Origin of the sequence: Paeniglutamicibacter sp. NPDC012692 (genome assembly GCF_042901625.1) — a bacterium.
Taxonomy (GTDB): Bacteria; Actinomycetota; Actinomycetes; order Actinomycetales; family Micrococcaceae; genus Paeniglutamicibacter.
In genome coordinates this window covers 256,594-312,110 of sequence record NZ_JBIBDE010000005.1, presented here as the reverse complement: position 1 = coordinate 312,110, position 55,517 = coordinate 256,594, and the positions used below count along the sequence as shown (strand labels likewise).

The following is a 55,517-nucleotide window of genomic DNA, read 5'->3' as shown; positions in this document are numbered from 1 at the left end:
CGTCGGGCACTGGGCGAATCGCCTGGCTCAGCCCGCCCAGCGGCGCCTGACCCGGATCCGATGCCGCCTGAATTTGCCCAGTACTGCCCTGAACTCCGTCCACGGACTCCACCTTTCCTCGCACCCTACGACAGGGCGACACCTGAACTTTACATATGAAAGGTGAACAGTTTCAAGACTTTTCAAATAGTGAGATAGGAAGCAAATTCTCTTGACACACGCATCCGAGCTGTCGCAAGGTTGTTCGTATCAGCGCGGCGGCACTCCCACCCGTTCGCCGCAACCAGCGCCATGGCCACCGTTCCAGGCCATGGACGGAAGGAAACACCAGCAATGTCATTCCCCTCGGCCCCCACCGAATGGGACCTGCGGGCCCGCACCCAGGTTCAACAGCTCCGCTCCTCGGCCATCCGAGAAGTGGCCAATGCCGCCATCGGAACCGAAGGCGTACTGCCGTTCTGGTTCGGAGAACCGGACGAGCCGACTCCCCAGGACATCCGCGACGTCGCCACAAGCGAAATCAACGCCGGAAACGTGTTCTACGTGCAAACCCTGGGCACCAACGCCCTGCGCGAGTCCCTGGCCAACTACACCCAGCGCCTGCACGGCCGCGGTTCGGTCGACCAGATCGCCGTCACCAGCTCCGGGACGTCCGCCCTCATGACGGCGGTCCAGGCGATCGTCGGCGCCGGCGACCACGTGGTTGCCGTGACGCCGCTGTGGCCCAACCTGGTGGAAATTCCCAAGGTGCTCGGCGCCCGGGTCGACACCGTTTCACTCGACTTCAAGGCCGAGGGCTGGAGCCTCGACGTGCAAAAGCTGCTTGATTCCCTCACCAAGGACACGCGGGCGCTGTTGCTGAACTCTCCGAACAACCCGACGGGCTGGGTCATCGATGTCGAGGACCAGCGCACCATCCTGGAACACTGCCGCCGGCACGGGATCTGGATCATTTCCGACGACGTGTACGAGCGCTACTACTTCGAGGGCTCCAGCGCCCCCACCTTCCTGGACATCGCCGACGAGAACGACCGCGTCATCAGCTGCAACTCGTTCTCCAAGACCTGGCTCATGACCGGTTGGCGCATCGGCTGGATCGTGGCGCCCAAGGCGACGCTACCGGAAATCGGCAAGCTCCTGGAATTCTCCACGACCTGCACCCCGGGATTCGTCCAGGCCGCCGCCAACCATGCCGTCAACCACGGCGAACCGCTGATCGAGCGCACCGTGGCCCGCCTCAAGGTGGCGCGCGACCACCTCTCCACCCAGCTTTCCACCGTGCCCGGCATCGAGTTGGCGGCCCCGGCGCCCGGCGCCATGTACAGCTTCTTCAAGGTCACCGGCGTCACCGACTCGCTGGCCTTCTGCCGCGACCTGATCCACGAAACCGGGCTCGGCCTGGCACCCGGCGTTGCCTTCGGCCCCGAGGGCGAGGGCTACCTGCGCTGGTGCTTCGCCAGCGAACTCTCCCGCATCGACGACGGGGTGGCGCGCATGCGCACCTACATGGAGCGGACCGCACGATGAGCCCGGAATATCCGTATCCGCGCAGCGTGCCCTGGCTGGGCACGCTGATCTCCTTCGACACCACCAGCCGCGGGTCGAACATGGCGCTGATCGACCACGTCGGGGGCCACCTTCGCGGCCTGGGGCTGGACCCGTTGGTCGTCCCTTCCAGCCAGGCGGGCAAGGCCAACCTCTTTGTCACGCTGCCGGCGTCCGACGGCTCCACCAACGGAGGGATCATGCTCTCGGGGCACACCGACGTGGTGCCGGTCGACGGCCAGGACTGGCACTCCGACCCCTTCGCCGCGCGGGTGGAGAACGGCAGGCTCTACGGCCGCGGCGCCAGCGACATGAAGGCCTTCAGCGCCGCGGTGCTGGAAATGCTCCCGGACTTCCTGGCCCGGCCGCTGGGCGTGCCCGTGCACCTGGCACTGACCTGCGACGAGGAGGTCGGCTGCCTGGGCGCCGTCGAACTGCTGGCCGAGCTCACCAAGCGCGGCATCCGTCCCGACAAGTGCATCGTGGGCGAACCGACCATGATGCGCGTGATCTCCGCCCACAAGAGCAGCAACCTCTACCGGCTGCACTTCAAGGGCGTCGCAACCCATTCCTCGCTGACCCCCTCGGGGGTCAACGCCATCGAATACGCGGCCCGGGCGATCGCCTTCATCCGCTCCATCGCCGACGGGCACCGCACCGACGGGCCCTTCGACCATGACTTCGACGTCCCCTTCACCACCGCGAGCGTCGGAAAGATCTCCGGCGGCGTGGCGGTGAACACGGTTCCCGAGCACTGCGTCGTCGATTTCGAGTTCCGCACCATCCCCGCGGACGACCCGGCCCTGGTCATCGCCCGCATCCGCGACTACCTGGACCGGGAACTGGTTCCCGCCATGCGGGCGGAGAACCCCGCGGCCGGCGTCGAGCTCGAGGAGGTCGCCGTGGTCCCCGGGCTCAGCCACCTCGGGGCCAAGGACACCGAGGAGCTGACCCGCCGGCTGCTCGGATCGACCACCAGCGACAAGGTCGCCTACGCGACCGAGGCCGGCATCTTCCAGCAGGCCGGCATCGACACGGTGATCTGCGGGCCGGGCGACCTGGCCCAGGCCCACACCGCCAACGAATTCATCGAGCTGTCCCAGATCGCGGCGCTCGAGGCCTTCCTGCTCGACCTCGCCGCCGAACTCCAGCGCGACGCCTGATCCAGGGCGCCACGCACCGCCCCACGGCTTCACCCACTCCCATTCACCGCACATCCCGTTTCTGGAGAGACCATCATGATTGATCAATCACGCTCCACCCTCCTTCGATCCCCCGAGCTCGAACGCAAGCGCAAGGACGCCCGCAAGGCGGTCGTCGCGGCCTCCATCGGCAACGGCCTGGAATGGTTCGACCTGGTTGTCTACGGCACGTTCGCCGTCACCATTTCCAAGCTGTTCTTCCCCACCACCGACGAAAACTCCTCGCTGCTCCTGGCCTTCGCCTCCTTCGGCGTCTCCTTCCTGATGCGCCCGCTCGGCGCCATCATCATCGGACGCTACGCGGACAAGGCGGGCCGCAAGGCCGGGCTCATGCTCTCGATCGTGCTGATGTTCATCGGCACCCTGCTCATCGCCACGGCCCCCACCGCGGCGACGATCGGCGTTGCCGCATCGATCATCATCCTGACGGCACGCCTCCTGCAGGGCTTCTCGGCCGGCGGCGAATTCGCCTCCGCCACCGCGTTCCTCATCGAGTACGCCCCCGACCGCAAGGCCTTCTACGGCAGCTGGCAGGTTGCCACCCAGGGTGCCGCGATCCTGCTGGCGGGCCTCTTCGGTTTCGTGCTGAACAACTACCTCTCCACCCAGTCCCTCGAATCGTGGGGCTGGCGCATCCCGTTCATCTTTGCCCTGGCCATCGGCCCGGTCGGCTGGTACATCCGCACCAAGATGGAGGAAACCCCCGAGTTCCTCGCCACCGAAACCTCCAAGGCCCCGCTGACCGAGGCCTTCGTGGCAAACCGCGGCCGCCTCTGGGCAGTCGTCGGCGTCGTGGCGCTGTGCTCGGTGGCCAACTACCTGGCGCTGTACATGCCGACCTACGCCATCGTGAACCTCGAAATGACGAAGTCCGCCGCATTTGTTTCGACGCTGATCTTCGGCAGCGTCATGGCGGTCTGCGCCCCCTTCATCGGGGCGCTCGCTGACAAGGTCGGCGCCGCACGCATCATGACCTTTGCGGCCATCGGCACCCTGGTTGTCGCACTTCCGCTGTTCATCCTGCTGGTCAACGTCCCGACCATCGCGACCATGATCGGCATCGAGCTGGTCTTCGGCTTCCTGGCCACCGCGTACTTCGCGCCCCTGCCGGCATTGCTTGCGGCAATCTTCCCGCCACAGATCCGGACCACCGGCATGTCGCTGGGCTACAACATCGCCGTGACCGTTTTCGGCGGATTCGCGCCGTTCATCCTCACCTGGCTGATCGCCGGCACCGGCTCGCTGTTGGCCCCCAGCTTCTACCTGCTGGCCATCGCCGCGGTCTCCCTCTCCAGCCTCGTGGTCGTCCGCAAGGTCTACAACCAGGGCTGAGCCGGTCCCCCGCCGTCCGGATTCATCCGATCCTGATTCCCCCGGCGGCATCGAGCCCGGTGCGGCGTTGCCCGTGGACACCCCCTTGGTCCACGGGCAACGCCGCACCTTTGCCTCCGCCGCCTTTTCGCCCGGCCGCCTTCCGACGTGTTGTCCATCGAATTGTCCGCCGAAGGCCGGGCCCAGCGGCCCGAGGCAACAAAACAATTGCGGCTTCGATAGGCTCGTAGCCAAGACCATCGACTTTCCGGGCTGCCTCGCCGCGCCACGGAACCACAACGTAGGGAGCACCCACCACCATGAGCGAGAACGCAACGACCGAAGCCATCCGCCTGGCGGCCGGCGACGCCGCACCGGATTTCACCCTGCCCGACGCCAACGGCGAAGACCTTGCACTGGCCTCGCTGCGCGGCAAGAAGACCATCGTGTACTTCTACCCGGCAGCATCCACGCCCGGGTGCACCAAGCAGGCCTGCGACTTCCGCGATTCGCTTGAATCGCTCCTGGCCGCCGGCTACCAGGTCGTCGGCATCTCCCCCGACGCACCGGCCAAGCTCGCCAAGTTCGCGGCCAAGGAGGAACTCGGCTTCCCGCTGCTTTCCGACGAGGACCACGCCGTCGCTGCGGCGTACGGCGCCTGGGGCGAAAAGAAGAACTACGGCCGCGTCTACGAGGGCCTGATCCGCTCCACCTTCGCCCTCGACGAGCACGGAATCGTCGAGGTTGCGCAATACAACGTGCGTGCCACGGGACACGTTGCCAAACTCCGTCGTGATCTGGGACTCGATCCGAAGTAAGTTTCGCCCACAGCCCAAAAGTGGAAAAATCGGCCGCCGGAATCCGCTACACTGATTCATGCTGAACCACGAGAGTGGTTGCGGCCTTGCGAGCGTGGCGAAATTGGCAGACGCGCTGGATTTAGGTTCCAGTGTCTTCGGACGTGGGGGTTCAAGTCCCCCCGCTCGCACAAATCGCCGAAGGGCATTTCATCCCCTCAGGCACCCAGGCAAGGCCCCCGGATATTTCCGGGGGCCTTGCTCGTTAGTACTGTGCAGGGGCCCGACGACGTCGGCGCCCAAACCACTTGAAGGAGTCCCAGGTGCCCACGCCGCCGCCATTCCCAGTTTCGGCAGCCGCCTCGCGCCGCGCATTCCTTGCCGGAGGACTCGGGGTCGCCGCACTGGCACTGGCCGGTTGCGTACCCGACAAGGCCCCCGGGCCGACGACTTCCCCCACCGGCACCCCGGCCCCGGCCGTGAAGAAATTCCGCCTCGGCACGGCGGCCAACCCCGCGACGCTGGACCCCGCGGTCTCCGGCGACAACGAAACCTTCCGCATCACCAGGCAAATCTTCGAGGGCCTCATCGGGGTCGACCGCGAAACCGGCGCACCAATCCCGCTGCTTGCCACCGACTGGATCTCCAGCCCGGACCGCCTGCAGTACACCTTCATCCTGCGCCGGGACGTGAAATTCCACGACGGCACCGACTTCAACGCCGAGGCAGTGGTCGCCAACTTCCAGCGCTGGGCCGCGCTGCCGAAGGACGCCAAGGCCGACTCCGACCAGGGCTTCAACCAGGTCTTCAGGTACAGCGAATCGCTGCCCAAGTTGCCCGACTCCATCCCCGCTCCGAAACCCGTCAAGGGAACCGACGGCCAGGAAACCGTGGATCCGCAGCTGGAGGCCGCGCACCTGGCCGAGGTGCAGCGCCTTGAAAACCTGCGCGAGCAGCTGAAGTCGAACCCGTTCATCGGAGCCAGCACCGGGGCAAGCGCCAGCTACTTCGGGTCGATCAAGACCGCCGGGACCCACACCGTCGTGCTGACGCTGCGCCGACCCATCACCGGGCTGATCGAGGCCCTGACCCTGCCGGGGCTGGCGATCGCCTCCCCCAAGGCCCTAGCCGCGGCGGCAACGGACTCCGGGCATGTCTCGTCGTTGTCCACCCACCCGGTGGGCACCGGCCCCTATGCCTTTGCCTCGTGGGACGACAACACCGTCGAGGTGGCCCGCTTTGACGAATACTGGGACGCTGCGGCCTTTGCCGGCAACCCCGAGGCACCGACTCTGGTCTCCTTCCGCGAAACCAGCACCCCGGCCAAGCGCCTGGGCGAGCTGCGCCGCGGCGACATCGACGGCTTTGACATGGTCACCGTCACGGGCCTGCGCGAACTTGTCCGCGAGGGCAAACTGATCGTGCAGCGGGACCCGTTCTCCGTCGCGTACATGGGCATGAACCAGCAGAACAAGTGGCTCGCAAAGCCCGAATTCCGCCAGGCGGTCGCGCACAGCATCGACAGGCAGAAGATCATCGACGCCTACTACATTTCCGGGACCAAGGAAGCGCGCGGCTTCCTGCCGGCCTCCCTGGGCGTCAAGCCATCGGACACCTACTTCGGCCCCGACCTGCAACGGGCGAAGGCGCTGTTGGTGGAGGCCGGCTACGACGGTTCGCCCATCCCGTTCCTGTACCCGCTGAACATCTCCCGCGCGTACCTGCCGCTGCCCGAACTCATCTACGCGGAGCTCTCCCGCCAGCTCGCGACCGCGGGCATCGTCATCGAACCAATCCCGATGGACTGGACGGACGGTTACGTCAGCCGGGTGCGTTCGGGCACCACCGCCGGGTTGCACCTGTTGGGCTTCAATGGCGGCTACCGGGATCCCGATGACTTCCTCGGCGGGATCTTCTCCGACACGAACAAGCAGTTCGGGTACAACTCGCCGATCCTGCAGGCGCAGATCCTCCTGGCCCGCTCGATCCCCGGCGGGGAGGAACGGGTCAACGCGTACCAGGACATTTCGCGCACCCTGGCCGAGGATCTGCCCGCGCTGCCGCTGGTGTTCCCCATTTCCGGGCTGGCGTTCAACGACACCGTCCGGAATTATCCATCGTCGCCGGTGCTTGATGAAGTTTTCTCCGACGTGAAACTGAACAACAAGTGACGAAGTAGTCAAGACCCCAATTTCTTGGAGTCGGAGCCACCGCGCTATTCTTGGCTGGAGTCTAGAAGAACTTTCAACGGAGATAGCCTGTGCCTTCTGAAGCCACCAGTCAATCATTTGACGTCGTTCTAATCGGCGCCGGTGTCATGAGCGCAACGCTCGGAACCCTGATCAAGCAGTTGGAGCCGGGGTGGAGCATTGGACTTTTCGAAAACCTGGATCAGGCAGGCCTTGAGTCTTCGTCCCCCTGGAACAACGCCGGCACCGGCCACTCGGCCCTGTGCGAGCTGAACTACACCGCCGCATCCGCCGACGGGTCGGTTGACCCGACCAAGGCCATCGGCATCAACGAGCAGTTCCAGGTCACGCGCCAGTTCTACTCCCACTTGGTGCAGAACAAGCAGGTCGGCGACGCCTCGACCTTCATCAACCCGCTGCCGCACATGAGCTTTGTCATCGGCGACGAGCACGCGGACTACCTCAAGACCCGCTACGAGGCGCTGAAGCCACACGAGCTGTTCAACGAGATCGAGCACACCGAGGACCTGGACACCATCGAGTCCTGGACCCCGCTGGTTGCCCGCGGCCGCGACGGCTCGCAGCGCGTTGCAGCGTCACGCGTCGCCTCCGGCACGGACGTCGACTTCGGCTCGCTGACCCGCCAGATGACCGAGAACCTCGCCGTCACCGGCGTCGACGTCAACTACGGCCACAAGGTCAAGGGCATCAAGCGCGACGGCGCCGGCTGGACCCTGACGGTCAAGAACAACGCCACCAAGGCCAAGCGCACCGTCAACGCCAAGTTCGTCTTCGTCGGCGCCGGCGGCGGCGCCCTGGGCCTGCTGCAGAAGGCCGGTATCGAGGAAATCAAGGGCTTCGGCGGCTTCCCCGTCTCCGGCCAGTTCCTGCGCTGCACCGATGAGACCGTCATCGACCAGCACCATGCCAAGGTCTACGGCCAGGCCTCGGTCGGCGCCCCTCCGATGAGCGTTCCGCACCTCGACACCCGCTTTGTCGACGGCAAGCGCTCGCTGATGTTCGGCCCGTACGCCGGCTTCTCCACGAACTTCCTGAAGACTTCCTCGCTGTGGGATCTTCCGCTGTCGATCCGCCCGCACAACATCATCCCGATGCTGGCCGTGGGCAAGGACAACATGTCGCTGACCGCCTACCTGATCAAGGAGGTGCTCAAGTCGCGTGCGAAGAAGGACGATGCACTGCGCGAGTACTTCCCTGAGGCCACCGGCGAGAAGTGGGAACTGATCACCGCCGGCCAGCGTGTCCAGGTCATCAAGAAGGACGCCAAGAAGGGCGGTGCCCTGCAGTTCGGCACCGAGGTCATCACCTCCGCCGACGGCACCATCTCCGGCCTGCTCGGCGCCTCGCCGGGCGCTTCGACGGCCACCCCGATCATGATCGGGCTGCTGGGCCGCTGCTTCCCGAAGCAGTTCTCAGGCTGGGAGTCCAAGCTCAAGGAAATCATTCCGTCCTACGGCGTGAAGCTCAACGAGAACCCGTCGCTTTACGCCGAGGTTCGCGCCGAGACCGACAAGGTCCTGAAGCTGGCCTAGTCTTCACGGCCGGTTGAACTCCGGCCACTGAGCACGCAACACCGGCAAATGCCCGGTTCACATGCCCTTCCCCCACTTGGTGGGGCGGGCGGTGAACCGGGCATTTGCGGTTTCGAGCCCGGATCGCTTTCCCCCAAACCCCGAAAAACCTTGTAAAAACCTTGTGACTAGGGCAAATGGGCGAATTGAACCTTTACACCCTGTTTGGCGCCACTGCATACTGATCCACACTACGGACGCAGGACCAACGGACTTGGGGAAGGGAAACCCCGGATCCTGTTTCCGCAGGGACACGCTCGGTATTACAGGGGGGCAAAAACATGCTTGCAGCTTGGGGAAAATCCAACACGGCTCGCCATCGAATCCACGGTGTGGATACCGGCCAACAAGACTCCGGGGAACCGCACCAATTGTCTCGGCGCTCCCTTGGCATCACCCTTGGAACCTCGCTGGTTCTCGGGTCCGGCGGAATCACGGCATTGGCCGTGGCATTCGCGGCCGCCGGCCCTCCAGGAACAACCACCGTGGCCACCAGCTTCGGCAAAGCCCGGATCTCGCGGGCGGAACGCCAGTCCAGGCTCTCGGCCGACGCTGCTGCTGCAGGTGGCCACGGTGGCCACGGAATGTCCGGCGGCAGGTCGCTTCAGCCGGTGAACATGACCTACGGTGACCACTTGCTCGTCCAGCTCGACGTCTTCAACGAAAGCGACGAGGACCAGATGTTTTCACCCGGGCAGCTTCGTCTGCGGGGAAACAGCCAACCGTGGCTGGTAGTCAACCGGTGGAACGACCTGGTGCCGGGACTGTTGGCCCCGGGAGCCAAGCTCCGGGCCAACATCAGTTTCCTGGTCCCCTCCGACGCGACGGCCTTCACCGCCCTTTTCGACGACATCGCCAGCCCGGGCGGCGCACCCATCGACTTGCCATTGCCCGCCGTGGCTTGGCGCCCCGGTTTCCTGGAGGCCGATCATGCCTGAACACAACCCTCCTCCATCGGAACGCAGCCACACCGGCCGTTCAACCGCCGCGGCCGTCGGAAACGAGGGCATCCTCGACCGGGCCGGCGCACTGAAACTCGGTGCTGCCGCAGGGATCGGGGCCCTCGCGGCCATGGCCTCCGTCGCACGGCCCGCCGTGGCTGCCACCCCCGCAAGGGCCCGCGGCCGGGTCGGCGCCGCCGCGGTGCCGTTGCCCGGGGTGCTGGACCTCTACATCAACGAGGGCTACGCAAAAATGGTCGACGATTCCCTGGTCTACCAGCGCGGTTTCGGGGACAAGCCCACCGCGCTGCGGGACGCCGCCCCGTCCTTGCGCATTGCGCCGAAGGTCTTCACCCGGAACGGCGCACTCGTCGAGTCGCGGACCTACCCGTTGGATGCCGTCCCTCCGCCCGGCGGGACCCCGCTGCCTGCCGGGCCGGACGCCGCGAACCCCGGCCAGTTCCTGATCCGGCGCAACCACTGGGCCAGCTTTTTCCCGCAGCGCACCATCATCGCCGAAACCGGCTCAACCATCCGGATTCGCGTCTTCAACAGGCTTGCCCGGGCACACGAGTTGACCTTTTCCCAGGCGGCACACGGCCGCCTGGATGTGACCACCGGGCCGATCCCCCCGGGCGGGGAAGGCTACCTGGAATTCCCCGCCCCCTACGCCGGAACCTACATCTACCATGACCCGACCAACGCCCCGGTGCAGCGCGCGATGGGGCTTTTCGGCACCCTCGTGGTGCTGAACCCAGAGGACGCCTGGCGGGTGGCCCCGGGGCAGGCCGGTTTCGAGAGGCAGTGGCTGTGGGTCACCCACGCGGTAGACACCACCTGGGCGAACATCGAGGCTGCCGGCGGGAGCGTTGATCCGGAGGCAGATCCCGCGGTGCCCCGCTACTTCATGCTCAACGACCGCAGCGGCTACGAGGCCCTTGGCCACTCACCGAACCGGGCCATCAACCAGGCCGCGCACGAGGAATCCCTGGTCTCCGGCTACCCGCGGCAGATCGACATCCGTGAATTCGGGGAGGACCTGGTGATGGGAACGATCCGGGCGGGCCAGATGGTCCGGATGGTCAATCCCGGGATCGCGAACCACCAAATCCATTTCCACGGCAACCACCTCTGGACGGTGCGGCGCAACAACGTCGAATGGCCGCGCGAATTCGGACACGTCGATGACCAGGGGCACGTGGTGATCCAGCAGTGGGAGGACGTCGTCGAACTCGCCCCCATGGACCGCAAGGACTGCATGATCCCGATGAAGCGGCCCCCGGACGCCACCGACCAGGTCTGGAACAACCGGACCGAGGACTGGAAGTACCCCATGCACTGCCACGCCGAGATGTCGCAAACCGCGGCCGGCGGCCTGTACCCCGGCGGGCTTGTGGCCCACTGGGAACTCAAATCACCGGTGATTGGAGCATAAGACCATGAATACGCCATTCTGGGGGTCGCTCGGTGCCGCATCGGCAATCGGTGGCAGCCGCGACACGGAAAAGAAAAAGCCCAAGAAAAAGCGCCGGTCAAAGCCGAACGCCACCAAAGCGCCAGTCGCGAGGCCGAAACCGAAGCCAAAGCCAAAGCCGAGCCCAAGGCCAACCCCGAAGCCGACACAACCACCGTCTCCGTCTCCGACTCCGACGCTGACGCCCACCAAGCCGACGACACCGACGCCGACCGCCACCATGACACCGAGTCCGACGGTTCCGGCGCCGTCCACCGGCCCGACGCAAACCACGGCGCCGACCACCCAATCGCCACGTCCCACGGTCGCCCCGCCGACCTCGGATGACGATCACGACGATGACGACGGCGAGCCGCGGGACTACGACTCCCAGGCGGACTTCGCCTCCCACCAGATGCAGCAGGACGCCCCGGAAACCCAGTTCCGGCAGGCCGCGCAGCTGTCCGTCGAGCTGGACGTCGCAAACAAGGTGCTCACGTTCCCCGACGGCGCGGAGTTCGAGATGTGGGTCTTCCACTCCCCGACCTCCGGCCGGGGCTTCCCCGGGCCTACGCTGCGGCCCAAGGAAAGGGACATCTTCCATGCCCGCGTCGAGCCCAGCATGGGCCCGCACACCATCCACTGGCACGGCATGGAACCGGATCCGCGCAACGACGGGGTCGGGCACACCTCGTTCGAGATCGACGACCACTACACCTACCAGTGGCAGCCCGAACCCGGGCGGGTGCGCGACCCCAACTACGGCGCGGCGGGCACCTACTTCTACCACTGCCACGTCAACACGCCGCTGCACGCGCAGATGGGGTTGCTGGGCCCGCTGGTCATCGACCCCGTCGTGCTGCCCGACTTCCCGGTGGGCCCGGGCAACCGCAGGGCGTTTGCCGACGGGCCCGAGTACGACATCGCCACCGAATCGCTGATCATGATGTACTCGGTCGACGCGCGCTGGCACGACCTGGGGCACGCGGCGGGCCTTTCCGGTGAGGACGTGGGGCTCAACCGCTTTGAACCCCAGCACTTCTACATCACCGGCGGCCTGCTGAACTCGCGCAGGGAACGCGAGGGTGCCGTGTGGGCGCCGACCGAGCTGCCGATCAACGTGAAGGGCAACGGGAGGGCCCCGACCCTCATGCGGCTGCTCGACGGAAACTACCTGCCCAACAAGATCTCGTTCCACCACGGGGACGGCTCCCCCGCACGCATCGCCGAACTCATCGCGCACGACGGGCGGCCCTACCGGCACACGGCCCACCCCGGGGCTCCGGCTATCCCGACCAGCATGCACGAGGACCCGAAGGCCCACCTGTTCACCCACGTGGTGGCGATGGGCGCGGCCGAACGCTACGACCTGCTGTTGCACCCCGAGCAGGCCGGCAACTACACGATGCGGATCGAATGGAACAACTGGATCACCGGCAAGACCCTGGCCCGCAGGGAATTGAGGCTCGTCGCCGGCTGAACCGCCGACGGGGAACACTTGGGGACGACGGAACACCAACCACCCCGCCTTGAAAGGGAACAGGTGGGGTGGTTTGCTTGGCGTGGATGCCCGAAACATTTCATGGCGCTGTCGCTGCCGACGGCCGTGTGCCTCGTCCGGGGAACCGCGGCATGCGGTTTCGGCGACGGGCCGGGGAACACCATCCGGCAAGGACGCGGCAATGCTTGGCCACGGCTACGTGATCGCCCTGAAACAGGCCAAGAGCGGCGTCTTCGGCCCGAAGGGGGAAAAGATCGGCACGCTTGGCAAGATCTTCATGGATGTCGGCACCGGGGATGCCGACTTCGTCACCGTCCACCTCGGGCTCTTCGGCGCCGAGGAGTGCTTCGTCTCCCTCGACGGCGCGCAGATCGCCCACGGCCGCCTTCATGTCGCGTTCGGCAAGGAGAAGATCAGGCACGCCCCGCACCTGGACCCGGCCGGCACGCTGAGCGACGAGGACAAGCGGCTGCTTGACCTGTACTACGCGCGGGGCGCCCCCGGCGCCGGGGTCGCGGGGTCGGAGTAGCCGGTCCGGCGCGCCGACGTCCGGACCGCGGCCCGCACCGCGACGAACACCGCGAGGGTCGCGGCGAAGGCTCCCTCTTGAACGGGAACGCGCATGGTGCTTTGCTTGCCATGGATGCCCGGCAAGGATGGCCGAGATACCTCGGCCATGCCCGATCCGCCCGGCCCAAGGCCCCACCGGACGGCCCGTCCGGCCGCGCCGGGAGAAACATCCGGTTAGGACACCGCCATGCTTGGCCGCGAGGAACTCCACAAACTGCTTGAAACCGCAACCACCGTCGTTGGCCCGACCGGTGAAAAGATCGGCATGTTGGGACACCTGCTGATTGACGCCAGGACCGGGGAACCCGGTTTCGTCACGGTCCACACCGGCTTTTTCGGAACGGCCCACAGCGTCGTCCCGCTCAACGACGCCACCGTCTCCCGGGGCATCCTCCACGTCGCCTTCGACAAGAACGTGGTGCGGCACGCGCCGAACATCGATCCACTGGCCGAGCTGGGCATCGCGGACGAGGACAGGCTGTTCGAATACTACGGGCTGGCACCGCGGGACGCCGCCGGCCGGTCCCACGGGGTCCACGCCGCGGATCCCGCCGCCGCCAATCCGGCACGCGCGACCCGCGCCTCGGGTTTCGAGACGGACGAGCGGGTCATCGCCGTGAACGACGAGGCGGGGCGCCCGCTGCTGCGCAAGTACGTGGTGACGGCCAGCGAAACGGCGGCTCCGAAGGCAACGGGCCGGCACGGCAGGCATGAGGCACCGCCGGAGCGCTGATCCCGAACGGTGCGCCGCGCCCGTCACCCGGCCTCGAAACGCTAGCCGTCCATTGCTTCATCCGCGGCCGGATCCGGGGCCGGGCCCGCTGCGTGGAGTCGCGGCATGCCGCCGAGGTCCGCCGCGCCGTCGTCGACCACCAGTTCCGTCTCCAGCAACGGGTCGAGGTCGTCACGCGGCCCGCTGAATGCTTCCAGATGTCCCGGCTTGGACACCGGGGTGTTCGTGGTCATTGGCTTCTCCCAGCTCATGCAACGCCGGCCGCGGGCTCGCCGTTCCGGCGCCCGCGCCGGATGCCGCCCCGTGCGGGTCGTCGCCCGGCGTTTTCGGCTGGGTCGGAGGAATACTCGCGGGGGTGCCGCCCGGCCTTGGCGCGATCGGTTCCCTCTCCCGGGAACCGATCCCCCAAAAACCGCGCTACTGCCAAGTTACTGCCTCCGGCGCGGCATTCCAACCGCCAAAAGTCCCATGGATCCGCCCGGCTCCCGCACAACTTCCGTCCGGCAGCCGCACCACATCAATGCGGGAGCACCCCGCGCCGCGCCACGCTGTGGCCAAGGTCGTCCTTTCGGTTCATGCCTGCGTGCCCCCGGGTGGCTAGAGTGGTAGAAGCGCAAAACCACACACCACAAATTCTCAAGGATGGCAGATGCATCGGCTGGCCGCACTCTCACTGGGCAACCGCGCCCTGATCGCGTTGATTACCGTGTTCGTCGCGGTCTTCGGCGTGATCACGATGGGGCAACTCAAGCAGGAACTGATCCCCTCGCTGGAATTCCCGCGGATCTCGGTTGTCGCCTCCCAGCCCGGCGCCTCGCCGGAGGTCATCGACAAGCAGGTCGCCCAGCCGCTGGAGGGCGCGCTGCAGGCCGTCGAGGGGCTCGAGTCCTCGTCGTCGACCTCGCAGACCGGTTTCACCACCGTCTCGCTGTCTTTCGCCTACGGAACCGATCTTGACCGCGCCCGCGCCCAGGTGGACAAGGCCATCTCCAACGCCAAGGCCACGCTGCCCAAGGACGTGGAACCTTCGGCCTTCGCCGGGTCCATCTCCGACTTCCCGATCGTCTACATGGCGGTCTCCGGCGGCGAGGACCTGAACACGCTGCGCTCGGACGTCGAGCGTCTGGTGCTGCCCAAGCTTTCCAAGATCGACGGGGTGCGCACGGCGGATGTCTCCGGCGGCACCGGCCAGCACATCGCCGTGCTGCCGGATGCCAAGAAGCTCGCCTCCGAGAAGCTGACCGTCAACGACCTCAAGAAGACCATCGAGGACGGCTCCGGGCTGATGCCGGCGGGCCGCCTGGAGACCGACGGCCTGGACCTGCCCGTGACCAGCGGATCCCTCGTCGACTCGCTGAACGCCGTCAAGGACCTGCCGGTCAAGGGCTCCTCCGGGGTGCTCAAGCTCTCCGAGCTGGCCACGATCGAGATGCAGGACGACGCCGCCACCTCCATCACGCGCACCAACGGCGTCGAGACCCTCGCGGTCTCGGTGACCAAGAAGCCGGACGGGGACACCGTCGGCATCTCGCACGCCGTCACCGCCATGGTGCCCGAGCTCGCCGCGCAGCTGGGCGACGGCGCGACGTTCACCACGGTGTTCGACCAGGCGCCGTTCATCGAGCAGTCGATCCACGACCTCACGGTCGAGGGCCTGCTGGGCCTGGGCTTCGCCGTCGTCGTCATCCTGGTCTTCCTGCTCTCGGTGCGTTCCACGCTGGTCACCGCGATCTCCATCCCGCTCTCCCTGCTGGTCACGTTCATCGGCCTGCGCATGGGCGGCTACTCGCTGAACATGCTGACCCTGGGCGCACTGACCATCTCGATCGGCCGCGTGGTCGACGACTCGATCGTGGTGATCGAGAACATCAAGCGGCACCTGGCCTACGGCGAGGACAAGAAGACCGCGATCACCACCGCGGTGCGCGAGGTCGCCACCGCCGTCACCGCCGCGACGCTGACCACCGTGGCGGTGTTCCTGCCCGTGGCGCTGGTCGGCGGCATGGCCGGGGAGCTCTTCCGCCCGTTCGCGCTCACCGTGACGATCGCGCTGCTGGCCTCGCTGCTGGTCTCGCTGACGATCGTGCCGGTGCTCGCCTACTGGTTCCTGGGGCACACCCAGCCCGGTGCCGCGGACCTTGCGGCGGAACGCGCCAAGGCCGAAGCCAAGGAGCGCAACTCCTGGCTGCAGCGCGGCTACGCGCCGGTGCTGCGCGGCACCCAGCGCCACCCGGTCATCACGCTGCTGGCCTCCGTCGCGATCCTGGCCGGCACCGTGCTCATGGTCCCGCTGGTGCCCACCAACCTGCTCGGCGGCACCGGGCAGAACACCTTCTCCGTCACCCAGGCCATGCCGGCCGGCTCCTCGCTGGACACCACGCTGAAGGCCGCCGAGCCCGTCGAAAAGGCGCTGCGCAAGGTCCCCGGCGTGCAGGACGTGCAGATGACCGTCGGCACCCCGTCGGGCGGGTTCGCCTCGTTCATGGCCGGCGGATCGGACAGCGCGGGCTTCACCGTGATGACCGACGCCAAGGCCGACCAGCAGACCATCATGGACGCGGCCCGGACGGCCGTCGAACCGCTGGCCAAGGACTCGCAGATCTCGCTCTCCGGCTCCGAGGGCGGCATGGGCGGCACGAGCGCCGTCACCGTGCAGGTCGGCGCCCCCACCCCGAAGCTGCTCGCCGAGGCCACCGCAGCCACCGCCAAGGCGATGGCCGGCATCCCCGGCGCCACCGACGTCAGCGACAACCTCTCCGAGGCGCGCCCGCAGGTCTCCATCGGCGTGGACCGGGTCAAGGCCGCCAAGGCCGGGCTCTCCGAGGCGCAGATCGGCGCGCTGGCCGCCGGCACCATCTCCCCGATCCCCGCGGGCACCGTGCGCGTGGGCTACACCGACTACCCGGTGTCCATCGGCGAGGGCACCGACCTGACCTCGCTGGACCAGCTCAAGGACCTCAAGCTGCCGACCCCCGGCGGCGCGGTGAAGCTGGGCGACGTGGCCACGGTGGAACGCACCGAGTCCCCCGCCACCATCACCTCCTCCAACGGCGACCGCATCGCGACCGTGTCGATCACCCCGGGCGAAAACGACCTGGGCGCGGTCTCCGCGGAGGTCACCAAGCGGCTCGACGCGTTGGCCCTGCCGGCCGGCGCGACCGCGGAGCTCGGCGGCGCCGCCACCCAGCAGGCGGAGTCCTTCTCCCAGCTCTACCTGGCGCTGCTGGCGGCCATCGCGATCGTCTACGTGGTCATGGTGGCCACGTTCAAGTCGCTGGCGCAGCCGCTGATCCTGCTGGTCTCCATCCCGTTCGCCGCCACCGGCGCGATCGGCCTGCTGCTGCTCACCGGCGTGCCGCTGGGGCTGCCGTCGCTGATCGGCATGCTGATGCTGGTGGGCATCGTGGTCACCAACGCGATCGTGCTGATCGACCTCATCAACCAGTACCGGCACGCCGGCGCGGGCCGGCCGGCGATGAACCTGCAGGAGGCCATCTACCACGGCGCGCGCCAGCGCCTGCGCCCGATCCTGATGACGGCCGCCGCCACGATCTTTGCGCTCATCCCGATGGCCGCGGGCCTGACCGGCGGCGGCGGGTTCATCTCCCAGCCGCTGGCCGTGGTGGTCATCGGCGGGCTGGTTTCCTCGACCTTGCTGACGCTGATCCTGGTCCCCGTGCTCTACCACCTGGTGGAGGGCGCCAAGGAGCGCGGCGCCACGCGCCGTGCCGACAGGCGCCGCAAGCCCGGCGGACCCGCCACCTCGACCAGCGACCTGATCAAGGCGATGGACGAGGCCGGCAAGGTCCCCGTCTACGGGTCGTCGGGCACCAAGGCCGACACCAACAGCATGGGCGCGGTTCCGCCGCCGGTCAGCGCGACCGGGGCCTACCCCCCGGGCACGCTGATCAACCCGGCGACGGGCTCGATCCCGCTGACCCGCCGGGAACGCAAGGAAGTCGAAGAGGGGCAGCACGGGCGCCTGGCCTAACGCCGGATTCAACGTCGTGCTTCAGTAAGGCAAGTCGCCAAGGGCGCCGCATCCAGGGGGATGCGGCGCCCTTGGCGTTGCTTCGGCGGCGTGTCCTTGCTGCGGAATTCCGCCGCGGCGCGTGCGAGGGTTCGACGTCCTAGCCGGCCAGCGCCCGGCAAGCGAGGTGCAGGGCCAACCGCGTCTCGGGTTCGGAAAGGTCCAGCCCCAGCAACTCCTGGACCCTGGAAACGCGGGCGGCCACCGTGTTCCGGTGGAGGTTCAAGGCGGTTGCCGTTGCGGTGATGCTCGATTCGTGGTCGAGGTAGGAGCCGAGGGTCTGGACCAGCTCGGCCCCGTTGTCGGCCAGCGGACCAAGCAGGGCGCGGGCCGCCGGGATGAACGTGTCGCTTTCGGTCCAGGACAGCAGCAGCTGCTCGATGCCCAGTGCGTCCATGCGCACAAACCACCCCGTCGCCGAGCGTTGGGTGGCGATCCTGGCCGCCTCCGAGGCGCCGTTGATCGTCTCGACCAGCCCCGTCGGGCCGCTGTCCGGTGCCCCGATACCCGTGGCGATGTTGAAGGAGCGGCGCACCTCCGCGTGGATGGTTCGCAGCGCCGCCACCCGTGCCTCGAGGTTGTTTTGCGTCAGCGGCGCCGGGAAGTTCAGCCAGCCGGCCACGCCCCCGCCGAAGGTGACCGCCCGCCAATCCGCCGAAAGGCCGGCCAGGTGCCGTTTCAGCTCGCGCAACAGCTGCAGCGAATCGATGCGCGTCCTGCCGATCATCCTGAATCCCAGGTGATAGCCGCTGATCGGCCAACCGCGGTCAAGCATGCGGCGTTCCAGGTCGAGATCGGGAACCGGTCGCTTTTCCAGGAAGTCGCCCAGCAGGCCGGCGGAGACCGCTGCCTCGTTGACCTCGGCGACCTCGTCGATGAGGATGCGCGCGGCGACGGCCGGCATCATCACCTCTGCCGCCATCGCCAGTGCCCCGAGTTGCACCTCACCGAAGCCCTGCCCAAAGACCGCAAGGCGCAGCCCGCTGCGGCCGGGACTGTCCACACGCACCGAGGCCACGCATCCCGTGGCACCCCGTGTGGTGTCAAGCCACGGGGCAAAGTCGATCTCCGCCAGCAATTTTGCGGGCAGGGCCCCGCCGGCCTGCGCAAGCACTCCCTCGCGCGTCACCAGCGCGATCCCGTGGCCAAGGTTCGCCGCGAGGTGCGCGATCAGGTCCGCCACGCCCTCGGCGTGGTACTCAAAGCATCGCGCGGCCTTGCGCACGTAGGACAGCATCAGGGAATCGCGCCCCTCGCGCAGCTGCCACCAGGCCTGGGCCAATTCCATGGGCCGATCCACCTGCAGCAGCGCCAGGCCCAAGCGCCCGGCCAGGATCCGGCTGCCGGCACCAAAGCGATCGGCATGCGGCAGGGCCAGCGCGGCGAACCCGCGATCGCGCACGCGGCGGATGAGCGCGTCCTGCTGCCAGGCATCGCTCGGCGGGTCGATGGTGAGCACCGCCAGGTCCCCCGCGCAGTGCGGGGGCAACCTGCCCTCGGCCGATTCCACGACCGCTTCGGGCAGGGGCGTGCCGGGATCCCCCGTGACGATTCGCAGGCCGCCGTTATGCGGATGTGCCAGCATGTCGCCGAGCATCAGTTTCCGGTTCATGTGCCCCGTTCAAGTAGGTTCAGGCCGAAGAAGGCCGGCAGGACATGGGCCAGCCGCTCGCTGCGTTCCAGCCACCACGACGGCGCGGGCAGCGAAAGAACGTCAACGTGCCTGCCCTGGGTCACTTCGTCGACCTGGAGGATGGCCCGGGATAGTGAATCGAGCACCACGATGATCTCCGGCGTTGCAGCCAGCACCTTGCCCTCGCTCATGTAGGCCAGGAACTCGGAGCGGGCTATCACCCGGGAAATCCCGCCGTCGTTGCAGGTGACCTCGATGGTCGAATTGTGCATCGTCCGTGCGGAAATTTCGATCGCCGTGATCCTGCCCTGGCCCAGGAACCGGGCGCCCAGCCTTTCGGCAAGCACGGGCACCGGCTCTTGCTCCGCGGCCATGAATGCATCGCCCAGTTCCAAGGCCCGCAGGTAGATTCCGGTGATGGCGTGTTCGCGGAGGTCCCCGACGTGGAAGCCGCCCAGCAGGACCGGGGCAACACCGCCGGCCTGGATCACTGCGGCACGGATGACCTTTTCCATGTCTTCGGCCCTGTCGGTGTTCACGATCGCGACCCCGCCGGCGCCGGTGTCGCAGACGGCAAAGAGGCCCGGGACTTTGTCCACATAAAGGGACATCTGATCGAGCCGGGGGTATGCCCGCCCGGTGAAATCCGCGTCGACGAAGACCATCTCGTGGGCCAGGCCCAGGGCGGTGAGGCCGTTGACCCCGCCGCCTTCCAGGGCACAGACGGCTTCCGGCCGTGTTCCCGACCAGCGCGCAGCGGCCGCCAGCAGCGGGGAAAAGGGGTCTTCGACGGGGAGGCGTTCGTGCATGAAGTGGGTGGATCCCACGTAGGCGATCGCGACGCACGAGAGCGCCGGGTCCACATCCCGCACCTGGTGCACGTTCAGCGGCCAGGCGTTCGAGGCCCCCAGGATGAGTTCTTGCAACGTGGTTTTCCCGCCGCCCCCGGATCCCAGAAGGGAGAATCCTCGGGCAAGCGCCGGGAGCCGGTCTTGCCCGAGGATGCTGGTCATGGTGCCATCCTATCGGGGCCGCCGCGCCAATCGCGGTTGCTCCACGGGGACGAACTCCTCCTTCAGTCCAAAGGCCGCGGGGCCGAATGCCGCGAGGGCCTCGGGGGTGCGCATCATCTCCGGGGTGGAGATTCCCAGCACCCGCACCCGTTGCCCGTAGCGCAGCCCCTCGGTGGTGATCGGTTCCCCGCTTTCGGCATCAAGGACGCAAATCAGGTCCGGGACGATGGCCAGCACGATCCCGTCGCGCCGTGCCACCAGGTTCTCGTTCTGGAACACGATCTCCAGTTCCTCGCCGTCGTCGGCTCCGAGCGGGGAGATCACCGCACGCCCCTTGGCGAAGCCGTCGGTGGTGCGCCGCTCCACGTCGCTGACCTTGCCGGCGAACAGCTCGCGGACATGGCAGTACAGGGTGTTCGACAGAGTCCCGGCAATGGCATCGAAGGGCGAGCCATGTTCTTCCCGGGCAAGCCGGATGGCCCGGCCCAGGGCCAGCGCCATGGAGAGCGTTCGCGGCACGGCGGTGCGCTTCACGTCGGCGCCCGTCATCGCGTATTCGGCGATGTGCCCCACCCCTCCCAGGCGGATGGTGATGCCCCGGGCCAGCCACTCCATCTGTCTGTCGTCGTCCCCCGTGTCGATGATGACCTTCTCGCCGCGTTCACCCGCAAGCGCCAGTGGCGAGCCGTGCACCCCGTACACCGCGAAGGTCTCCATGGACAGCTCGGGGAATGCCCGTCCCATGCCGTCCGCGTCGATGACGGGAAGGCCCGCCTCGACGGCGACGGCCAGCGGAATCATCGAGTTGATGCCGCCGCACTCGATGGGCATCGTCGCATCGGCGGTGCGGCCCAGGTGTTCCTCCAGGGTGCGCAGAGCCAACAGAGCCTCGGTCCCGGCCGGGATTTTCTCGACCATGACCGTGGGGGCGCCCATTTGGGCGGTGGGGATCACGAACATGTCATCATCGAGCTCCTCCGGGTCCAGGATGGTGATGTACCCGTCGCCGAGGACCCGTTCCACCAGCATTTTGCCGATGTACGGGTCCCCTCCACCGCCCGTGCCCAGCAACGTGGCTCCGCGTGCGAGGTCCCCGAGGTCGGAGGCGCGCAGCTGCCAGCTCATGAGACAGGCTCCGGGACGCCGTCGAACCGGTGCGATGGCATGTCGTAGCCGAAGTACCCGGGTCCCACCATGGCCAGGGCCTCGGGGGAATGCCAGCGCGGGTCGCTGGGGGCGCTGAGCACGCGCACCCGCTGCCCGTAGCGCAGCGACTCGGTGGTGATCGGTTCCCCTGATTCGTGGTCCAGCACCATGATCAGGTCCGGGGTGGTGGCCAGCACGCGGTCGTTGGACTGGGCGATCAGGTGTTCGTTCTGGAACGACAGCCTCAGCATGGCATCGGTGTTTTCAATCCGTGCGCTGCCGCGGGCGAAGCCCTTGGTGGTGCCGCGTTCGACGTCCACGACCTTGCCGGCGAAGATCTCCAGCCCGCCGACCAGGTCAAGCACCGTCGCGACCGGATCGATCTTGGCGGCGCGAGCCTCCTCGATGCCGGTACCGATCGACAGGCAGTGGCCCAGGGAACCGGGCACCATGGATGCCCTGGCCTGTACCCCGTCCATCGCGAATCCAGCGACCATGACGGAGCACCCCATTTCCACGCAGGCAACCCGGGCGATCCGCTCGGTCCAGAGGTTGTCCGCCGTTTCCAGCACGGCGGTGTTGCCCTTTTCGTCGCTGATCGCCAGCGGGGATGCGGTGATTCCGTAGAGCGTGGGCAGCAGCATCTGCAGCTCCGGGAAGGCCCTGCCCATGCCGTCCGCATCGATCAACGGCAGCCCAAGGACTGCCGCCGCGGCGATCGGGATGGTGGAGTTCACGCCGCCGACCTCCGCGCATGCAACATGGGTCATTTTCCGTCCCAGGTGCTTTTCCAATGCGCGGACTGGCGCCACGAGCTCGTCGAGGCTCGGCAACTTTTCCACCATGACGGTGGGCGCGCCCATCATGGAGACCGTCAGCGCCAGCGCGTCATCGGGCACCTCTTCCAGCGAGATGGCCGTGACGGGGCCGTGTTCGCGCAATGCCTGTTCGGCTAGCAGCGAGCCGATGTAGGGGTCCCCTCCCCCGCCTGTGCCCAGCACCGCCGCACCGCGTGCCAGGGGCGCGATCATGTCAAGGGAAATCATCCAGCTCATACCCGGACCCCCATTTCCAGGTCGCCGACTGCCTTGACCCGGATGCGCGTGGCGTTGCCCGGCAGGTACGGGATGGGGACCTCGTCGAAGTCGATGATCTTCACGGATCGCGGGGACGCCCCGGCGGCTATGGCCTTGTCGATGGCTTCGGCGCGCACCGCAGCCAGGGATTCCTCGCGCTGGCCGGGCTCGATGGTGTAGACCTTGTCGATTTCACCGCCCACCTGGGCGATCGAGGCGCCGATGGCGTTGGCAACCGCATAGTTTTCCGGGCGGTTCACCGCGCCGAAGAGCGGGAGTTCATCGGCCAGCAGGATCGATCCGCCGCCCACCGCCACCACGGCGATGGGTTCCGGGGAGGTGCGCATCCTGTCAACCGCCTCGGACACGCGCTCAGCGATCCTTGCCAGGACCTTCTGCACGAAGGCCGGGTCCAGGTGGGCCACCTTGCTCCGGTCCCCGATCTCCACCCTTCCCGCCGCCACGGCGATGTCGGTGGCGGTGAGCGTGCCGCCGCCAAAGACCAGGGCCTCGGTACCCAGCTTGTAGCCCACCGATTCCGGTCCCACCTCTCCGGTTTCGGTGTCCACGATGCTTCCGCCCCCGATGCCAAGGGAGAGCACGTCCGGCATGCGGAAGTTGGTGCGGATGCCCGCGACCTTGACCTCGTTGGCGGTTTCCCGCGGGAAGCCGTTGACCAACAGGCCGATGTCAGCGGTGGTGCCGCCGATGTCGATGACGGCGCAGGTAGCCAGGCCGGAAGTGAGCGCGGCCCCGCGCATCGAGTTGGTGGGCCCCGAGGCGAAGGTCGCCACGGGGTAGAGGCGCACATAGTCCTCGTCCATCAGCGTGCCATCGTTCTGGCTCAGGTAAATGGGCGAATCAATGCCCTCGGCGCGCACTGCAACGGTGAGCCCGTCCACGATCTCGGCCGCCAGCTCACGAAGCGCCGCGTTGATGATCGTGGCGTTTTCGCGTTCCAGCAGGCCAATGCGGCCGATCTCGTGGGAAAGCGAGATGGCGACGTCGCTTCCGAGGACTTCCGCAATGATTTCCGCGGCCCTGACCTCGAGGTCGTGGTTGACAGGGCTGAAGACCGCTGAAATCGCGACCGAGCGAATGCCGTGGGCTTTCATGTCCTCGGCGTGGGCACGCAACTCATCGGGATCCAGCGGCGAGATGGGCCGGCCGTCGAATTCGTAGCCGCCATGCGCCAAATAGCTGCGCGCGCTGATGGCGTTCTTGAGCCCTTCGGGCCAGTCCACCAGAGGCGGCAATGCCTTGGTTGCGGGAAGCCCCAGGCGCAGTGCCGCCGTGGGGGCCAAGCGCTTGGCTTGAACCAGTGCGTTGATGAAATGGGTCGTGCCGATCATGACCGCGGTGATTTGCTCACCCTCGAAGTGGTGGCCGCGTCGCAGATCTTGGATCGCCTGGACGATTCCGGTGGTCACGTCGGGTGTGGTGGCGTGCTTGACTGCGCCGAGCGTCTGGCGCCCGTCCATCAGCACGGCGTCGGTGTTGGTGCCCCCGACATCGATTCCGATATGCATGGTCTGGTCCTTCGCTAAATGTGTGAGGTCTGGTTTCAGGCTGCGGTTGACACGTTCGCGGGTTCGGACTGGAGGGTGCGGGATAGCCCCACACCCCTGACCAGTCCGAGCTTGCCCGCTGCAACGTAGAGCGCCATGGATAGGAATAGTGAGATCAGCGACGGGATACCCCAGGTGACGAAGTATCCGGCCACAGAGGAGACCGCCCAAATGATGATGGTTGCCGGGACGATGCGCGGCGCGGTTTTCGGCAGGGTGCCCAAAAGGCGCGTGGCATCGAGTTCACCGCGCCACCGCTTGACGATGTAGTACTCGGCGACCATGATTCCGGCGATCGGAGGGAAGGACACGCCCAACACGATCAGGAAGTCCGTAAAGCGCGAAAGGATGCCGGCCGCGGCCAGGATGGATCCAACCAAGCCCAGGACCACGGTGGTGGTGACGCGGTTCAGGTTCTTGTTGAAGGACGTGGAGACGAAATTGATCAGGCCAAGCGACGAGGAATAGAGGTTCCAGTCGTTGATCTTCAAGGTTCCGGTAATCACGATCAGCAGTCCGACGAACCCGATGGAAGACGTCACGATCGCCACGATGTCGCCGGTGGCCGCGGCATGTGCCAGCAGGACGCCGGCCAGACCGATGACAAACTCACCGAGGGTCACGCCAAGCACCGTCTGCTTGACGACGTCCGCCTTGGAACGGTTGAACCGGGTCATGTCGGCAGTGATGATGGCGCCGACGATGAGGCCGCCCGCCACCACTGCGGTTCCCTGCCAGACGGTCATGGTCGGACCCGGGGCTGGAGAGGTCAACAGCTCGCCCAGGGAGTGGTTCCGAAGTTCGCTGATCACGGACCACCCGACAAGAACCAGGAATAGCGGCACGGTGATGTTGGCCAGGCGCTGCATGCCGGAGAAGCCGAAGGCGACAATGCCGGTGACTGCCAGGCCGAAAAGCAGGGACCATACCCACATGGGCAGCATGTTGGGCATGAGCACATCGAGTGACTGGGCGGAGATGGCGCTCTGGATGCCGAACCAGCCGATCAGGCTGATGCCGATGGCCAGCCCCACCAGGGAGGCTCCCACGTCTCCGAAGCCGGTCCAGCGGGCCAACAGCGCGGTGTTGAGGCCTTCCTTCTGGCCGATGATGCCAACAATGCACATCAGGATCTCAAGGATGATCGACCCGAAAAGTAGCGCCAGGGCTGCTTCTCCGAAGGTCATGCTGAAGCCTAGCGTCGCGCCCAGCAGGAATTGCGAGAGCGCCGAAACCTGGCCGAAGCGTTGGACGGCAATGCCGAACCATGGCTTCTGGGCCTGCGAGGTGACACGGGAGAGGGCGAAATCGTCGGCGTGCGTCGGATGTGCCATGTTGCTCCTTGGACAAAGTGGATCGTGCGAATGAGGACTCACCAAAGTTATGAAGGATTCATGATCCATGCCACATGCAAGTTGCACATACTGCCCAGATTAGTGTGCAGGAAGCACAGCGCCCCGCAGAATTCTTACCGACGAAAGTGACAGCGCATCCGACACCAGCGGCACAAACAACGTCGCGGGCTTTGTCGCCGACTCAAAGAGCATTCGCTGCGGAGATGGGTTCGGGCCATAATCACGCCCCTCTTGCCGCGTTTGGATCTTGTCGCACCCGATGGCCTCGTCGCATTGAGATTTTCCACAAACCACCCGGGTGCCTCCAGCAAGCCGGCTCGCACGCTGCATTCGAACTTGCCTTTCGGCCATTGACCAAGCGCCCTCGTTCGGTCGTGGCCTCCACGAACAAGGTGAAGGCTTGGCCTTGTTCGTCGAATCGATTCCTCTGGCGAGACCATGATCTGCGACGTACGCTCGTGCCATGGAAAAACAACAGCACCACCCGGGGACCGAGATCCTCGAATCCCACCAGTGCTGGGAACAGCTGCGGAGCGTCTCGGTCGGGCATCTGGCCGTCAGCCACGGCGACCAGCCGAGAATCTTCCCGATCAACTTCACGGTCGACCACGGCACCGTCGTCTTCCGCACCGGCCCCGGAAACAAGCTCGACATCATGAGCCGGCAGCCGAACGTCGCCTTCGAGGCCGACGGCGTCGACCAGGACACCGGCATCGCCTGGTCGGTCATGGTCGAGGGAACCGCGGAGCTGTTCCAGGGTATCGAGGAACTCGTCGATTCCTTCTCTCTCATGCTCTTCCCGTGGGAACCCGGCCCGAAGGACCAGTTCGTGCGCATCGTTCCAGCCAGCGTCACCGGCCGCCGCTTCCACGTGGCAGAACCCATGACCTGGTGGAAGCACATGAAGCACGGCTGACCCCGCACGGTTGTCCACATTCCCGCACCGGCCACACGCGGCGGGGCAGTCTGTACCCCACACTGGGGCGTATGGAGGCCAGCCAATTCATCGCAACGCTCACGGGCCACCGTGACGATCCGGGGTACCAACCCACCCCGGAGGATGAGTTGCGCGCACTGCTCGAATCAACCCGGCTCACGCGCGACCTTGTCGATCGCGTGGCGGCAAGCACCGATTCGCCCACCCGGGCAGTCCTGCTGGCCATCGCCGTCGAACGGGCACACGGGTTCCTCGAGTTCGCCCAAATCCGGGTCGCGCAGGTCGCCCGGCAGAATCTCGTCCACGAGCTACCCGCCGAAACGTTCACCCTGCTGCGCGGCATCACCGGTGATCCGGCCGGCTACATCAACGGAGAGACCCAGCTCCCCGCGGACCCGGCAAACGTTCCCACGGGCCGACTCGAGTTCAAGGACCCCGCCGAATGCCTGCAAGGCACCCTGAATATCAGCCATTTCGAGGCCCGCGACAGGCTGCAGGCTGCCGACGCGCTGCTTCCCCGGATCGACGAGCACGGCATCCAACAGGGTCCCCGGTACCCTAAACTCGCCCACCAGGTCCGCGAGGGCAAAGCCCGGGTCCGTCCCACCGCCGCCGCGGCCCGCAGGCTGGACAAGCTCCGACCAAGCATCCTGGCCCGGCCGGAGGGAACCACGCTCGCTGCCGACATCGAGGAGCGCATCGCCAAGGCCGTCGCCGAAGACATCCCGCGGAACACCCAGCGGCTTTTCGACCGGTTCGGCGACGAGCTCGAGGACACCCCCGAGTCGCCGACTCCCGTGGAAGTCCGCGCGAAGACGGGCATCTTCATCACCAAGCGGACCCGCCACTTCACCTACTTGAACGCGTGCATGCTCAATCTCGACGCCGAGATATTCCTGTCGCACTTCGCCCAATCCGACAATCCGCGGACGAATGCCGGCAACCGGCAGGCCATGGCCGACGCCGCGACTCGTCCCGAATCCCAGCCATCCCAGGCTTCCCCGGACTTTCCTGCATCCGCACTCCCCGGCGAACAACCGGCCTGCGCTCCCTCAAACGACGGACCAGGCTGGTTCACCCACCCGACCGACGCCGCGACCTTCGAATTCCCGCCATCCGACGCTGGCAGCTTCGGCAGCAGCGCCAGTACCGGCAGCGACGCATTTTCCAACGCCGACGGACTCACCCCGCCCCAGCGCCACCTGCAAACCTTGCTGAACCTGATGCGGGCACCGAATTCGCGGCCACAGAAGTCCCCCGCTGGCCTCCCGACAGCGCAGATCGTTGTATACGTCTACCTCGAAACGTTGCTCGGTCTGGCCAAGGGATCAGGGTGGAGCGCCCACGGCCTGGAAATACCCGTCGGGGAACTCCGCAGGCGGTTGTGCACCGAGGGCGTCATCCCGATCGTGCTCGGCGGGCAAAGCGAGATACTCGACGTCGGCCGCGAAATGCGACTAGCCCCGGACCACATGAAGCGGGCGGTGCTCGCGCGTGACGGCGGATGCCTCTACCCGGGCTGCACCGTGCCGCCCGAACACTGCGAATTCCACCACGTCAAACCGTGGAAGGACGGCGGCGGAACCAGCGTGGACATGCAGGTGTTTGAGTGCACGGCGCACCACCACATGATCGACAACGGGGAGCTAAGCGTCGTCATCCACGATGGCCTGCCGCACCTGCTCCTGCCCAAGTACCTGGACCCGGAACAGCTCCCCCGCCGAAACACCTACTGGCAAGGCCCGCGACCCACCCTGTTCTGAAGGCCGGGGATTCCGGCCAAGATCCCTAGGCGCCCGACCCGTCCGCGTTCAGGGGCGCGTCCTCCAGCGCACCGCGCGGCACGGCCAGCAACGCCAGCGCGCACACGATCGCCGTTCCGCCGCAGATCCCCCACACGACCATGTACCCGGCCAGCGGGGCGGCGAAGCTCTCGGCACCTCCTTCGCTCGCGGCGCCGGCAACCTGCCCGATCAGCGCCAGCCCGAAGATCGCCGAGGCGAAGGACCCGCCGATCGTCTTCACGGCGTTGGTCAGCCCCGTGGCCATGCCCGTCCGGTGGAACGGCGCGGCGGCTGCAGCGGCCGCGGGAAGGGCCGCCACCAGAGCCCCGGAGCCTAGCCCGGCAACGACCATGTTGGTGAGCACCTGGGCCAGCGAGCCGTGCAGCGGCAGGAACATCAGGTATCCGATGCCGACCAGCGTGCTTGCCGCGACCAGCGTCGCCCGGGTGCCCATCAGCCTGGCACTCACCGGGAACAGCAGCGCGCCGATGAGCAGCGAGAGCACGTATGCTCCGATGATGATCGAGACCCCCGAGGCGCTCATGCCCAGCCCGTAGCCGTTGGCAGCCGGGTCCGTGCGGGCGAACGTGCTCATCGGGATCTGCGCGCCGAGCACCGAGACGCCGAAAAGCCCCGCGGTGAGCTGCAGCGGCCACATGGAACGAGCGAAGAGCACCTTGAAGTCGATCAGCGGATCGTCCTGCTTGTTCTCGTGCCGGTAGAACACGTAAAGCACGGCCAGTCCCAGCGTCAGACAGCCCCAGACCAGCGGGCTGGCCGGGCCGTTGATGCGCAGGAAACTCAGCCCGCTGGTCAGCAGCAGCAGGCCGACGGCCAGGTAGCCGAACCCGCCGCCGTCGATCTTGGCGCCGTTGCGCGCCCCGTCGTCGGGCACGCCGAACCCCACGGCAAAGATGCACAGCGTCGTGGCGACTGCCGGAACCACCATGGTCAGCGCAAGGTTCCCGCCGAAGAGGCCGATCAGCGCACCGCCGGCCAGCGCGCCGCCGATGACCCCGAGTTCAAGGGCGCCGACCAGCAACCCGGCGGCCCGGCGGGTGATCGGCCCGGGTGCGCCGAGCTTGCGCGAGCGCGAAAAGATGATCGCGATTTCAAGCGGCAGCCACACCGCGTAGAACCCCTGGAACGCCCACGCGACCAGGAAGGTGGTGAAGGAACCGGCGAACACCACCGCCCAGGATGCGGCGGCGGTGACGATCGCGGAGACCAGCAGCATGCGCTTGTGCCCGAAGATGTCGCCGAGCGAGGCCAGCAGCGGGACAGCCAGCGCGGAGACCATCAGCTGGGCCGCCTCGAACCAGTTCACGTCGGCGTCGTGGATTCCCAGGTGGCGCGCGATGTCGGTCATCAGCGGCGTGTAGTAGCCCTGCAGGATGCCGCTGGTGATCTCCACCAGGGCCAGAAACCCGACGATCGAGGCGACGGCGCCCCATCGGACAGGGGCCTGCGCGGCGAGGTCCGCGGGTCGGGCCGGCGGTGTGGGCGAATGGTCCATAGCGGGACTCTATCGCGAACCCGCCGCCGGACGTGACGCGCCCCACATGGGTCGACGGGAATTATTTCGGTTCCCGCGCCGCTATTACATGCAAACGCATACAACTCTGGCACAATGTAACGTAGCCACATCACCACCCAGGAGGCAAGAATGCAGTTCGGCATTTTCAGCGTCAGCGACATCACCCGCAACCCGGTCAGCGGCACCACCCCGACCGAGAAGCAGCGCATCGACGACATCGTCGCCATCGCCAAGAAGACCGAAGAGGTCGGGATGGACGTCTTCGCCATCGGCGAGCACCACAACCGCCCGTTCTTCTCCTCGTCCCCCACCACCACGCTGGCCTACATCGCGGCGCAGACCGAGAAGCTGATCCTCTCGACGGCCACCACGCTGATCACCACCAACGACCCGGTGAAGATCGCCGAGGACTTCGCGATGCTGCAGAACCTCGCCGGCGGCCGCGTGGACCTGGTGCTGGGCCGCGGCAACACCGCCCCCGTCTACCCGTGGTTCGGCAAGAACATGCAGGACTCGGTGAACCTGACGGTGGAGAACTACAACCTGCTGCGCCGCCTCTGGGACGAGGACGTCGTGAACTGGGAGGGCAAGTACCGCACCCCGCTGCAGAACTTCACCTCCACCCCGCGCCCGCTGGACGGCGTGGCCCCGTTCGTCTGGCACGGCTCGATCCGCACCCCGCAGGTCGCCGAGATCGCCGCCTACTACGGCGACGGCTTCTTCGCCAACAACATCTTCTGGCCCAAGGAGCACTACCAGCAGCTGATCGGCCTCTACCGCGAACGCTACGAGCACTACGGCCACGGCCGCGCGGACCAGGCGATCGTCGGCCTCGGCGGCCAGTTCTTCATCCGCAAGAACTCCCAGGACGCCAAGAACGAGTTCCGCCCGTACTTCAACAACGCGCCGGTCTACGGCCACGGCCCCTCCATGGAGGACTTCATGGAGCAGACCCCGCTGACCGTCGGCTCGCCGCAGGAAATGATCGAAAAGACCCTGACCTTCCAGGAGACGTTCGGCAACTACCACCGCCAGCTTTTCCTGGTCGACCACGCGGGCCTGCCGGTCAAGACCGTGCTGGAGCAGCTGGACCTGTTCGGCGAGTACGTGCTGCCGGAGCTGCGCAAGGAACTCGACGCGCGCAAGCCCGCCGACCACCCGGAGGCACCCACCCACGCCAACCGCGTCGCCGCGCGGGACGCCAAGCTGTTCGCGGGGAACACCGATGCCTGAGCACGCCTCGCTGCGCGATTCAAACGCGGCCTGGGAGTCCCTCTTCCGGGCCCAGGTCTCCGTGATGCGCAAGCTCCAGAAGTTGCCGGAGTTCAAGCAGCTGAGCACCAGGGAGTACGACGTGCTCTTCAACCTGTCCCGCTGCCCCTCGGGCTCCAGCCGCCTCTCGGACCTGAACCAGCACCTGCTCATTTCCCAGCCGAGCCTCAGCCGCATGGCCGACCGGCTGGAGGCCAAGGGACTGGTCGCCCGGCAACCGGATCCCACCGACCAGCGGGCAGTGCTGTTCACGCTGACCGAGGCCGGCGCCAAGCTGCAAAAGGAGATCGGCCGCGAACACGTCAAGGGCATCCACGCGCTGATCGGCGATGCTCTCACGTCCGAGGAGTTCGCCGACCTGGAGCGGCTGACCGCCAAGCTGCGCGACCACGTCGAGTCCGACTAGCCGATCACAGGTTTCCATGCAACCAAGGGACCGCTGTGCCAGGGGGAGAACTCCTTCCCCCGGCACAGCGCTCCCTTGCAAGGTTCGACGACCCCGTCGTACGCCGCGGCCACAGACAGCCCGGCCGAACCGAATACCTCAGACGCCAAACGGCGCCGCATACCTGAATTTACCGGTCGGCAGGCTGTGCCCGTCCAGCGCCAGCACCATGAAGTGCTCTCCCCACGACATGTCCGAGGGCAGTAGTCCTGCCGGGATCGCCGGGACGTAGCCGAAGCGCGGGTAGTAGCCGGTGTGGCCCAGCAGGACGATCGCGCGCTCCCCCGCGGCCGTCGCCCGGTCGCGGATTTCGTTGAGCAGAGCCCCTCCGATGCCCCGCCCCTGGTGTTCGGGGGCCACCGAGATCGGCCCCAGTCCCAGCAGCGGGATGTCGCCGTCGACCCAACCGCGGGTGGCGATCACGTGGCCGACGATGTTTCCGCCGACCTCGGCAACCACCGAGAAGTCTTCCAGGTACTCCTCGCACCCGAAGAGGTCGTCCAGCAGCGCGGCCTCGCCGGGCTCAACGTCGCTCTCGGGGCCGGCAAACGCCCGAACCGTCAGGTCTCGAATCGCGGTGCGGTCGGCGGCGGTTTCGGTGCGCAGCAACATGGTTCCAGCGTAGCGCGCCGGGTCCCGCGTCGGAACCGACTTTGATGCCCCGACATGGAGCAAGGCCCGGCTTTGGTGGCCGGGCCCTGCGAATCGGTTGTGTTCACCTAGTGCGAGGCAGCATGGTGATGCTCGTGGTAGACACGCATCGCCGGCTTGACGGCCATGCCCGTGGCTACCAGTGCCACCACGCCCGGGATCCAGGTATTCCATGCCACGCCCGGCATGCCGGAAGCGAAGCTACCCATCCACGGTGCCGCAACGACCAACAGTGCCACGACCATCTGCACCCATTCGGCCGCGGGCATGCCTGGCATTGCCAGGTTGACCGCACCAACCACAATCAACGCGATACCACCGGCAGTCATGTACGCGGTGGACATTCCCATCGCGTTGGTCCACGTCATGGCAAGCAACGTGTAGACGCCGCAGGCCACCACCAACCAGTTCTGCCATCCAGTAAACCGCTTCATGGTCCAGATCTCCTTGCCTTCCATCCCGTCCCCCGATTCACGAGTTTGTCGACACGCGATGAGGGTCGCCCGTTCGGGCTCCGTCGGAATCCCAATGAGGACCTGGTTTACACTCGGCCCGCATCCTTCCGTCGGCTACTCTCATCCTGCGCCCGCACCCCTTGCTCCGATAGGGTACAAAGTCACGGCCCCAAGCAGGCTTGGGCCTGCCCGTTTTCGCGTTCACCTGCCCTCATGCATGCCTCCCGGACCTTGCGGGACGGTCGACGGCATGCTGGGATGGACCACATGAGTGATGCGCCCAAGGGCCCCAAGTCCTATTTCCCGTCGATCGAGACCAAATACGGCCAGCCCATCGACCATTGGATGAACCTGCTGGGGACCGTGGCCGGCCAAAAGCACCTGGAGCAGGTCAACTGGCTGAAATCCGAACACGGCATCGGCCACGGGCATGCCAACGCACTGGTCCACGTCTACCGGGCAGAACACCAGCACTAGGCGCCGCTGTTCCGGTCCGCGGGATTTTCACCACCGATTGTGGATAAAATGGCTCACAAGGCACGCCGCGCAAAACAGGCCCGGCGCCATCGAGCGAACGGAACCGGATTCACCCATGTCAAAACACCTGAGGCTTCCGGCGCTGCTGGCGACCGCCACGCTTTCCTTGACCCTGGGGCTCGCGGCTCCCGCAGCCCCGGCTTCGGCATCGGTTCCCGCTTCGGCCCAGGCGTTTGCGCCGGCGGCGTTGACGCTGACCCCGCAGCTGGCCAAGAAGCCGGCCCCTCCGCGGAACCCGAAGAAGCTGAACGTGTTGGTCAACAAGACCTACCCGCTGGTGCCCAAGACGTACGCCCCGAAGACCTCAACGATCGCAAACACGGGCGGCATCCGCCTGGAGACCAGAACCGCCACCGCCTACAGGAACCTTGCGGCGGCGGCCAAGCGGGACGGGGTGAAAATCAAGCTCACCTCCGGCTACCGCTCGTATGGCTCGCAAAAGCAGATTGTCGACCAGTACACCCGGCTCTACGGATCGGCCTACGCGCTGCGCATCGCCGCGAAACCGGGCACCTCCGAGCACCAGACCGGGCTGAGCCTGGACGTCGGAAACTACAACCGGAAATGCGCGCTTCAGGACTGCTTCGCCACGACGCCGGTGGGCCGGTGGATGGCCAAGAACGCGCCGAAGTACGGCTTCGTGCTGCGCTACCCCAAGGGCCAGGAAGCGGTGACCGGCTACAAGTACGAGCCGTGGCACTTCCGCTACGTCGGCACCACGCAGGCCAGCACGATGGCCAAGAAGAAGTCCAAGACGCTGGAGCACTACTACGGCGTGGCCACCGCGACCAAGACCACCGCCCAAAACGTGAACCTGCGCCAAAGCGCGACGACCGCGTCGACGGCGTTGACCCTGGTCAAGAAGGGCACCAGGGTCCAACTGACCGGCAAGGTCTCCGGCGCCTGGGTCCAGGTGAAGGTCGGGACCAGGACCGGCTGGATGAGCTCGCAGTACCTGCGCTGATTCCCGACCGCGCACCCCTGCCGGGCACCGATGTCCTGTCAGGGGGCGCGGGAAACTAAACTGGATCCATGACTGCAACGCTCGTGGCCAAGGACCTTGCCGGTGGCCACGCCCACCGAACCCTTTTCTCCAACCTGAACTTCACCGTCTCCCCCGGGGACGTGATCGGCGTGGTGGGCGCCAACGGGGCCGGAAAGTCGACGCTGCTGCGTTTGTTGGCCGGCGTCGACGAGCCGCTGGGCGGCACCGTCTCCAGCGCGCCGGACGGCGCGTTCATCGGCTGGCTCCCGCAGGAACACGAGCGCCTCGAGGGCGAGACCATCGAGGCGTACCTGGCCCGCCGCACCGGGTGCGCCCAGGCCACCGCCGACATGGAGTCCACCGCGGAGGCGCTGGGTTCCGGCGCCCCGGGAGCCGACGACGCCTACGCCGCGGCGTTCGACCACTGGATGGCGTCCGGCGCCATGGACCTCGAGGACCGCGCGCCGGCCACGCTCGCCGAGCTCGGTTTCGACCTGCCCACCGACACGCTGATGACCGCGCTCTCCGGCGGGCAGGTGGCCCGCGTGGCGCTGGCCGCCCTGCTGCTCAGCCGCTTCGACTTGGTGCTGCTCGACGAGCCGACCAACGACCTGGACTTGGCCGGGCTTGAGCGCCTCGAGTCCTTCGTTTCCTCGCTGCGCACCGGCGTCGTACTGGTGTCCCACGACCGCGAATTCCTGGCCCGCTGCGTCACCCGCATCGTCGAGCTGGACCTGGCGCAGAACCAGGTCGCGGTCTACGACGGCGGCTACGACTCCTACCTGGAGGAGCGCGCCATCAACCGCCGGCACGCCCGCGAGGCCTACGACGAGTTCGCCGACAAGAAGGCCGACCTCGTCTCACGCGCACGCACCCAGCGCGAGTGGTCATCCCAGGGCGTGCGCAACGCCATGAAGAAGAACCCGGACAACGACAAGCTGCGCCGCAAGGCGTCCAACGAGTCCTCCGAGAAGCAGGCGCAAAAGGTCCGCCAGATGGAGTCGCGCATCAAGCGGCTGGACGAGGTCGAGGAGCCGCGCAAGGAATGGGTGCTGCAGTTCGAGATCGCCGCGGCCCCCCGCGGCTCAACCGTCGTCTCGACGCTCAACGACGCAGCGATCACACGCGGGGACTTCACGTTCGGCCCCGTGTCCGCGCAGGTCAACGCCGGGGACCGGATCGGCATCACCGGCCCCAACGGCGCCGGCAAGTCCACGTTGCTGAACCTGCTGCTCGGCCACCTGGCCCCGGACACCGGCTCCGCCTCGCTGGGATCCTCGGTGGCGATCGGCGAGATCGACCAGGCGCGCAGCTACCTGGGCGAGGACAGCCCCCTGGGCGACGCCTTCGAGGCGGCCGTGCCGGAGATGTCCCCGGCCGAGGCCCGGACGCTGCTGGCGAAGTTCGGCCTCAAGGCGCACCAGACCGCGTCCCTGGTCCGCGACCTGTCCCCCGGCGAACGCACCCGGTCGGGCCTGGCCCTGCTGCAGGCGCGCGGGGTCAACCTGCTGGTCCTCGACGAGCCGACCAACCACCTGGACCTGCCGGCGATCGAGCAGCTCGAGGAGGCCCTTGAATCCTACGAGGGCGCGCTCCTGCTGGTGACCCACGACCGCCGCCTGCTGGACAACGTCCGACTTGAGCAGCGCTGGCTGGTCGAGGACGGCAAGGTCCGGATCGGCATCAACTCCTGACCGCACGCCCGGGCGGCCGCGTCCGGGCGGGTCACCCCGCCTCCACCCGTTTCCCGGATCGAACGCCCCCACCGGCGGAAAAGAGCCACACACATGCTTCAGCTCTCCGATGTCCTTGACGCCTCCGAGCGCATCTCCGGACGCATCCGCAGCACGCCGCTGATGCCCGTCGACGACCCGGGCCTGCCCGGGGTCAGCCACCTGAAGCTGGAACAGCTGCAGGTCACCGGCACGTTCAAGGCGCGAGGCGCCTTCAACCGACAGCTGGCGGCCCTGGAGGCGGGGGAACTCGACGCGGAGGCGGGGATCGTCGCGGCGTCCGGCGGCAACGCGGGACTCGCAAACGCCTACGCGGCTGCGGCCCTGGGCGTTCCGGCGAACGTCTTCGTGCCGGGGAACGCGCCCGCGGTGAAGGTGGCCAAGCTCAGGGCCTACGGCGCCGCCGTCCACTTGGTCGGCACCGAGTACAGCCACGCCTACGAGGCGGCCATCGAGTTCGCGGGCCGGCGCGGCGCGCTGTTCTGCCACGCCTACGACCAGCGCGAAATCGTCGCGGGCGCCGGGACCGTCGGCCTTGAAATCATCGACCAGGCGGCGGGCGGGGTGGACACCCTGCTGGTCGCGGTCGGCGGCGGCGGGTTAGTCGGCGGCATCACCACCGGGGTGGACCGCCGGATCAAGATCGTCGGCGTCGAGCCGGAGCTGTGCCCGTCGCTGACCGATTCGCTGGCGGCCGGCCACCCGGTCGAGGTCGAGGTTTCGGGCGTCGCCGCCGACTCGCTCGGTGCACGGCTGATCGGCACGATCGGGTTCGAGGTCGCCGAGTCGCACGGCGTTTCCACGGTGACGGTGGGCGAGGCGGCGATTCTCGAGGCCCGGTCCTGGCTGTGGCAGAACTACCGCATGGCGGTCGAGCACGGCGCCGCGACGGTGGTTGCGGCGGTTCGCTCCGGTGCCTACGTTCCGGCCCCCGGCGAGCGGGTGGCCCTGTTGGTTTGCGGTGCCAACACCGACCCGTCGGACCTGTAGGGGCGCGGGCTACCCGCTGCCCGCGACCCGCTGCCCGGCGGCGTCGTTCCTCGCCGCCCGGCCACGGAGTAGTATCGGCTGCATCGCCAACGGCCCGGCATCCGCCCTCGAGGTTCGCCGGGGTGAAGCGGCGTCGGAGGAAGCGAAAGGCCGGCCGATGGAACCGCCAGGATCCGCAGCAGGACATCCAGGAAAGCGCGCCGACTGGCCACGGCTCCGGCTCGACGAGTGGGCGCCGACGAAGGACACGCTCCACCTGTGGACCCAGATCGTCGGCAAGATCCGCATGGCCCACGCGCCGATGCTCAACCACTGGTGGCAGGTCCCGTTGTACCTCTCACCGCGCGGGCTCACCACGTCCGCCGTCCCGCATGCCCGCGGCCCCTTCGACATCGAGTTCGACTTTTGCGACCACCAACTCCACATCCGCTCCGCCGACGGGACCGGGCGGTCCGTTCCGCTGCGGCCGATGACGACCGCCGCGTTCCACGCAGAGGTGTTCGAGGCCCTCGACCGGCTGGGGCTGGACACGGTGATCATGCCGACGCCAGTGGAGGTCGAGCCCGCAGTGCCCTTCGCCGAGGATGACCTGCACGCATCGTACGACCCGGAAGCGGTCCACCTTTTCTGGCGCCAGTTGCTGCAGGCCGATCGGGTGATGAATCGCTTCAGGTCGCACTTCAGCGGAAAGGCCAGCCCCGTGCACTTCTTCTGGGGCGGCATGGACCTGGCGTGCACGCGGTTCTCCGGCCGCTCGGCCCCGCGGCACCCGGGCGGCGTGGTGAACTGCGCCGACTGGGTCATGGTGGAGGCCTACTCCCACGAGGTGAGCAGTTGCGGGTTCTGGCCCGGCGGCGGCGAGGAGGGCGCGTTCTACTCGTACGCCTACCCCGAACCGGAGGGATTCCGCACGCACCGGTTGTCCGTCGAGGGCGCCTTCTACAGCGACGAATTCAGGGAGTTTGTGCTGCCCTACGAGTGCGTGCGCGGCGCCAGGGATCCCGACGGCGAGCTGATGCGGTTCCTTCAGGAAACCTACGCAGCGGCCGCGGGGCCCGGGAACTGGGACCGCGTGACGCTCGAAGCAGATCCGGAGCGCTGGATCGGGCGCCTGCCCTGAGGCACTCCGCCTCCGCGGTTCGGGCCGCCTGCCCCTGCCGTCCGGCCGCCGCGCCGGCGTACAGTATGGGTGTCGGAACGCGATCGGCGTCGGGAAAGCGCGCCGGATGACGGGAGATGACCACATGGACAAGGTACAGGGGATCGACGTTTCGGTCCCGCCAAGCGGCACCGGCTGCGCCGAATGCGAGGCCTCCGGGGGCTGGTGGCTGCACCTGCGAAGGTGCGCCCAGTGCGGGCACGTCGGATGTTGCGACACCTCCCCCTCCCAACACGCGACGGCCCATGCACGGGCCACCGGGCATCCTGTGCTGAGCAGCTTCGAGCCCGGCGAGGACTGGTTCTGGAGCTACGCCACCTCCAGCTTCTTCGAGGGCCCCGCGTTGTTCCCGCCGACGCACCACCCGCTCGAGCAGACGGTTCCGGGCCCCGCACCGCGCGTTCCGGAGGACTGGGAAGACCACCTGCACTAGAGACTTGTCTCCGAGGGATGGCACGCCGCCCGCGGAACACGAAACCGGCTGTAGGCTGCGCCGCGGGTGCCGGGGGCGGGGCCTTGCCACCGAGGGCTCGCGCGCGCTGATCGACCATGCCTTTGGCTTTCCGACCGCCCTCCGCGTCACCGCCAACGCCGTGGCCGCGCACGTCGCCTCCCGGATCGTCATGGAGAAGTGCGGCATGACACTGGTGCGTAATTTCCACGCCGAGTGGCCCGTGCGCATCGACGGCGACGAAGCGGGCGACGTCGAATACGCCATCACCCGTGCCGAGTGGCTTGCCGGACGCCCTGGCCCGAACCCGCCCGCCGACCCACGGGGCCCGACTTCCGCCATCGTCCACCGCAGGAAACCCGAGCTACTGGGGCTGCCAGATACACGCCCCGCGTTCCCGGGTCCTGCCGAAGGGCCCGCGGGGCTTGGTAACGTGTGAAACCGGTCAACACGGACCCACGCTACGGAGGAAAACATGATCCAACAGGCATTCGTGGAGCTCGCCGAGGCCGTGGCGCGCGGCGCCCATGCCGGGCAAGTCGACAAGTCCGGCGCCGACTACATCACCCATCCCGCCCGCGTGCTTGCCAACCCCACCGCCCTGCGGGTCAAGCGCGCGGACATCGACGACAACACCGACCCCGCGCGGACGGTGCTGCTGCCCGAGGCCACTCGCAAACGGCTGGCGGCCAAGTACGCCCGGACCCGGCACCTGCTCGGTCTGGACACAGGCACCGGCACCGGCACCGGCACCGACGCAGGCACCGGGCAGTAGCCGCCGCTTCCGGAGTGCACTTCCGGACCGGGGCCTTTGGCCCCTTGCCGACCGACCGCCGCCCGGCGAAGAATGAAGGCAACGACAACTTCTTGCGCCTTGGGATTGGGGTGGACCACATGGAACAGACCGCCGGATCGACCGGGTTCCATCCCGGCACCGAGGCTTCCGCCGAGGTGTCCGCCGACGTTTCAACCGCCCGCTCCCCCTCCGCTGCCACCGCCGAGGAATCCGCCGGTGGGCCAGGGCAGGGTCCCCCCATCCGCGTCTTCATCCTGGATGACCACGAGCTGGTGCGCCGCGGGCTGCGCGAACTGCTGGAGGGCGAGGGCTTCGAGGTGGTCGGAACCTCGGGCAGCGCCAAGGACGCCCGCAAGCAGATCCCTGCCCTGCGCCCCGACGTCTCGGTGCTCGACGCACGGCTGCCCGACGGCACGGGGATCGAGGTCTGCCGCGACGTGCGCTCGATCGACGGGTCGCTCAATTGCCTGATCCTCACCAGCTACGACGACGAACAGGCGCTGCGCGGCGCGGTGCTGGCCGGCGCCGTCGGCTACGTGCTCAAGCAGATCGGCGGGACCGACCTGATCGGTGCCCTGCGCCGGGCCGCGCGCGGCGAATCGCTGTTCACCCCGGGTCTCAAGCAGCGGATCGTTTCGGGGCTTTTCGCGCACGAGAACCCGGATCCGCGCATGGGTTCGCTCACCACCCAGGAACGCCGGGTGCTGGAGCTTGTCGGCGAGGGCATGAGCAACCGGCAGATCGGCGAGCGCATGCGGCTGGCCGAGAAGACCGTGAAAAACTACGTCTCGTCGATGCTGGCGAAGCTGGGGTTCGAGTCGCGGACGCAGGCAGCGGTGTTCGTGACGCACCCGCCGGCCGGGCCCAACGACGGGGGCACCTGACCCGGCCTGTAGGGATTGGTCGGCCATCGGGCCGGCGGGGCCGGTTGGATCTGTCCGCGCGCGTCATCCCGCGGGAACGCGCCTCACCCCAGCGGAACGGCCCAGCGCAGCGTGGTTCCCCGGCCGGGCGTTGAATCCAGCGCGAGGGTTCCGCCGAGTTCCTCCGCGCGCTGGCGCATGTTCGCCACGCCGCTTTCGGCAACGGGGGCCGTGAAGCCGATGCCGTCGTCGGCCACCTGGAGGACCAGTGCATTGTCGGTGCGTTCCACGACGACGACCAGGGCGTTGGCGTGTGCGTGGCGCACGGCGTTGGACAGCGACTCGGTGATCACCGCCAGCAGGTGGGTGAGCAGGGTTTCGTCGCCCAACCCGTCTCCGAGCCCGTCGACCGCATCGCCGATGTGCACCTGGGGCGTGAAGTCCAGCGGTTCGCAGGCCAGGCGGATCGCGCGCAGGATACGGCTGCTGGGCCTCTCGTGCTCCCCGGCGCTGGTGCGCAGCGAGTAGATGGTGGCGCGCAGTTCGGCGATGGTCGTGTCCAGCTCGCGGGTGATGCCGGCCGCGCGTTCCCGGGCGGCCGGCGTGGGAAGGTGCTTGCCCAGCGCGCTGATGCTCAGGCCCGCGGCGAAGATGCGCTGGATGACGACGTCGTGCAGGTCGCGGGCGATGCGCTCGCGTTCCAGGTACAGGCGGACCTCCTCGTGCAGGTGGTGCATCTGGACCAGCCCGATGCCCTGGGCGATGTTGGAGCTGAAGACCGCTGCCATCTGGGTTTCGATGTCGCGGTAGGTCGGTTGCCCCTTCCCCCTGACCATCAGCAGGATGCCGTAGTGGGTGTCGCGTGCGCGCAGCTCGGTCAGCAGCGTGTACCCGCCGTCGGCGATCTCCCCCAGCGGCAGCACCGACTCGGGGCCGTTGAGGATGACCGGCCCGAAGTCCCTCAGGCCGTGGGGTTCGCGTTGTCCGACGTTGACCAGGATGCGCCCGGAGAGGCTCGCGTGGACGTGCTCGCTGATCCCAGCGATCCGGTAGGTGTACGGGGAGGCGCCTTCGTCGTTCACCGGCGTGAGGACCAGTCCGTACTTGGCGTGGGATTCGCTGCGGGCCAGTTCGGCGACGCTGTCCAGGCCCTGGGTTTGTTGCTGGTCGCCGCCCAGCAGTTCGCCGATGCGGGAGCTTGCCTCGAGCCAGCGGACGCGGTCCGCTGCGTCCTGGTAGAGCTGGGCGTTTTCGAGGGCGACTCCCGCCGCACCGGCGAGCGCCTCGGCCAGCTCGCGGTCGATGCGCGAGTAGCGGTCCTTCCCGTTCTTGGGCCCCAGGGTGAGCCTGCCCAGGAGCCGGTCGCGGGTCTTGAGTTCGACCCGCAGCCGCTTGCCTTCGTCCCTGCCCGCGGATTCTCCCAGCGCGGCCGCGTCCCTCCCCCGGGCGAGGTGGCCTTCGGCGGTGGTCGCATTGGTGAGTTCGAGCAGCCCGCTGGCGGCCCCGAAGATTTTCATCGCCTCGTCCAGCAGGCGCTGGACCACGGTGTCGACGCTGAGGTCGCCGGCGACGCTGGCCATGGAGGCGAGCAGTTCGCGGATGTGGGCGTCGCTGCGCTTGGACATGCCGCGCACTCCCCCTTCCTCGTGGTCCGCGTTCCCGCTCCCCCTATGCGTCACCCTACTCATCCGGCAGGCCGGCGCAAGGTGTACGCGGGAGCTGCGCAGGTGATGCGCAAGTGATGCAGGCACCGCATGGGCGTTTTCCCGCGCGGCAAGGCCGGTTCCCGGGGAACACGACGGCCTCCGCTGCCGCCTGGCCACCCACCCAAACCATGAATGGAACATAAATTCGAACGCCCGGCCGGTCGAACTCCGCGGGCAGTTCTTGCCCGGGGCGGTTGATCAGTCTAGGTTGGCCACAGTAGGACATTTCAACGGCCGAGGCGCGAAGGGGCCTGCAATGCTGACACATGCTGAAATGCAGATGAAGGACATCACCAAGAGGCTCGAATGCTGGTCGAAGAAGGCCAAGCAGGAATACCCGCAGCATCTGGAGGACTCCCTGAGGCGTGTCGTGGACCGGATCGATCCCGAGGGTTTGTCGCGGGCATCGGAGGAAGTCCTCGCCACAGTGACGGGCAACCGCGCGATGGCCAAGCGTGCACGCAAATCGATCGGGAAGTCACTGGCCACCGCACAGCGGAAGTACGGCACGCAGCCCTCGAAGGCGCGCGGGGTGCTCATGATCCTGGGCGTGGTTGTCCTGATCGCCGCCGCGTGCGCCGCCGCCATGTGGAGGGCAACGCACCGGATTGAGCCGATGCCGAAACCGAAGTACGAACCGGGCACCGACGCCGGCTACGAAACACGGGGCATCGACCCGGATCTGCGCCACTAGGCCCGTTTGCGACCCTTGCACGTTCAACCCCAAGACCACGTCACCAACCACACACCTGCGCGCCGCGATCCCCGGGGCGCTACACATGAAGGAGGCACCAATGTCGGCAGGCAACGGCTCGAAGGCGAAATTCACGGTACCCGGACTTGAACTCAAGGACGGACAGAAGGTGGGCAAGGCATTGCAGATGCGCCTGCACGCGCTCAACGACCTGCAGCTTACCCTCAAGCATGCGCACTGGAATGTGGTGGGACCGAACTTCATCGGCGTACATGAAATGCTCGACCCGCAGGTCGCCAGCATCCGGCTCATGGTTGATGCGCTCGCCGAACGCATGGCCACCCTGGGCGTCGCACCCAACGGCTTGGCCGGCGACCTGGTGAAGCAACGCGGCTGGGACGACTATTCCATCCACAGGGCAAGCACCGGCGAGCACCTGGCCGCGCTTGACCTGGTTTTCTCGGGCGTCATCGGGTCCATGCGCGAGTGCATTGCGGAGGTCGGTGCGCTGGACCCCGTCACCGAAGACCTGCTGATCGGCCAGACGGGTGAACTGGAACAATTCCAGTGGTTCATCCGCTCCCACCTCGAAAACGACAACGGTGAACTGCTCAATGCCGGGGCCAAGACCGAAAAGGACGCGGCGGCCAAGGCCATGTAGGTTCGGCCGGGCGGTTGCCGCCGGGCCAAGGGGCTGGTGGACGGGCGACCGTTCACCCGCCCCTCGCGCGAAACCACGCCGCGGATCGCGCGGCTAAGTGGCGCCGCTCATGGCATCGGATGGGTCGTCGACCGATTCACCAGGGAACCGGCGCCGGCTCCGGTTCGGGGGACGGCGCCGGCGGGTAGCCCGGCGGCGTCCCCGGATCGGGCTCCAGGGGCGGAGACGTTGGATAGACCGGCTCGGGTCCCGGCGGCGGGCCCGGCTCGGGTTCGGGCGTTGGTTCGTGACGCGGAGGCAAGGTGCCGTGGTCGGCCATGGCCACCGACAGCGCTTCGTCTGGGTCGCACGTGAACATGCTCTCTCCTCGGGAATCGAGTGCAAAACTGGTTCTTCGCGGCGGGAGACGAGGCGATCCGTTGGAGGGGATCTGCATTGCCGGCTCCCTGACCCTTCATGATTGCACGGGGCCTCTTGCTGGATCCACCCATGGCCGGCGACCGCCGGCGACCGCCGACGGTCGCCGGACGGTGCCGTCAGAGCGAGCGCAGCAGGTATTGGTAGAAGGCGACGCCCTTGCCCAGCTCGGGGATCGCGACGGATTCGTTGGTCCCGTGGATGGAGCCGCGTTGTGCCTTGTCCATGCCCAGCGGCGCAAAGCGGTAGACGTGTTCGCTGATTGCCGCGAAGAACCGCGCGTCGGTGGCGGCCATCATGATGTACGGAACGGCCAGGGCCGCGGGATGGGAATGCCGCATGGAGGCCTCCAGGAGCGCGAACTGATCGCAGTCGACGGGCGAGATCGGCGACGGCTCGGTCGCGGACAGCACCGTGTGCCTGATTCGTGGATCGGCGATGCGCCGGCGCACCCCCGCGACGGCCGATGCCACCGTCTCGGTGACGGCGATGCGGATGTTCAGGGTGACGGCCGCGCGGCGCGCCAACACGTTGGTGCCGTCGCTGCCCTGCAGTTCGGTGGCGGCGACGGTGGTGCGGACCATGGCTGCGGGCTCGGCCCCGACCCGGGCGAGCACCTCCCCGGCGGCGCGTCCGGGGCGGGCGACCAGCCTCAGGGCCGTGCGCACCAAGCCCGGCGCGGTGGAGCCCAGGCGCTTGAGCATCTCCTGGGTGACGGGGTGGACGCCGGCGGGAAACGGCCTGCGCTGCAGGCGCAGGATGGCGCGGGCGATGCGCTGCACCGCCCCGAACGCGGGCGGCGCCGAGGCGTGCCCGCCGGCGTCCTCCGCCTCCAGCAGCAGGTCCAGGATGCCCTTCTCGCTCACGCCGATGACCCCCACGGGTGCGTTGACCCCGGGGAATGCCTGGCTGGCCACGGCGCCGCCCTCGTCGAGCACCAGCCAGGGGGGCACCCCGCGTTCACGCAGGAAATCCACGGCTTCCGCGGCCGTGGCACCGGCGGTTTCCTCGCAGTCGCCGAAGAAGAAGTACACGTCCTGGCCCGGGACGAAGCCCGTCGCGGCCAGGGAATCGGCCGCCTCCAGGATGCACGCCAGGTCCCCCTTGTCATCCAGGGCGCCGCGGCCGTGGACGCGCCCGTCCGCGATCGCACCCTCAAACGGCGGGTGCTCCCAGTCGTCCTCGCTCTCCACGGGCACCACGTCCTGGTGGGCCATGAGCACGACGGGCTTGAGGCTTGCAGCACCGCGCCAGTGCCAGAGCTGCCCGGTGATGCCCACGGTGTGTTGCTCGACCGCGCCGGCGATCGCCGGGAAGAGATCGTTCATCGCCCGCACGTGCCTGGTGAATTCCGCCCTGTCCTCCAGGGTGCGGTCGGGGCGCGAAACGGTCCGGCAGCGGATGAGCTCGGCGAGCTTCGCCGCCAGGCGGAGCGATACTTCGTCGGAGGCCTGGACAACGTGTGAGGTCGGAGTCATGTTCCGTAGTCTATGCGGGGATGCGGCGGTTGGTAGGCCTCGGTTCACCGATCGCGCGGCGCGTCCTGTGCGTCCTGCGAGGCAAGGCTCGCCAGCAGCTCGTTGAGCGGCCGCGGGATGCGCTCGAGCGCCACCGCCTGCGCCAGGAACCGCGCGTAGCGCGCCTTGTTGCCGCTGCGTCCGCCGAAGAACCTGGCCAGCTGGTGTTCGACGGGTTGCCCGCGCAGGAAGGGCTGGGCCTGCAGCCGGCGGAAGGATTCCAGCTCACCCTGCTGCGCCATCACCTCCTCGACGCCCTCGACCCCCAGGGCGCGGACGAATTCGGATTCCAGGTCGGGGTCGCAGATGAAGACCGTTTGCAGCACGGACTCGAAGTCGCGGCGTTCGGCGGCATCGACCAACCCGACCAGCTGCTGCCCGGCCAGCTCCCGGGCCGCGCGGCGCGCGCCCTTGGACCCGCCCACGGCAAGCACCCGCGGCGCCGGCAGGCCAAGCCGTTCGGCAAGGACCTGCACGGCGATCGCGTCGCTTTGCCCCTCGACCAGCACGATGCCCATGCAGCAATGGATACCACGCCCGGCCCCCGGGCCTCAAGGGCCGCCCGGCCCGGTTGGCGCCGCGAGGGTGCCGTAGGGTGTTGTGGGTGCACCCCCTCAGGGGCCGGCGATCGCCTTGACGGCGGCCACCACGGCGCGGGCGGCGGTGGCGATTTCCGATTCCTTCACCGAGCGGGTGAAGCTCATCCGCACGGCGGTGTGGGCCTCTTGCTCGTCCCGGCCCAGGGCAAGCAGCACGTGGGAGGCGTCGGTGGACCCGGCGGCGCAGGCCGACCCGGAGGAGGCGACGACCCCGCGGCGCTCGAGTTCCAGCAGCACGGTCTCTCCCCCGGTTTCCGGGAAGGTGAAGGAGACGATGCCGGGCACGCGTTCCGTCGCGTGGCCGGTGAGCGTGGCGCGGGTGCGGCCGCCGGTGTTCAGGCCCTTGAGCACGGTCCGGATGATGAAGTCTCCGTAGCCGCTTGCCGCGCCGCCGGCGTTCGCCTCGGCGGCCAGGCGCAGCGCGGTGGCCGTGGAGACGGCGCCGGCGACGTTTTCGGTGCCGGAGCGGCGTTCGCGTTCCTGCCCGCCGCCGTGGACCAGCGGCTCCAGGGCCAGCCTGCCGCGGACCATGAGCAGCCCGGCGCCCTTGAGCCCGCCGAGCTTGTGCCCGGAGATGCTCAGCGCGTCGACGTGCGCGGCGATCTGCGCGACGTCGAGCCAGCCGGCGGCCTGGACCGCGTCGGTGTGCACCAGCGCGCCGACGCCGTGCGCGGCCGCGGCGATCTCCGCGATCGGCTGGACGGTGCCGACCTCGTTGTTCACCGCCATGACGGAGACCAGCGTGGTGTCCGGGCGCAACAGGGCGGCGAGGGCGGCCGGGTCCGCGATGCCGTCGGCGTCCACCGGGGCCACGTCGAGCGTGAACCCGTGGTGCTTGACCAGGTAGGCGCAGGACTCGATGACCGACGCGTGCTCGATCGCGGAGCGGACCAGGTGCCGCCCGCGCGGGTTGGCCAGCGCGAGGCCCTTGATGGCCAGGTTGTTGGACTCGGTGCCGCCGGAGGTGAAGACAATGTCCCCGGTGCGCACGCCGAGCGTGTTCGCGGCGGTCTCGCGGGCGTAGTCCAGGGCGCGTGCGGCGGTCTGGCCCATGGAGTGGACGCTGGAGGGGTTGCCGTAGTCGCTGGTCAGCAGCGGGATGATGACATCGAGCACCTCCTGGCGTACGGGGGTGGTGGCTGCGGCGTCGAGGTAGATCATGGTTGGTGCGCTTCAATCCTGCTGGTTTAGATGGTGCCGGTTTCGGTGGTGCCGGTCTCGATGGTGACGTCCAGTCCAAGGTCCAGCGCCCGCACCGAGTGGGTGAGGGCCCCGGAGGAGATCACGTCGACCCCCGTGGCGGCGATTGCCGCGACGGTGTCCACTGTGACGTTACCCGATGCCTCGACCAACGCGGCGCCGGCGATGCGGCGCACGCCGGCGGCCAGGTCCGCGAGCGAGAAGTTGTCGAGCATGATGGTGTCCACGCCGGCGGCGAGCACCGCGTCCAGCTGGTCGAGCCTGTCGATCTCCACCTCGAAGTGCACGGTGTGGCCGAGCTGCGCGCGGGCGTTGCGCAGGGCGGCCGTGAGTTCGGCGCCGGTGCCGAGCAGGGCCAGGTGGTTGTCCTTGGCCATGACGGCGTCGGAGAGGTTGTCGCGGTGGTTGTGCCCGCCGCCGCAACGCACGGCGTAGCGTTCCAGGATGCGCAGCCCCGGGGTGGTCTTGCGGGTGTCGACGATGCGGGCCCCGGTGCCGGCGGCGGCGCGGACGTAGGCGCGGGTGGCGGTCGCGATGCCGGACATGCGCTGGAGCAGGTTCAGGCCCACGCGTTCGCCGGCCAGCAGGCCACGGGCCGGGCCGGTCACGGTGATGAGGGTGTCCCCGGCGGCGAATTCGTCGCCGTCGGCCAGGGCCGGGGTGAGTTCCAGGGTCGGATCGGTCAGCTTCATGGCGGCGATGAAGGTGTCCAGGCCGGCGCAGGTGCCCGGTTCGCGGGCGATCACGGACGCGGTGGCGCGGGCGTCGGCGGGGATGAGCACGTTGCCGGTGAGGTCGCCGCGCGGGTTGTCCTCGGCGAGCGCCGCGAGCACGATCTGGTTGATGGCTCGGGCGGGGACGGGCAGCGGGATGACGGCGGTCGGCGTGTCCAGGGCGGGGATGGTGTTCGGCAAGGTCAGGATCCGATGTTCGAGGAGACGAGTTGGGAGGTGGAGTTTGCCGTGTCGGCATTCGCAGGGGCAGGGACTGCCTTGACGGCGTTTGCTTGGGAGGGGGTTGCCTGCCGGAAGCCGTGGCGTGGCAGGGTGCCGTTGGCGGGTTCCGGTTGCCATGGTGCGTCGAGCCGGAAGTGGGCCCCGATCGAGTTTTCCCGGGCGAGCGCCGCGGTGGCCATGACGTGGGCCAGGGTGTGCAGGTTGCCGAGCTCGTGGGCCGCACGGTCGGTGCCTTCCACGTGCCAGAGGGAGAGTTGCCGGAGCGCGCCCTCAAGGTCCGCGCCGGTGCGTTCCACGCCGAGGTGGCCGGTGGCAAGGCGTTGCAGCGCCGGCAGGTTGACGGGGGTTGATCCCGCGGCGGCTGTCGGCTCGGCCGCCGGCAGGGTGTGGGTGGTGATCGTCGAGGTGTCGGCGGTGCCGTGGTCCGCAGGGACGGCGGACGCGCCGGCGGCCGGCAGGTTGGCCACCGCGGACCAGGCGAAGACCAGCGCCTCCAGCAGGGAGTTGGAGGCCAGCCGGTTGGCGCCGTGCACGCCGGTGCAGGCGGCCTCCCCCGCGGCGTAGAGGCCAGGAAGGGTGGTGCGCCCGAGCCCGTCGGTGAACACGCCGCCCATCCAGTAGTGGGCGGCCTCGGTGACGGGGACCGGCGCGGCGGCCAGGTCGTGGCCGAGCTTCGCGAGGGCGGCGGTGATGGAGGGGAAGCGCCGGGCCAGGAAGCCGGGACCGCGCGCGGCCTCGACCCCGGTGGCGTCCAGGTAGGCCTGTCCGCCGGCGGCATTGACCGTGTGGATGGCGCGGGCCACCACGTCGCGGGGTGCGAGTTCGGCGTCCGGGTGGACGTCGGGCATGAAGCGGTGCCCGTTTTGGTCGACGAGGATCGCCCCCTCGCCGCGCACGGCCTCGGAGACCATGAAACCGCCGGGGCTCACCAGCGTGGGGTGGAACTGGACGAATTCGCTGTCCACCAGCAGGGCGCCGGCGCGGTAGGCCAGCGCGGCCCCGTCGCCGGTGGCGCCGTGCGGGTTGGTGGTTGCGGCGAACAAGTTGCCCACGCCCCCGGTGGCAAGCAGCACCGCGTCGGCGGTCAGTTCCTCGGTGGTGCCGTCAGCGTTGAGCACGCGGACGCCGGTGATGCGTTCGGGTTCGGCGGCGTCCTGCATCAGCAGGTCGGTGACGAAGGCCCGTTCGCGGATGCGCAGCGTGCCCGCGGCCTCCTGCCTGAGGCAGGCGCCGATCAGCGCGCTGGCCAGGGCCTTGCCCGTGGCGTCTCCGCCCGCGTGCAGGATGCGCGCGTGGGCGTGCGCGGCCTCCAACCCCAGGGCGTAGCCGCCATCGGGATCGGCGTCAAAGACGGCACCGGCCCCGGTGAGCCGTTCCACGTGGTCCCAGGCCGCCCCGCACATGGCCGCCACCGCGGCGGCGTCGTTCAGCCGGGCGCCGGCGGTGAGCGTGTCCGCCACGTGGCTTGCCACGGAGTCGCCGCGGGAAACGCCCGCGGGCCCCACGGCGCTCAGGCCGCCCTGGGCAAACCAGGAGTTCGAGTTCTCCAGGTTGTCCTTGGTCAGCAGCGTGACCTCCAGCCCGCGGGTCGCGGCGGTCAGCGCCGCGTAGAGCCCGGCGACGCCGGAGCCGACCACCAGCAGGCCGGTGGCCCGCCGCGGTGCGGCACCCAGCGGCGCCGCATTCAACGGCGCGGCAGTCATGGCCGCGCCGCCAGCATCCGGTCCAGGGCCACGCGTGCGTCGGCCGCGACCTCGGGTGCCACGACGATCTGGTTGAGCACCTCGCCGCGCACCAGCGCCTCGAGCACCCAGGCCAGGTAGCCCGGGTGGATCCGGTACATGGTCGAGCACGGGCAGATCACCGGGTCCAGGCAGAAGATGGTGTGCTGCGGGTACTCGGCGGCCAGCCGGTTGACCATGTTCACCTCGGTGCCGATGGCGAAGGTCGAGCCGGCCGGGGCCGCGGCGACGGCCTTGCGGATGTAGTCGGTGGAGCCGGCCGCGTCCGCCGCGTCGACGACCTCCATCGGGCACTCGGGGTGCACGATCACCTGCACGCCGGGGAAGTCGATGCGCGCCTTGTCGATCTGCGCGGTGTTGAAGCGGCGGTGCACCGAGCAGAAGCCGTGCCACAGGATGACCCGGGAATCGAGCAGGGTCTGCGCGTCGTTGCCGCCCAGCGGCTTGCGCGGGTTCCACATGGGCATCTGCTCCAGCGGAACGCCCATGGCCTTGGCGGTGTTGCGGCCCAGGTGCTGGTCGGGGAAGAAGAGCACCCGCTGGCCGCGCTCGAAGGCCCACTCCAGCACCGTGGCGGCGTTGGAGGAAGTGCAGACGATGCCGCCGTGCTTGCCGACGAACGCCTTCAGCGCGGCGGAGCAGTTCATGTAGGTCACCGGGATGACCGGGGCCAGGCCCTCGGGGGTCTTTTCGTCCCCGTAGAGGTCCATGAGCTGTTCCCAGCACTCCTCGACGGAGGACTCGTCGGCCATGTCGGCCATCGAGCAGCCGGCGGCGAGGTTCGGCAGGATGACCTTCTGGCGGTCCGTGGAGAGGATGTCGGCGGTCTCGGCCATGAAGTGCACGCCGCAGAAGACGATGTACTCGGCCTCCTCGCGGGTCAGCGCCGCGTTGGCCAGCTGGAAGGAGTCGCCCACGAAGTCGGCGAACTTCACGACCTCGTCGCGCTGGTAGAAGTGGCCCAGGATGACCAGGCGCTCGCCGAGGGTTTCCTTGGCGGCGAGGATGCGTGCGGTCAGCTCCTCGTCGGAGGCCTCGCGGTACTCGGCCGGGATGTCGCCCTGCTTCGGGGTCGATGCCGGGGTGGCGTCACCTTCCGAGGCGCCGGGGCCGTAGGACGGCGCGCCCTTGTCGAAGGCCCACGGGCCCTTGGCCAGGTCCGTGTTGCAGGTGGATTCCGGGGAGATCAGCGTGAGGCGCTGGATGGTGGAGTTGATGCTGCTCATGAGATGTTCTCGCTCTCAAGTGGGTGGGAAGTTGAGCCGGTGTAGCGATAGAGGCGTGGGGGGCGGTGCTTGCCGCCGGAGAGGAACTCGTCGGTTTCCTCGAGGTCCGTGGCCGAGCGGAGCTGGCGGCGGAAGTTGGCGGGGTCCAGGGACTTGTTCAGGACCGCTTCGTAGACCTCGCGCACCTGGGCGAGGGTGAAGCGCTCCCCGAGCAGCCGGTGGGCGATCGACCCGTATTCGACCTTGTTGCGCAGTCGCCAGAGTGCGTATTCGATGATCCGCCGGTGGTCGAAGGCCAGGTTGGCCAGGACGGACTCGTCGTCGGCACGGAACCAGGCGACGTTCGGGTCATCGAGCAGCACCGAGGTGGCCGGCGTGTCGGTGTGCGGAGCGTCGTCCTCGCGCACGAGCGCCCAGTAGACGATGGAGACGACGCGGCGGGTCGGCGAGCGGTCCAGGTCGCCGAAGGCGTAGAGCTGTTCGAGGTAGCGCGGGACGAGCCCCGTGGTGTCGAGCAGGTTTGCCGCCGCGGCGTCGAGCAGCGAATCGCGGGCGCCGAGCGGGCCGCCGGGCAGCGCCCATTGGCCGCGGAAGGGCTCGCGGGTTCGGCGTACCAGCGGGAGCCAGAGGCTTTTGCGCCCCGAGCGTTCGTCGTCGCGCAGCGCGAAGATGACAGTCGAGACTGCCAGCATCGGCGGTTGGTCGCGGCGCTCTGCCACGTTTGCGAATGGAATCTGACTCATCACCTTAGTTAATGTCATATTGACCAAAACTAAGGATACGACCACGGACGCGGGTGCACAAGCCCTGTTACGGAAGGCCCCTAGACCATTGCCGCCGACGCTGCCACCGCCTCCCCGCCGCAGCCATACGGCAGTGATTCCATGAACAGCTCCCAATAGCTTCACAGCAGCCTTGTGATCTACGGAACTCGCAAATCAAGGTTCGATCTGACAGGATTTGCCCATGGGATCCACACATGAGCACCTCGTCGAGGGCACTGCCAACGCATTGAGCCTGACCACCTACGAACCGGAAACCCCCGCCGGGCTCCGCCCCGTGGTGCTGCTGCACGGGTTCGCATCCTCCAGCGACCTGAACTGGGTGAAATCCGGTTGGATCCGCTCGCTCACCGAGGCCGGCCGCAGGGTCCTGGCCGTCGACCTTCCCGGGCACGGGACGTCCCCGGCTCCGGAAGACCTGGACGCCTACACGCCGAGCCGCATGCGCGCGGACCTGCTGCAGCTGCTGATGGACCACGGCGCCCTGGCGCTCAAGGATGGCGACGCACACAGCGGCGTGGACCTGGTCGGCTATTCGCTCGGTGCCCGCCTGGCCTGGGAATTCGGCGGCACCCAGCCGCAGTTGGTGAACCGGCTGGTGCTTGGCGGCCCGGCGAGCATCGACCCGCTGGCGGCCTTCGACCTGCCCGCGGCCCAGCAGTTCCTGGCCGACGGCAGCTCCATCGCCGACGAGGCAACCGCCGACCTGCTGCGCATGGCCCAGACTGTGCCGTCCAATGACATGTTCTCGCTCATGAGCATGATCGAGGCGATCAAGACCGAGCCGTTCGCCCCGGAGCAGATGATCCCGACCATGCCGACCCTGCTGGTCGCCGGCGACGGCGACTCGCTGGCCACCACCATGCCGCGGCTGACCGAGCTACTCGGCACCCGCCAGACCCCGAAGTCCGTACTCTGGCTGCAGGGCCGCGACCACGCCAACGCCGTGACCAGCCGCGAGTTCAAGAACGCCGCGGTGGAGTTCCTAGCGGGAGCTGTCAGCTAGGAGCGCACTCCTCCTCCGGAATCGCTAGTCCGATTCGGAGGAGGAGCTCAACTCGATCCGCATGAAAACACTGTGCGGATCGAGTTCATAGTCCGCAAAGGGCGGGCATTCGGTGAATCCGTGCCGCACATAGAGTCGACGGGCCGGCGCGAAGAAATCATCGCTTCCGGTTTCCAGTAACAGTTCAGTGAGCCCATGGCGCCGCGCATGCCCAAGATTTTCGGCCAGCAACTGGCTTGCGATGCCTCGTCCACGCTCGGCCGGAGCTGTGCGCATCGATTTCAATTCGCCGCTGGCGGGTTGAAGCAGCTTCAGGGCGCCACAGGCCAAAAACTCCCCGCCCTCACGGGCAGTCCAAAAACCGACGTCACTCTTGCCCAACGCCTCATGGTCCAGGGCATGTACGTTCCCGGCGGGCGAGATTGCAAACATGTCAGCCCGATGGCCATCCAACAGAAGCCGGACATCGCCTCGCAACGGGCTATCGATACTGATTTCGATCATGGGGATCAATCCACCGACCTCCCCCGCCGACGGCTTTGCCCGGAGCACGTCACGGCCGACGTCAGGCGCGCCTTTAGTCGCTCCAGCGTGCCGAATTCCCCGAACGATTCCCCGTCGGGCTTCGCGCCACAGGGCCCCTCATGCCCAGGCCTCCTGGATTCCGTGCCGATCGGGAGCCAGGCCCCGTTGAATCACCGCGCGGAAAATACGGGGATCTTTTTTGGGCGCTTTTTGGCGGCCAACAACGCTTCCTTTCGCACCATCCCGCGGGAGTTCTTTCCGCAACCGATGCGGAGTTGCACCAAAGCCACCATCAAGTGTTGACAAACGCGGAGACCCCCGTCACACTGGATCGTATACGATTTCATACATCACAGGAGGAAACGTGAGCAGCGACGCCACAGCCACCGATCTGGTCCGGGTCGACCAGTCAGTCTTCGATGCAGCCGGCAAGGTGCTTGCAGTCCATCTCTCCTACTCCTCGCGTGCGGCCCAGCGCGGCCGCACCCCTGCGTTCCCGTCGTACTTCATGAAGGCATCGTCCTCCTTGGCTTCCTCGGGCGAGACCGTCGAGCGCCCGGCCGGCACCGAGCTGCTGGCCTTCGAGGGCGAGATCGCCCTGGTCATCGGCACCGACGCCCGCCGCGTTTCCGTGGAGGACGCCTGGAGCCACGTCGGCTCAGTCACCGCCTCCAACGACCTGGGCGTGTACGACATGAAGTACGCGGACAAGGGATCGAACATCCGCTCCAAGTCCGGCGACGGCTACACGCCGATGGGCCCGGTCCTGCTCCCGGCCGCCGCCGTGAACCCGGAGGCCCTGCGCATCCGCACCTGGGTCAACGGCGAGCTGGCCCAGGACGCCTCGACCGCCGAACTCATCTTCTCCTTCGCGCAGATCGTTGCCGACCTGTCGCAGCAGATGACCCTGAAGGCCGGCGACGTGATCCTCACCGGCACCCCGGCCGGCTCGTCCGTGATCGTCCCGGGCGACCTGGTCGAGGTGCAGGTCGACGACGAGGCAGCGGGCCTGTCCACCGGCCGCCTGGCCACCACCGTCGTGGAGGGAACCGACGCCTTCGCGGCCTTCGGCAACCAGCCCAAGATCACCGACGCGGACCGGATCGACGCCTTCGGCACCGCCTCCGCGGCCGGCATCGAGCTGCCGATCACCGGCAAGGAGGCGCTGACCGACGAGGTCAAGGCCAAGCTGCTCTCCGTCGCCACCGCCACCATCTCCGGCGCGCTGCGCAAGCGCGGGCTGAACAACGTCTCGGTCGACGGCCTGCAGGCCACCAAGGGCATGACCAAGGTCATCGGCACCGCCCGCACGCTGCGCTACGTGCCCAACCGCGAGGACCTCTTCAAGTCCCACGGCGGCGGCTACAACGCCCAGAAGCGCGTCATCGACTCCGTGGGCCCGGGCGAGATCCTGGTCATGGAGGCCCGCGGCGAAAAGGGCTCCGGCACCCTGGGCGACATCCTGGCGATGCGCACCCAGGTCCGCGGCGCGGAGGCCATCATCACCGACGGCGGCGTGCGCGACCTCGACGCCGTGGCCGCCCTGGACATCCCGACCTTCCACAACGGCGCACACCCGGCGGTGCTCGGACGCAAGCACGTGCCGTGGGACACCGACGTGACCATCGGCTGCGGCGGCGCCACCATCCAGCCCGGCGACATCGTGATCGCGGACGCCGACGGCATCCTGGTCATCCCGCCGCACCTGGCCGCCGAGATCGCCGACGAGGTCGTCGAATCCGAGCGCGAGGACACCTTCGTGTTCAAGAACGTCGCCAACGGCGAGGAGATCAAGGGGCTGTTCCCGATGAACGCCGGTTGGAAGGCCAAGTACAACCAGTGGGTCGCCGACGGCGAACCGGATTTCTAGGCCCGCCATGAACACGAGCAAGTCAGAGGCCGCCTACCGGCTGCTGCACACGCGCATCACCGAGGGAACCTTCACCCCCGGCTACCGGCTGGTGCTCGGCACCATCGCCAACGAGCTTGGCTGCTCGGTGGTCCCGGTGCGCGAGGCCATCCGCCGGCTGGAGGCAGAGGGCATGGTGAACTTCGAACGCAACGTCGGGGCCACCGTGGCGGCCGCGGACAACGCGCTCTACCTGCACACCATGCAGACCCTGGCGATCATCGAGGGCGCTGCCACCGCGCTGAGCGCTCCATTCGTGGATGCGGACCAGCTGGCGGCGGCGCGGGCCATCAACCAGGCGATGACCGATCTGCTCACCGACTTCGA

The 55,517-nt window shown here is 67.8% G+C and carries 52 protein-coding genes and 1 tRNA gene (2 of these 53 only partly in view); 31 read left to right on the top strand and 22 right to left on the bottom strand.

Annotated elements, in window-relative coordinates; all coding sequences use genetic code 11:
- On the bottom strand, positions 1-103 hold the 5' portion of the coding sequence (locus ACFY5D_RS17670; protein ID WP_387532842.1) for an Lrp/AsnC family transcriptional regulator. The gene continues 488 nt to the left of window position 1, outside the view; only the first 103 of its 591 coding nucleotides appear in the window; the start codon lies at positions 101-103; its stop codon lies off the left edge, out of view.
- A gap of 230 nt (positions 104-333) precedes the next feature.
- Between ACFY5D_RS17670 and ACFY5D_RS17665 the strand changes: the two genes are divergently transcribed.
- The 9 genes from ACFY5D_RS17665 (at position 334) to ACFY5D_RS17625 (ending at position 11,012) form a co-directional block, all read left to right on the top strand.
- Positions 334-1,527 (top strand): pyridoxal phosphate-dependent aminotransferase, encoded by a 1,194-nt coding sequence (locus ACFY5D_RS17665; RefSeq protein ID WP_387532840.1) that lies wholly within the window; start codon positions 334-336, stop codon positions 1,525-1,527.
- Complete coding sequence (argE, locus tag ACFY5D_RS17660; RefSeq protein ID WP_387532837.1) at positions 1,524-2,708, top strand: acetylornithine deacetylase; 1,185 nt, start codon at positions 1,524-1,526, stop codon at positions 2,706-2,708. Before ACFY5D_RS17665 ends, argE begins: the two co-directional genes overlap by 4 nt.
- A gap of 75 nt (positions 2,709-2,783) precedes the next feature.
- Positions 2,784-4,079: an MFS transporter gene (locus ACFY5D_RS17655; RefSeq protein WP_387532834.1), complete on the top strand. Its 1,296-nt coding sequence runs from the start codon at positions 2,784-2,786 to the stop codon at positions 4,077-4,079.
- Between the two features lie 299 nt (positions 4,080-4,378).
- Positions 4,379-4,876, top strand: a complete 498-nt coding sequence (bcp, locus tag ACFY5D_RS17650; RefSeq protein WP_387532832.1) for a thioredoxin-dependent thiol peroxidase — start codon at positions 4,379-4,381, stop codon at positions 4,874-4,876.
- A gap of 88 nt (positions 4,877-4,964) precedes the next feature.
- A tRNA-Leu gene (locus tag ACFY5D_RS17645) sits at positions 4,965-5,046 on the top strand.
- A gap of 132 nt (positions 5,047-5,178) precedes the next feature.
- The gene (locus ACFY5D_RS17640) at positions 5,179-7,026 is read left to right on the top strand and encodes an ABC transporter substrate-binding protein (RefSeq protein WP_387532830.1); all 1,848 of its coding nucleotides are present in this window, start codon (positions 5,179-5,181) and stop codon (positions 7,024-7,026) included.
- An 89-nt stretch (positions 7,027-7,115) separates the two neighbouring features.
- On the top strand, positions 7,116-8,597 hold the full coding sequence (locus ACFY5D_RS17635; RefSeq protein ID WP_387532828.1) for a malate:quinone oxidoreductase: 1,482 nt from the start codon (positions 7,116-7,118) through the stop codon (positions 8,595-8,597).
- A 371-nt stretch (positions 8,598-8,968) separates the two neighbouring features.
- Positions 8,969-9,574, top strand: a complete 606-nt coding sequence (locus ACFY5D_RS17630) for a hypothetical protein (protein WP_387532825.1) — start codon at positions 8,969-8,971, stop codon at positions 9,572-9,574.
- On the top strand, positions 9,567-11,012 hold the full coding sequence (locus ACFY5D_RS17625) for a multicopper oxidase domain-containing protein (RefSeq protein WP_387532822.1): 1,446 nt from the start codon (positions 9,567-9,569) through the stop codon (positions 11,010-11,012). The genes ACFY5D_RS17630 and ACFY5D_RS17625 overlap by 8 nt, the downstream gene beginning before the upstream one ends.
- Here ACFY5D_RS17625 and ACFY5D_RS17620 read toward each other — a convergent pair.
- A complete protein-coding gene (locus tag ACFY5D_RS17620) occupies positions 10,992-11,273 on the bottom strand; it encodes a hypothetical protein (protein ID WP_387532819.1) in 282 nt (93 codons plus the stop codon). The genes ACFY5D_RS17625 and ACFY5D_RS17620 overlap by 21 nt on opposite strands.
- Here ACFY5D_RS17620 and ACFY5D_RS17615 point away from each other — a divergent pair.
- From ACFY5D_RS17615 to ACFY5D_RS17605, 3 genes are all read left to right on the top strand, one after another.
- The gene (locus tag ACFY5D_RS17615) at positions 11,272-12,510 is read left to right on the top strand and encodes a multicopper oxidase domain-containing protein (protein WP_387532816.1); all 1,239 of its coding nucleotides are present in this window, start codon (positions 11,272-11,274) and stop codon (positions 12,508-12,510) included. The genes ACFY5D_RS17620 and ACFY5D_RS17615 overlap by 2 nt on opposite strands.
- A gap of 202 nt (positions 12,511-12,712) precedes the next feature.
- A complete protein-coding gene (locus ACFY5D_RS17610; RefSeq protein ID WP_387532813.1) occupies positions 12,713-13,060 on the top strand; it encodes a PRC-barrel domain-containing protein in 348 nt (115 codons plus the stop codon).
- 228 nt (positions 13,061-13,288) lie between these two features.
- Positions 13,289-13,834, top strand: a complete 546-nt coding sequence (locus tag ACFY5D_RS17605) for a PRC-barrel domain-containing protein (RefSeq protein ID WP_387532811.1) — start codon at positions 13,289-13,291, stop codon at positions 13,832-13,834.
- Between the two features lie 41 nt (positions 13,835-13,875).
- Here the strand turns inward: ACFY5D_RS17605 and ACFY5D_RS17600 are convergent, their stop codons facing one another.
- A complete protein-coding gene (locus ACFY5D_RS17600; RefSeq protein WP_387532808.1) occupies positions 13,876-14,067 on the bottom strand; it encodes a hypothetical protein in 192 nt (63 codons plus the stop codon).
- Between the two features lie 416 nt (positions 14,068-14,483).
- On the opposite strand from ACFY5D_RS17600, the gene ACFY5D_RS17595 reads away from it, so the two are divergent.
- Positions 14,484-17,825, top strand: a complete 3,342-nt coding sequence (locus ACFY5D_RS17595) for an efflux RND transporter permease subunit (protein WP_387532805.1) — start codon at positions 14,484-14,486, stop codon at positions 17,823-17,825.
- A 139-nt stretch (positions 17,826-17,964) separates the two neighbouring features.
- On the opposite strand, the gene ACFY5D_RS17590 is transcribed toward ACFY5D_RS17595, so the two are convergent.
- From ACFY5D_RS17590 to ACFY5D_RS17565, 6 genes are read right to left on the bottom strand one after another with little or no spacing between them, the layout of a single operon-like run.
- On the bottom strand, positions 17,965-19,476 hold the full coding sequence (locus ACFY5D_RS17590) for a PucR family transcriptional regulator (protein ID WP_387532802.1): 1,512 nt from the start codon (positions 19,474-19,476) through the stop codon (positions 17,965-17,967).
- Positions 19,473-20,510, bottom strand: coding sequence for a DUF917 family protein (locus ACFY5D_RS17585; RefSeq protein ID WP_387532800.1), 1,038 nt, complete (start codon positions 20,508-20,510; stop codon positions 19,473-19,475). The genes ACFY5D_RS17590 and ACFY5D_RS17585 overlap by 4 nt, the downstream gene beginning before the upstream one ends.
- A gap of 9 nt (positions 20,511-20,519) precedes the next feature.
- Positions 20,520-21,635, bottom strand: coding sequence for a DUF917 domain-containing protein (locus tag ACFY5D_RS17580; RefSeq protein ID WP_387532797.1), 1,116 nt, complete (start codon positions 21,633-21,635; stop codon positions 20,520-20,522).
- Positions 21,632-22,711, bottom strand: a complete 1,080-nt coding sequence (locus tag ACFY5D_RS17575; protein ID WP_387532794.1) for a DUF917 domain-containing protein — start codon at positions 22,709-22,711, stop codon at positions 21,632-21,634. Before ACFY5D_RS17575 ends, ACFY5D_RS17580 begins: the two co-directional genes overlap by 4 nt.
- Positions 22,708-24,261 (bottom strand): hydantoinase/oxoprolinase N-terminal domain-containing protein, encoded by a 1,554-nt coding sequence (locus ACFY5D_RS17570; RefSeq protein WP_387532791.1) that lies wholly within the window; start codon positions 24,259-24,261, stop codon positions 22,708-22,710. Before ACFY5D_RS17570 ends, ACFY5D_RS17575 begins: the two co-directional genes overlap by 4 nt.
- 35 nt (positions 24,262-24,296) lie before the next feature.
- Positions 24,297-25,634: a purine-cytosine permease family protein gene (locus tag ACFY5D_RS17565; RefSeq protein ID WP_387532788.1), complete on the bottom strand. Its 1,338-nt coding sequence runs from the start codon at positions 25,632-25,634 to the stop codon at positions 24,297-24,299.
- A 484-nt stretch (positions 25,635-26,118) separates the two neighbouring features.
- On the opposite strand from ACFY5D_RS17565, the gene ACFY5D_RS17560 reads away from it, so the two are divergent.
- Both ACFY5D_RS17560 and ACFY5D_RS17555 read left to right on the top strand, forming a co-directional pair.
- A complete protein-coding gene (locus ACFY5D_RS17560; RefSeq protein WP_387532785.1) occupies positions 26,119-26,571 on the top strand; it encodes a pyridoxamine 5'-phosphate oxidase family protein in 453 nt (150 codons plus the stop codon).
- A 71-nt stretch (positions 26,572-26,642) separates the two neighbouring features.
- The gene (locus tag ACFY5D_RS17555; RefSeq protein WP_387532782.1) at positions 26,643-28,355 is read left to right on the top strand and encodes an HNH endonuclease signature motif containing protein; all 1,713 of its coding nucleotides are present in this window, start codon (positions 26,643-26,645) and stop codon (positions 28,353-28,355) included.
- A gap of 25 nt (positions 28,356-28,380) precedes the next feature.
- Here the strand turns inward: ACFY5D_RS17555 and ACFY5D_RS17550 are convergent, their stop codons facing one another.
- Complete coding sequence (locus ACFY5D_RS17550) at positions 28,381-29,892, bottom strand: MFS transporter (RefSeq protein ID WP_387532780.1); 1,512 nt, start codon at positions 29,890-29,892, stop codon at positions 28,381-28,383.
- Positions 29,893-30,042: 150 nt separating this feature from the next.
- On the opposite strand from ACFY5D_RS17550, the gene ACFY5D_RS17545 reads away from it, so the two are divergent.
- Both ACFY5D_RS17545 and ACFY5D_RS17540 read left to right on the top strand, forming a co-directional pair.
- Complete coding sequence (locus ACFY5D_RS17545; protein ID WP_387532777.1) at positions 30,043-31,146, top strand: LLM class flavin-dependent oxidoreductase; 1,104 nt, start codon at positions 30,043-30,045, stop codon at positions 31,144-31,146.
- Entirely contained in the window at positions 31,139-31,591 is a 453-nt protein-coding gene (locus tag ACFY5D_RS17540) for a MarR family winged helix-turn-helix transcriptional regulator (protein WP_387532775.1), read from the top strand. Before ACFY5D_RS17545 ends, ACFY5D_RS17540 begins: the two co-directional genes overlap by 8 nt.
- A 138-nt stretch (positions 31,592-31,729) precedes the next feature.
- Here ACFY5D_RS17540 and ACFY5D_RS17535 read toward each other — a convergent pair whose 3' ends face one another.
- Together ACFY5D_RS17535 and ACFY5D_RS17530 are read right to left on the bottom strand one after the other, a co-directional pair.
- Positions 31,730-32,242, bottom strand: a complete 513-nt coding sequence (locus ACFY5D_RS17535) for a GNAT family N-acetyltransferase (RefSeq protein WP_387532772.1) — start codon at positions 32,240-32,242, stop codon at positions 31,730-31,732.
- 107 nt (positions 32,243-32,349) lie between these two features.
- Positions 32,350-32,715, bottom strand: a complete 366-nt coding sequence (locus ACFY5D_RS17530) for a hypothetical protein (protein ID WP_387532768.1) — start codon at positions 32,713-32,715, stop codon at positions 32,350-32,352.
- 288 nt (positions 32,716-33,003) lie between these two features.
- Between ACFY5D_RS17530 and ACFY5D_RS17525 the strand changes: the two genes are divergently transcribed.
- From ACFY5D_RS17525 to ACFY5D_RS17485, 9 genes are all read left to right on the top strand, one after another.
- Positions 33,004-33,213: a DUF4287 domain-containing protein gene (locus tag ACFY5D_RS17525; protein WP_387532765.1), complete on the top strand. Its 210-nt coding sequence runs from the start codon at positions 33,004-33,006 to the stop codon at positions 33,211-33,213.
- Positions 33,214-33,328: 115 nt separating this feature from the next.
- A complete protein-coding gene (locus ACFY5D_RS17520; protein ID WP_387532762.1) occupies positions 33,329-34,237 on the top strand; it encodes a D-alanyl-D-alanine carboxypeptidase family protein in 909 nt (302 codons plus the stop codon).
- Between the two features lie 68 nt (positions 34,238-34,305).
- On the top strand, positions 34,306-35,952 hold the full coding sequence (locus tag ACFY5D_RS17515; protein WP_387532759.1) for an ABC-F family ATP-binding cassette domain-containing protein: 1,647 nt from the start codon (positions 34,306-34,308) through the stop codon (positions 35,950-35,952).
- 93 nt (positions 35,953-36,045) lie between these two features.
- The gene (locus ACFY5D_RS17510) at positions 36,046-36,981 is read left to right on the top strand and encodes a threonine/serine dehydratase (protein WP_387532756.1); all 936 of its coding nucleotides are present in this window, start codon (positions 36,046-36,048) and stop codon (positions 36,979-36,981) included.
- Positions 36,982-37,138: 157 nt separating this feature from the next.
- Positions 37,139-38,101: a DUF5996 family protein gene (locus ACFY5D_RS17505; RefSeq protein WP_387532754.1), complete on the top strand. Its 963-nt coding sequence runs from the start codon at positions 37,139-37,141 to the stop codon at positions 38,099-38,101.
- Between the two features lie 124 nt (positions 38,102-38,225).
- Positions 38,226-38,573 carry a UBP-type zinc finger domain-containing protein gene (locus tag ACFY5D_RS17500; RefSeq protein WP_387532751.1) on the top strand — a complete coding sequence of 116 codons (348 nt, stop codon included), beginning with the start codon at positions 38,226-38,228 and terminating at the stop codon, positions 38,571-38,573.
- A gap of 4 nt (positions 38,574-38,577) precedes the next feature.
- Positions 38,578-39,030, top strand: coding sequence for a GNAT family N-acetyltransferase (locus ACFY5D_RS17495; RefSeq protein ID WP_387532748.1), 453 nt, complete (start codon positions 38,578-38,580; stop codon positions 39,028-39,030).
- 36 nt (positions 39,031-39,066) lie between these two features.
- Positions 39,067-39,366, top strand: coding sequence for a hypothetical protein (locus ACFY5D_RS17490; RefSeq protein ID WP_387532745.1), 300 nt, complete (start codon positions 39,067-39,069; stop codon positions 39,364-39,366).
- A gap of 119 nt (positions 39,367-39,485) precedes the next feature.
- Positions 39,486-40,271 (top strand): response regulator, encoded by a 786-nt coding sequence (locus tag ACFY5D_RS17485; protein ID WP_387532742.1) that lies wholly within the window; start codon positions 39,486-39,488, stop codon positions 40,269-40,271.
- Positions 40,272-40,354: 83 nt separating this feature from the next.
- Here the strand turns inward: ACFY5D_RS17485 and ACFY5D_RS17480 are convergent, their stop codons facing one another.
- Positions 40,355-41,875, bottom strand: coding sequence for a sensor histidine kinase (locus ACFY5D_RS17480; protein WP_387532739.1), 1,521 nt, complete (start codon positions 41,873-41,875; stop codon positions 40,355-40,357).
- A gap of 337 nt (positions 41,876-42,212) precedes the next feature.
- Between ACFY5D_RS17480 and ACFY5D_RS17475 the strand changes: the two genes are divergently transcribed.
- Positions 42,213-42,650, top strand: a complete 438-nt coding sequence (locus ACFY5D_RS17475; RefSeq protein ID WP_387532736.1) for a hypothetical protein — start codon at positions 42,213-42,215, stop codon at positions 42,648-42,650.
- Between the two features lie 100 nt (positions 42,651-42,750).
- The gene (locus tag ACFY5D_RS17470; RefSeq protein ID WP_387532733.1) at positions 42,751-43,311 is read left to right on the top strand and encodes a Dps family protein; all 561 of its coding nucleotides are present in this window, start codon (positions 42,751-42,753) and stop codon (positions 43,309-43,311) included.
- 136 nt (positions 43,312-43,447) lie between these two features.
- Here ACFY5D_RS17470 and ACFY5D_RS17465 read toward each other — a convergent pair whose 3' ends face one another.
- The 8 genes from ACFY5D_RS17465 to ACFY5D_RS17430 form a co-directional block, all read right to left on the bottom strand.
- Positions 43,448-43,669: a hypothetical protein gene (locus tag ACFY5D_RS17465; RefSeq protein ID WP_387532730.1), complete on the bottom strand. Its 222-nt coding sequence runs from the start codon at positions 43,667-43,669 to the stop codon at positions 43,448-43,450.
- A gap of 178 nt (positions 43,670-43,847) precedes the next feature.
- Complete coding sequence (locus ACFY5D_RS17460; protein ID WP_387532727.1) at positions 43,848-45,206, bottom strand: M20/M25/M40 family metallo-hydrolase; 1,359 nt, start codon at positions 45,204-45,206, stop codon at positions 43,848-43,850.
- Positions 45,207-45,250: 44 nt separating this feature from the next.
- Positions 45,251-45,763, bottom strand: a complete 513-nt coding sequence (locus tag ACFY5D_RS17455; protein ID WP_387532724.1) for an ATP-dependent endonuclease — start codon at positions 45,761-45,763, stop codon at positions 45,251-45,253.
- Positions 45,764-45,859: 96 nt separating this feature from the next.
- The gene (locus ACFY5D_RS17450; protein WP_387532721.1) at positions 45,860-47,005 is read right to left on the bottom strand and encodes a cysteine desulfurase family protein; all 1,146 of its coding nucleotides are present in this window, start codon (positions 47,003-47,005) and stop codon (positions 45,860-45,862) included.
- Positions 47,006-47,031: 26 nt separating this feature from the next.
- Positions 47,032-47,958 (bottom strand): carboxylating nicotinate-nucleotide diphosphorylase, encoded by a 927-nt coding sequence (nadC, locus tag ACFY5D_RS17445; protein ID WP_387532718.1) that lies wholly within the window; start codon positions 47,956-47,958, stop codon positions 47,032-47,034.
- Between the two features lie 2 nt (positions 47,959-47,960).
- Entirely contained in the window at positions 47,961-49,703 is a 1,743-nt protein-coding gene (gene nadB / locus ACFY5D_RS17440) for an L-aspartate oxidase (protein WP_387532715.1), read from the bottom strand.
- Positions 49,700-50,968, bottom strand: coding sequence for a quinolinate synthase NadA (gene nadA, locus ACFY5D_RS17435; protein WP_387532712.1), 1,269 nt, complete (start codon positions 50,966-50,968; stop codon positions 49,700-49,702). The genes nadB and nadA overlap by 4 nt, the downstream gene beginning before the upstream one ends.
- Positions 50,965-51,711, bottom strand: a complete 747-nt coding sequence (locus tag ACFY5D_RS17430; protein WP_387532709.1) for an NUDIX domain-containing protein — start codon at positions 51,709-51,711, stop codon at positions 50,965-50,967. The genes nadA and ACFY5D_RS17430 overlap by 4 nt, the downstream gene beginning before the upstream one ends.
- A 223-nt stretch (positions 51,712-51,934) precedes the next feature.
- Between ACFY5D_RS17430 and ACFY5D_RS17425 the strand changes: the two genes are divergently transcribed.
- The gene (locus ACFY5D_RS17425; protein WP_387532706.1) at positions 51,935-52,756 is read left to right on the top strand and encodes an alpha/beta hydrolase; all 822 of its coding nucleotides are present in this window, start codon (positions 51,935-51,937) and stop codon (positions 52,754-52,756) included.
- A 24-nt stretch (positions 52,757-52,780) separates the two neighbouring features.
- On the opposite strand, the gene ACFY5D_RS17420 is transcribed toward ACFY5D_RS17425, so the two are convergent.
- Entirely contained in the window at positions 52,781-53,260 is a 480-nt protein-coding gene (locus ACFY5D_RS17420) for a GNAT family N-acetyltransferase (RefSeq protein ID WP_387532704.1), read from the bottom strand.
- 385 nt (positions 53,261-53,645) lie between these two features.
- Here ACFY5D_RS17420 and ACFY5D_RS17415 point away from each other — a divergent pair, with 385 nt between their 5' ends.
- Positions 53,646-55,151: a fumarylacetoacetate hydrolase family protein gene (locus tag ACFY5D_RS17415; protein WP_387532701.1), complete on the top strand. Its 1,506-nt coding sequence runs from the start codon at positions 53,646-53,648 to the stop codon at positions 55,149-55,151.
- A gap of 7 nt (positions 55,152-55,158) precedes the next feature.
- Positions 55,159-55,517: the 5' portion of a GntR family transcriptional regulator gene (locus ACFY5D_RS17410; protein WP_387532698.1), read on the top strand. It continues 301 nt past the right edge of the window; 359 of the gene's 660 nt are visible here — the first part of the coding sequence; it begins with the start codon at positions 55,159-55,161; the stop codon falls past the right edge of the window.

What these genes read in the sequence shown, in the direction of transcription:
- argE (WP_387532837.1), top strand. Translation starts at nt 1,524, where the DNA reads ATGAGCCCGGAATATCCGTATCCGCGCAGCGTGCCCTGGCTGGGCACG.
- ACFY5D_RS17420 (WP_387532704.1), bottom strand. Translation starts at nt 53,260, where the DNA reads ATGATCGAAATCAGTATCGATAGCCCGTTGCGAGGCGATGTCCGGCTT.
- ACFY5D_RS17475 (WP_387532736.1), top strand. Translation starts at nt 42,213, where the DNA reads ATGCTGACACATGCTGAAATGCAGATGAAGGACATCACCAAGAGGCTC.
- ACFY5D_RS17550 (WP_387532780.1), bottom strand. Translation starts at nt 29,892, where the DNA reads ATGGACCATTCGCCCACACCGCCGGCCCGACCCGCGGACCTCGCCGCG.
- ACFY5D_RS17500 (WP_387532751.1), top strand. Translation starts at nt 38,226, where the DNA reads ATGGACAAGGTACAGGGGATCGACGTTTCGGTCCCGCCAAGCGGCACC.
- ACFY5D_RS17620 (WP_387532819.1), bottom strand. Translation starts at nt 11,273, where the DNA reads ATGGTGGCGGTCGGCGTCGGTGTCGTCGGCTTGGTGGGCGTCAGCGTC.
- ACFY5D_RS17595 (WP_387532805.1), top strand. Translation starts at nt 14,484, where the DNA reads ATGCATCGGCTGGCCGCACTCTCACTGGGCAACCGCGCCCTGATCGCG.
- ACFY5D_RS17460 (WP_387532727.1), bottom strand. Translation starts at nt 45,206, where the DNA reads ATGACTCCGACCTCACACGTTGTCCAGGCCTCCGACGAAGTATCGCTC.
- ACFY5D_RS17655 (WP_387532834.1), top strand. Translation starts at nt 2,784, where the DNA reads ATGATTGATCAATCACGCTCCACCCTCCTTCGATCCCCCGAGCTCGAA.
- ACFY5D_RS17615 (WP_387532816.1), top strand. Translation starts at nt 11,272, where the DNA reads ATGACACCGAGTCCGACGGTTCCGGCGCCGTCCACCGGCCCGACGCAA.
- ACFY5D_RS17425 (WP_387532706.1), top strand. Translation starts at nt 51,935, where the DNA reads ATGGGATCCACACATGAGCACCTCGTCGAGGGCACTGCCAACGCATTG.
- ACFY5D_RS17585 (WP_387532800.1), bottom strand. Translation starts at nt 20,510, where the DNA reads ATGACCAGCATCCTCGGGCAAGACCGGCTCCCGGCGCTTGCCCGAGGA.
- ACFY5D_RS17465 (WP_387532730.1), bottom strand. Translation starts at nt 43,669, where the DNA reads ATGTTCACGTGCGACCCAGACGAAGCGCTGTCGGTGGCCATGGCCGAC.
- ACFY5D_RS17590 (WP_387532802.1), bottom strand. Translation starts at nt 19,476, where the DNA reads ATGAACCGGAAACTGATGCTCGGCGACATGCTGGCACATCCGCATAAC.
- ACFY5D_RS17535 (WP_387532772.1), bottom strand. Translation starts at nt 32,242, where the DNA reads ATGTTGCTGCGCACCGAAACCGCCGCCGACCGCACCGCGATTCGAGAC.
- ACFY5D_RS17430 (WP_387532709.1), bottom strand. Translation starts at nt 51,711, where the DNA reads ATGAGTCAGATTCCATTCGCAAACGTGGCAGAGCGCCGCGACCAACCG.
- ACFY5D_RS17575 (WP_387532794.1), bottom strand. Translation starts at nt 22,711, where the DNA reads ATGAGCTGGATGATTTCCCTTGACATGATCGCGCCCCTGGCACGCGGT.
- ACFY5D_RS17470 (WP_387532733.1), top strand. Translation starts at nt 42,751, where the DNA reads ATGTCGGCAGGCAACGGCTCGAAGGCGAAATTCACGGTACCCGGACTT.
- ACFY5D_RS17505 (WP_387532754.1), top strand. Translation starts at nt 37,139, where the DNA reads ATGGAACCGCCAGGATCCGCAGCAGGACATCCAGGAAAGCGCGCCGAC.
- ACFY5D_RS17565 (WP_387532788.1), bottom strand. Translation starts at nt 25,634, where the DNA reads ATGGCACATCCGACGCACGCCGACGATTTCGCCCTCTCCCGTGTCACC.
- ACFY5D_RS17605 (WP_387532811.1), top strand. Translation starts at nt 13,289, where the DNA reads ATGCTTGGCCGCGAGGAACTCCACAAACTGCTTGAAACCGCAACCACC.
- ACFY5D_RS17530 (WP_387532768.1), bottom strand. Translation starts at nt 32,715, where the DNA reads ATGAAGCGGTTTACTGGATGGCAGAACTGGTTGGTGGTGGCCTGCGGC.
- ACFY5D_RS17480 (WP_387532739.1), bottom strand. Translation starts at nt 41,875, where the DNA reads ATGTCCAAGCGCAGCGACGCCCACATCCGCGAACTGCTCGCCTCCATG.
- ACFY5D_RS17610 (WP_387532813.1), top strand. Translation starts at nt 12,713, where the DNA reads ATGCTTGGCCACGGCTACGTGATCGCCCTGAAACAGGCCAAGAGCGGC.
- nadA (WP_387532712.1), bottom strand. Translation starts at nt 50,968, where the DNA reads ATGAGCAGCATCAACTCCACCATCCAGCGCCTCACGCTGATCTCCCCG.
- ACFY5D_RS17515 (WP_387532759.1), top strand. Translation starts at nt 34,306, where the DNA reads ATGACTGCAACGCTCGTGGCCAAGGACCTTGCCGGTGGCCACGCCCAC.
- ACFY5D_RS17510 (WP_387532756.1), top strand. Translation starts at nt 36,046, where the DNA reads ATGCTTCAGCTCTCCGATGTCCTTGACGCCTCCGAGCGCATCTCCGGA.
- ACFY5D_RS17570 (WP_387532791.1), bottom strand. Translation starts at nt 24,261, where the DNA reads ATGCATATCGGAATCGATGTCGGGGGCACCAACACCGACGCCGTGCTG.
- ACFY5D_RS17455 (WP_387532724.1), bottom strand. Translation starts at nt 45,763, where the DNA reads ATGGGCATCGTGCTGGTCGAGGGGCAAAGCGACGCGATCGCCGTGCAG.
- nadB (WP_387532715.1), bottom strand. Translation starts at nt 49,703, where the DNA reads ATGACTGCCGCGCCGTTGAATGCGGCGCCGCTGGGTGCCGCACCGCGG.
- ACFY5D_RS17490 (WP_387532745.1), top strand. Translation starts at nt 39,067, where the DNA reads ATGATCCAACAGGCATTCGTGGAGCTCGCCGAGGCCGTGGCGCGCGGC.
- ACFY5D_RS17520 (WP_387532762.1), top strand. Translation starts at nt 33,329, where the DNA reads ATGTCAAAACACCTGAGGCTTCCGGCGCTGCTGGCGACCGCCACGCTT.
- ACFY5D_RS17450 (WP_387532721.1), bottom strand. Translation starts at nt 47,005, where the DNA reads ATGATCTACCTCGACGCCGCAGCCACCACCCCCGTACGCCAGGAGGTG.
- bcp (WP_387532832.1), top strand. Translation starts at nt 4,379, where the DNA reads ATGAGCGAGAACGCAACGACCGAAGCCATCCGCCTGGCGGCCGGCGAC.
- ACFY5D_RS17525 (WP_387532765.1), top strand. Translation starts at nt 33,004, where the DNA reads ATGAGTGATGCGCCCAAGGGCCCCAAGTCCTATTTCCCGTCGATCGAG.
- ACFY5D_RS17625 (WP_387532822.1), top strand. Translation starts at nt 9,567, where the DNA reads ATGCCTGAACACAACCCTCCTCCATCGGAACGCAGCCACACCGGCCGT.
- ACFY5D_RS17560 (WP_387532785.1), top strand. Translation starts at nt 26,119, where the DNA reads ATGGAAAAACAACAGCACCACCCGGGGACCGAGATCCTCGAATCCCAC.
- ACFY5D_RS17600 (WP_387532808.1), bottom strand. Translation starts at nt 14,067, where the DNA reads ATGACCACGAACACCCCGGTGTCCAAGCCGGGACATCTGGAAGCATTC.
- ACFY5D_RS17665 (WP_387532840.1), top strand. Translation starts at nt 334, where the DNA reads ATGTCATTCCCCTCGGCCCCCACCGAATGGGACCTGCGGGCCCGCACC.
- ACFY5D_RS17555 (WP_387532782.1), top strand. Translation starts at nt 26,643, where the DNA reads ATGGAGGCCAGCCAATTCATCGCAACGCTCACGGGCCACCGTGACGAT.
- ACFY5D_RS17540 (WP_387532775.1), top strand. Translation starts at nt 31,139, where the DNA reads ATGCCTGAGCACGCCTCGCTGCGCGATTCAAACGCGGCCTGGGAGTCC.
- ACFY5D_RS17485 (WP_387532742.1), top strand. Translation starts at nt 39,486, where the DNA reads ATGGAACAGACCGCCGGATCGACCGGGTTCCATCCCGGCACCGAGGCT.
- ACFY5D_RS17580 (WP_387532797.1), bottom strand. Translation starts at nt 21,635, where the DNA reads ATGAGCTGGCAGCTGCGCGCCTCCGACCTCGGGGACCTCGCACGCGGA.
- ACFY5D_RS17545 (WP_387532777.1), top strand. Translation starts at nt 30,043, where the DNA reads ATGCAGTTCGGCATTTTCAGCGTCAGCGACATCACCCGCAACCCGGTC.